Annotated in this window: 40 protein-coding genes (1 of these 40 cut by a window edge); 17 read left to right on the plus strand and 23 right to left on the minus strand. The window is 38.0% G+C overall.

The window, feature by feature from the left end:
- Positions 1–242 carry the end of an iron chelate uptake ABC transporter family permease subunit gene (locus AACV00_RS16830; RefSeq protein ID WP_004249038.1) on the plus strand. Its footprint begins 766 nt before the window's first position, so only the last 242 of its 1,008 coding nucleotides appear in the window; the start codon falls outside the window, past its left edge; its stop codon occupies positions 240–242.
- 1 nt (position 243) lies between these two features.
- Positions 244–999, plus strand: a complete 756-nt coding sequence (locus AACV00_RS16835) for an iron ABC transporter ATP-binding protein (RefSeq protein WP_004246710.1) — start codon at positions 244–246, stop codon at positions 997–999.
- Positions 1,000–1,070: 71 nt separating this feature from the next.
- On the opposite strand, the gene AACV00_RS16840 is transcribed toward AACV00_RS16835, so the two are convergent.
- The 3 genes from AACV00_RS16840 to AACV00_RS16850 form a co-directional block, all read right to left on the minus strand.
- Positions 1,071–1,397 (minus strand): cupin domain-containing protein, encoded by a 327-nt coding sequence (locus AACV00_RS16840; protein ID WP_004249037.1) that lies wholly within the window; start codon positions 1,395–1,397, stop codon positions 1,071–1,073.
- 134 nt (positions 1,398–1,531) lie between these two features.
- Entirely contained in the window at positions 1,532–2,836 is a 1,305-nt protein-coding gene (locus tag AACV00_RS16845) for an MFS transporter (RefSeq protein WP_004249036.1), read from the minus strand.
- 70 nt (positions 2,837–2,906) lie between these two features.
- Positions 2,907–4,067 carry a mandelate racemase/muconate lactonizing enzyme family protein gene (locus AACV00_RS16850; protein WP_049209945.1) on the minus strand — a complete coding sequence of 387 codons (1,161 nt, stop codon included), beginning with the start codon at positions 4,065–4,067 and terminating at the stop codon, positions 2,907–2,909.
- A gap of 297 nt (positions 4,068–4,364) precedes the next feature.
- Between AACV00_RS16850 and AACV00_RS16855 the strand changes: the two genes are divergently transcribed.
- The 4 genes from AACV00_RS16855 to eda all read left to right on the plus strand — a co-directional run bounded on the left by AACV00_RS16855 (position 4,365) and on the right by eda (position 7,775).
- Complete coding sequence (locus tag AACV00_RS16855; RefSeq protein WP_004249034.1) at positions 4,365–5,078, plus strand: GntR family transcriptional regulator; 714 nt, start codon at positions 4,365–4,367, stop codon at positions 5,076–5,078.
- Between the two features lie 258 nt (positions 5,079–5,336).
- Positions 5,337–6,125, plus strand: a complete 789-nt coding sequence (locus AACV00_RS16860) for an SDR family NAD(P)-dependent oxidoreductase (RefSeq protein ID WP_004249033.1) — start codon at positions 5,337–5,339, stop codon at positions 6,123–6,125.
- 55 nt (positions 6,126–6,180) lie between these two features.
- Positions 6,181–7,143: a sugar kinase gene (locus AACV00_RS16865; protein ID WP_064506193.1), complete on the plus strand. Its 963-nt coding sequence runs from the start codon at positions 6,181–6,183 to the stop codon at positions 7,141–7,143.
- The gene (eda, locus tag AACV00_RS16870) at positions 7,143–7,775 is read left to right on the plus strand and encodes a bifunctional 4-hydroxy-2-oxoglutarate aldolase/2-dehydro-3-deoxy-phosphogluconate aldolase (RefSeq protein WP_110706870.1); all 633 of its coding nucleotides are present in this window, start codon (positions 7,143–7,145) and stop codon (positions 7,773–7,775) included. The genes AACV00_RS16865 and eda overlap by 1 nt, the downstream gene beginning before the upstream one ends.
- Positions 7,776–7,823: 48 nt before the next feature.
- Here eda and AACV00_RS16875 read toward each other — a convergent pair whose 3' ends face one another.
- Positions 7,824–8,375, minus strand: a complete 552-nt coding sequence (locus tag AACV00_RS16875; protein ID WP_004249029.1) for a TetR/AcrR family transcriptional regulator — start codon at positions 8,373–8,375, stop codon at positions 7,824–7,826.
- A 91-nt stretch (positions 8,376–8,466) separates the two neighbouring features.
- On the opposite strand from AACV00_RS16875, the gene AACV00_RS16880 reads away from it, so the two are divergent.
- Positions 8,467–9,966: an MFS transporter gene (locus tag AACV00_RS16880; RefSeq protein ID WP_004249028.1), complete on the plus strand. Its 1,500-nt coding sequence runs from the start codon at positions 8,467–8,469 to the stop codon at positions 9,964–9,966.
- Between the two features lie 64 nt (positions 9,967–10,030).
- Here the strand turns inward: AACV00_RS16880 and AACV00_RS16885 are convergent, their stop codons facing one another.
- The 4 genes from AACV00_RS16885 to AACV00_RS16900 form a co-directional block, all read right to left on the minus strand.
- The gene (locus tag AACV00_RS16885) at positions 10,031–11,542 is read right to left on the minus strand and encodes a basic amino acid/polyamine antiporter (protein WP_080973793.1); all 1,512 of its coding nucleotides are present in this window, start codon (positions 11,540–11,542) and stop codon (positions 10,031–10,033) included.
- A gap of 82 nt (positions 11,543–11,624) precedes the next feature.
- Positions 11,625–13,997, minus strand: coding sequence for an Orn/Lys/Arg decarboxylase N-terminal domain-containing protein (locus AACV00_RS16890; protein ID WP_071233538.1), 2,373 nt, complete (start codon positions 13,995–13,997; stop codon positions 11,625–11,627).
- 93 nt (positions 13,998–14,090) lie between these two features.
- Positions 14,091–15,551, minus strand: coding sequence for a basic amino acid/polyamine antiporter (locus tag AACV00_RS16895; protein WP_046334816.1), 1,461 nt, complete (start codon positions 15,549–15,551; stop codon positions 14,091–14,093).
- A gap of 386 nt (positions 15,552–15,937) precedes the next feature.
- The gene (locus AACV00_RS16900) at positions 15,938–16,723 is read right to left on the minus strand and encodes an AraC family transcriptional regulator (RefSeq protein WP_046335167.1); all 786 of its coding nucleotides are present in this window, start codon (positions 16,721–16,723) and stop codon (positions 15,938–15,940) included.
- Positions 16,724–17,099: 376 nt separating this feature from the next.
- Between AACV00_RS16900 and AACV00_RS16905 the strand changes: the two genes are divergently transcribed.
- From AACV00_RS16905 to AACV00_RS16915, 3 genes are read left to right on the plus strand one after another with little or no spacing between them, the layout of a single operon-like run.
- Entirely contained in the window at positions 17,100–19,517 is a 2,418-nt protein-coding gene (locus AACV00_RS16905) for a DMSO/selenate family reductase complex A subunit (protein ID WP_161680221.1), read from the plus strand.
- Complete coding sequence (locus AACV00_RS16910; protein WP_004246705.1) at positions 19,514–20,155, plus strand: DMSO/selenate family reductase complex B subunit; 642 nt, start codon at positions 19,514–19,516, stop codon at positions 20,153–20,155. The genes AACV00_RS16905 and AACV00_RS16910 overlap by 4 nt, the downstream gene beginning before the upstream one ends.
- A complete protein-coding gene (locus AACV00_RS16915; protein WP_004246704.1) occupies positions 20,152–21,051 on the plus strand; it encodes a dimethyl sulfoxide reductase anchor subunit family protein in 900 nt (299 codons plus the stop codon). The genes AACV00_RS16910 and AACV00_RS16915 overlap by 4 nt, the downstream gene beginning before the upstream one ends.
- A 71-nt stretch (positions 21,052–21,122) precedes the next feature.
- Here the strand turns inward: AACV00_RS16915 and AACV00_RS16920 are convergent, their stop codons facing one another.
- A complete protein-coding gene (locus AACV00_RS16920) occupies positions 21,123–23,324 on the minus strand; it encodes an extracellular solute-binding protein (protein ID WP_004246699.1) in 2,202 nt (733 codons plus the stop codon).
- Between the two features lie 344 nt (positions 23,325–23,668).
- Here AACV00_RS16920 and AACV00_RS16925 point away from each other — a divergent pair, with 344 nt between their 5' ends.
- Genes AACV00_RS16925 through AACV00_RS16935 form a run of 3 tightly spaced genes read left to right on the plus strand, consistent with a single transcriptional unit; the run spans position 23,669 to position 26,503 of the window.
- Positions 23,669–24,490, plus strand: a complete 822-nt coding sequence (locus AACV00_RS16925) for an MBL fold metallo-hydrolase (protein WP_004249024.1) — start codon at positions 23,669–23,671, stop codon at positions 24,488–24,490.
- A gap of 13 nt (positions 24,491–24,503) precedes the next feature.
- A complete protein-coding gene (locus AACV00_RS16930) occupies positions 24,504–25,751 on the plus strand; it encodes an MFS transporter (protein WP_110706869.1) in 1,248 nt (415 codons plus the stop codon).
- 38 nt (positions 25,752–25,789) lie between these two features.
- On the plus strand, positions 25,790–26,503 hold the full coding sequence (locus AACV00_RS16935; protein ID WP_110706868.1) for an MgtC/SapB family protein: 714 nt from the start codon (positions 25,790–25,792) through the stop codon (positions 26,501–26,503).
- Between the two features lie 104 nt (positions 26,504–26,607).
- On the opposite strand, the gene AACV00_RS16940 is transcribed toward AACV00_RS16935, so the two are convergent.
- The 9 genes from AACV00_RS16940 to fdhF all read right to left on the minus strand — a co-directional run bounded on the left by AACV00_RS16940 (position 26,608) and on the right by fdhF (position 36,701).
- The gene (locus AACV00_RS16940) at positions 26,608–27,552 is read right to left on the minus strand and encodes a DUF3427 domain-containing protein (RefSeq protein WP_053088715.1); all 945 of its coding nucleotides are present in this window, start codon (positions 27,550–27,552) and stop codon (positions 26,608–26,610) included.
- 161 nt (positions 27,553–27,713) lie between these two features.
- Positions 27,714–28,409 carry a hypothetical protein gene (locus AACV00_RS16945; RefSeq protein WP_017827143.1) on the minus strand — a complete coding sequence of 232 codons (696 nt, stop codon included), beginning with the start codon at positions 28,407–28,409 and terminating at the stop codon, positions 27,714–27,716.
- Positions 28,410–28,587: 178 nt separating this feature from the next.
- Positions 28,588–29,481 carry a dihydrodipicolinate synthase family protein gene (locus AACV00_RS16950; protein WP_020946439.1) on the minus strand — a complete coding sequence of 298 codons (894 nt, stop codon included), beginning with the start codon at positions 29,479–29,481 and terminating at the stop codon, positions 28,588–28,590.
- A gap of 173 nt (positions 29,482–29,654) precedes the next feature.
- Positions 29,655–30,542 carry a MurR/RpiR family transcriptional regulator gene (locus AACV00_RS16955; RefSeq protein WP_108717211.1) on the minus strand — a complete coding sequence of 296 codons (888 nt, stop codon included), beginning with the start codon at positions 30,540–30,542 and terminating at the stop codon, positions 29,655–29,657.
- A 190-nt stretch (positions 30,543–30,732) separates the two neighbouring features.
- Positions 30,733–31,206, minus strand: coding sequence for an N-acetylneuraminate anomerase (nanQ, locus tag AACV00_RS16960; protein WP_004246687.1), 474 nt, complete (start codon positions 31,204–31,206; stop codon positions 30,733–30,735).
- Between the two features lie 13 nt (positions 31,207–31,219).
- Entirely contained in the window at positions 31,220–32,710 is a 1,491-nt protein-coding gene (locus tag AACV00_RS16965; RefSeq protein WP_004246686.1) for a sodium:solute symporter, read from the minus strand.
- A gap of 51 nt (positions 32,711–32,761) precedes the next feature.
- On the minus strand, positions 32,762–33,631 hold the full coding sequence (gene nanK / locus AACV00_RS16970; RefSeq protein WP_004246685.1) for an N-acetylmannosamine kinase: 870 nt from the start codon (positions 33,629–33,631) through the stop codon (positions 32,762–32,764).
- Positions 33,628–34,326, minus strand: coding sequence for an N-acetylmannosamine-6-phosphate 2-epimerase (locus AACV00_RS16975; protein ID WP_161680219.1), 699 nt, complete (start codon positions 34,324–34,326; stop codon positions 33,628–33,630). The genes nanK and AACV00_RS16975 overlap by 4 nt, the downstream gene beginning before the upstream one ends.
- Before the next feature lie 206 nt (positions 34,327–34,532).
- On the minus strand, positions 34,533–36,701 hold the full coding sequence (gene fdhF / locus AACV00_RS16980) for a formate dehydrogenase subunit alpha (protein WP_049208294.1): 2,169 nt from the start codon (positions 36,699–36,701) through the stop codon (positions 34,533–34,535).
- A 560-nt stretch (positions 36,702–37,261) separates the two neighbouring features.
- On the opposite strand from fdhF, the gene AACV00_RS16985 reads away from it, so the two are divergent.
- Positions 37,262–38,578 (plus strand): sodium-dependent transporter, encoded by a 1,317-nt coding sequence (locus tag AACV00_RS16985; protein WP_004246681.1) that lies wholly within the window; start codon positions 37,262–37,264, stop codon positions 38,576–38,578.
- A gap of 89 nt (positions 38,579–38,667) precedes the next feature.
- On the opposite strand, the gene AACV00_RS16990 is transcribed toward AACV00_RS16985, so the two are convergent.
- From AACV00_RS16990 to AACV00_RS17005, 4 genes are all read right to left on the minus strand, one after another.
- Entirely contained in the window at positions 38,668–40,038 is a 1,371-nt protein-coding gene (locus AACV00_RS16990; RefSeq protein ID WP_004246680.1) for a class-II fumarase/aspartase family protein, read from the minus strand.
- Positions 40,039–40,051: 13 nt separating this feature from the next.
- Positions 40,052–41,608: a PTS transporter subunit EIIC gene (locus tag AACV00_RS16995; protein WP_004246679.1), complete on the minus strand. Its 1,557-nt coding sequence runs from the start codon at positions 41,606–41,608 to the stop codon at positions 40,052–40,054.
- Positions 41,609–41,958: 350 nt separating this feature from the next.
- The gene (locus AACV00_RS17000) at positions 41,959–42,699 is read right to left on the minus strand and encodes a MurR/RpiR family transcriptional regulator (RefSeq protein WP_110706867.1); all 741 of its coding nucleotides are present in this window, start codon (positions 42,697–42,699) and stop codon (positions 41,959–41,961) included.
- Between the two features lie 131 nt (positions 42,700–42,830).
- Entirely contained in the window at positions 42,831–43,307 is a 477-nt protein-coding gene (locus tag AACV00_RS17005) for a cold-shock protein (protein WP_004249014.1), read from the minus strand.
- A 186-nt stretch (positions 43,308–43,493) separates the two neighbouring features.
- Here AACV00_RS17005 and AACV00_RS17010 point away from each other — a divergent pair, with 186 nt between their 5' ends.
- Entirely contained in the window at positions 43,494–44,192 is a 699-nt protein-coding gene (locus AACV00_RS17010) for an RluA family pseudouridine synthase (RefSeq protein ID WP_110706866.1), read from the plus strand.
- A 19-nt stretch (positions 44,193–44,211) separates the two neighbouring features.
- Here AACV00_RS17010 and AACV00_RS17015 read toward each other — a convergent pair whose 3' ends face one another.
- Complete coding sequence (locus tag AACV00_RS17015) at positions 44,212–44,751, minus strand: DUF2058 domain-containing protein (protein WP_004246675.1); 540 nt, start codon at positions 44,749–44,751, stop codon at positions 44,212–44,214.
- Between the two features lie 224 nt (positions 44,752–44,975).
- On the opposite strand from AACV00_RS17015, the gene yajD reads away from it, so the two are divergent.
- Together yajD and AACV00_RS17025 are read left to right on the plus strand one after the other, a co-directional pair.
- Entirely contained in the window at positions 44,976–45,323 is a 348-nt protein-coding gene (gene yajD, locus AACV00_RS17020) for an HNH nuclease YajD (protein ID WP_004246674.1), read from the plus strand.
- A gap of 786 nt (positions 45,324–46,109) precedes the next feature.
- Positions 46,110–46,559: Hcp family type VI secretion system effector (locus AACV00_RS17025; RefSeq protein WP_049204431.1), on the plus strand; the 450-nt coding region annotated here is incomplete at its 3' end.

Raw genomic sequence — 46,559 nt, forward strand, 5'->3', positions numbered from 1 at the left:
CAACAGCATTAGTAGGGCCGTTGACATTTTTAGGCTTAATTGTTGCTAATCTGGCTTATCATATTAGTGGTAGCAGTCAGCACCGCTTTTTAATGCCTGTGGCATTCTTATTAGGCACTATCGCACTGATTGGCGGACAATTGATTTTAGAGTATGGCTTAAAAATGACAGGTACTCTCTCTGTTGTGATTGAGTTTATTGGTGGTATGTTCTTTATTTATTTGGTATTAAGAAGACTTTAATATGATTGAAATCAGTAAGATATCAAAACGTTATCAAGACACAACGGTGCTCGATAATATTACAACAACCATTCAACGTGGCGGTATTACTTCAATCATCGGACCTAATGGTGCGGGTAAATCCACCTTACTTTCTGTAATAGGCCGTCTACTGATGCCAGAAAGCGGTATGGTCAGTGTAAATGGCATGGATGTTGCGGCCACAGAGAGTGATGTATTAGCCAAAAACCTTTCCATACTACGCCAAGAAAATCAGTTTGTGAGTCGCTTAACTGTTGAAGAGTTAGTCGGTTTTGGTCGCTACCCTTATAGTAAAGGACGCTTAACGCTAGAAGATAAGAAAGTGATTGATGAATCACTCGATTTTCTTAATTTGACTGAATTTCGTCACCGTTATCTTGATGAATTATCTGGTGGGCAACGCCAGCGTACTTATGTTGCAATGGTATTATGTCAAGATACTGAATACGTGATGCTTGATGAACCGCTTAACAATCTTGATATGAAACACGCGGTCATTATGATGAAATTACTGCGTAAAGCCGCCGATGAGCTAGGAAAAACCATTATCATCGTCATTCATGATATCAATTTCGCCTCTGTGTATTCCGACTACATTTTAGCTATGCGCAACGGGCAACTTTACTATCATGGCTCACCTAAAGAGATCATGAAATCCGATATTATCGAAGATATTTTCGATACTCCCGTCGACGTTAAAGAGTTGGATGATAAGCTTATCGCGATGTATTACTAGTTTTTGCTAATTGAAAACAAGCCTACTATTTATTAACTTTAGTAGGCTTTAAACAGTAAAAATTCAATAGATCAATAAATAAAATCTTCTCGACTCGGTGTAAAAATATCTAGTAATACACCTTCTGATAAACTCTTACAATAATGATATTTTCCCGAAGCAATATACACAGAGTCTCCTTTATTTAATATCCTACTTTCATTTTCGATATAATATTCAAAACGACCTGATAAAATATAAACCATTTGTTCATGAGGATGAGTATGTTTTTTACCTTCAATATCCTTATCAAAAAAAACTTTAACAACCATCATATTTTTACTTCTTGATAATATTTTTCTTGTTATGCCTAATTCAACTTTTTCTATTTCAATTTCTTTATCTAAAAAAAATGACATATTAATTTCTTTTTTATTTTATTATTCATAAGAGGTCTCTTAATTTAAAACCAAGAGAACCTCTCCTAAATAATCAATGGATAATATATAAATAATGGATATAACTTTGATGTATATAAAAGTATATGATGAAATTAATTTATCTGATTATTTTGTACCTCTATTTCATTTGCTGTAATAGGCTTAATATCACGCAACATCACTAAATAAATAAGTGCCCCTACCGCACATGCAATACCCGATACTATTAATGCCCACATAAAAGAGCCTGTTGCACCAATAATATAACCTGTCACTATTGGCCCCAATATACCACCGCAGTTTGAAACTGCACTTTGCATTCCACCTAATACAGACGTCATATTTCTAGGTGCAACATCACCAGGTAAAGACCATATTGCTGAAGCAGCAAAAGCTAATGCAGCATAGGATAAGCAAAGTAAGAACATCATTACTGACGTTGACTCCACCAGTCCTGAGAATGCAATACTGGTTGCCACCAACATCCCCCCAACAATCGGAACTTTTCGAGCTATATTGATATTATTGTATTTAATAAAAAGATAATCTGTTGTAAATCCACCTAGCCATTGACCCGCAATACCACATAAAGGTGGTAACATAGCAGCAAACCCCATTTCTTCTAAACTCATCCCTCTTTCCATCATTAAATAAGCAGGGAACCATGTAATAAAGAAATAGATAGCGTAATCGAGCAAGAAAAAACCCATACACATTGCTTGAACATTACGATAACGAAATAGTTCATACCATTTCATTGGTTGAATATTATCGATACCTTCTTTTTTAATTTGCCCATCACGAATATATTTTAATTCGGCTTCACTGACTTTTGGATGTTGTTCCGGATCATGATAAATTTTTAACCATGCAATGACCCATAAAAATCCTAATGCGCCACAAAAAATAAATGCAGATTCCCATCCCCATTTAGCGATGATCCAGACAACTAAAGGCATCGCAAAAGCAGTACCAAATTTCGATCCACTGTCAAATAGTGCTGTGATCCTTCCTCTTTCTCTATCAGGAAACCATTTAGCGGTTATACCACTGTTACAAGGATAAGCACCTGCTTCCCCCATTCCCATCAAAATACGAGTAGATATAAAACTGAATGGTGTTTTAGCTAACGCTGTAGCCGCCGTAGCCATAGACCACCATAGTACAGCACCTGCAAGGGTTTTTCTTTGCCCAAATCGGTCAGCGATAAAACCTGCTGGTATTTGACATAATGCATAACTAAGAAAGAATGCAGACATTATCCAGCCCATTGCTTCAGGAGAAATTTGTAGCTCTTCTGATAGCGTAGGTGCAGCTGCTGACATAACCGTTCTATCAAGATAATTAATTGCAATAGCAAGCGTCATTAATATTGCAATAGAAAACCTGACTTTTGTTCTTTTTTGATTATTTATCATGGTATTCCCTTTTTAAAAAAGGTGTAGGGCTGTTAGTAAAAAATAAAACTAACAAGAGGTTTTTAATTAATTATTTAAATAACCTTTCTGGATTGATGGTATATTTTTTTAGTTTCTCAATATCTAGTTCGATCCCTAGTCCTGGTTTTTGTGGAATATCCAAATAACCTTCAGCATCAACACTAAATGGCGTAGTCGTAATACCATCGATATATTGGCTCCCGCCAATAAACTCGACAAAATCAACATTAGGTAGTGCTGCTGCCATTTGTAGATCAGCGGCTAACCCCATGGCGGTATTCCAACCATGACCTACATATTTAACGCCAAAATCATCAGCCATCCATGCGATACGGCGTTGCTCTGAAATCCCGCCCACTTTAGTCACATCGGGTTGGACAACATCGAATGCACCTTGAGAAAGCCACGGTAAAAAAGACTGACGACGAGTGAGGACTTCACCACCCGCGATAGGAACAGGACTTTCTTTGCGTAGCACTTTAAAATCTTCAATGTCATCAGGTCGTAGTGCTTCCTCAAACCAGCCAACATCATATTCACTTAACATGTTTGCGGTATTAATTGCCCATTTAAGTCCATTCTTCCAATATGCATCGCTCGCACCAGCATCAACCAATAAATGTGCCTCTTTCCCTGCGGCATCTCGTGCTGCGGCAATAATATTTCTGTCTAGTGATTTATCATTGGTTCGTCCAAAAGGCCCCCAACCTATTTTGAAAGCTTTAAATCCTATTTTTTTATAATGGCTGATCACATCAAACATGGTATCGGGCTCTTCCATTAAAAGAGAACAATAAGGTTGGATCTTCGCGCGGTAATTACCGCCAAGCAGTGTACTTACCGGTAATCCACTGGCCTTACCTAAAATATCCCAAAGTGCAATATCAATGCCGCTAATGGTATGTGTTAACGTTCCCCCTCGTCCCATCCAGAAAGTATGTTGGCGAAGTTTTTCAGAAACACGTTCAGGCTCTAATGCGTTCTCACCAATACAAAGAGGAAGTAATACCGATAATCCCGCTTCAGCGAGGCGTCCATCAGTAAAAACACTACCATAGCCGGTTATTCCCGCATCCGTATGGACAGCAATAATGGCGTGAATAGAGTCTTCCGGCTTAATTTCATTGGACCATCCGCCTTTTGGGCTTTCACCAAATAATGGCACAGCCACAATTTCAGTAATTTTGATTGTACTCAGAGGTAAGTTCATTTCTTTTTCCCTATATTGCCTACAATTTACCCACCGAATTAAAGCACATAGTATGATTGTATACAATATTACAATATTGAGTTCTGGCAAATAAGGCCCATTTACACGCACTAAAAATAGGAGGTAGTTCACAAAATACGAAATAGATTATGAATAAAAGAACAGAAAAAATATTTTTATAACAAAGAGTTAAATCATGTTTAGAAAGATAAATAAATTCATTAAACTCTTTTTTTATTTATGTATAATGATTTTGACAACGGTATCTTCATTTCACTACAGAGCAAATAACCACAGATGAGTCATTCAACAAAAGAAAATTACTGGCAACCCGTCAAAGTAAAAACAATCGCTGACGATGTAGTGGACTCCATCGTAGAGGCAGCTACACGGGGCTTTATTCTTCCTGGTGATAGAATTGTTGAAAAAGAAATTGCTGAAAAAATGCAAGTAAGCCGTATGCCTGTCCGTGAAGCATTACGTGTTTTAGAAAGTCAGGGCATAGTCGTTAGTGAGCCTTTTAAAGGTATACGTTTAGCACCCGTTTCAGAGCAACGCCTTAATGAATTGATTGATGTCAGAGTTGTACTTGAGTTATATGCGATTAGAACTTTAATTAACCAAAAAGGACACTTAGTCGCAGAGAATATTGATTTATTTAAGCAAAAAATTGAGCAAATGAAAAAAGCGGCACTACTAAAAGACAATTACCTTTTTTCGCTTAGTGATGTCGATTTTCACCGTACTATCTGTATTCTTAGTGGTAACATTACCTTAACGTCACTTTGGGAAAATGTCGCGAAGCAGCTCACCATTGTCATTGGTATCTCAACCTTGGGCAAACCAATGGAAGAAATTATTCATGAACATGAAATATTGCTCGATAAAATTATCATCGGTGATTTACCCCAATTAGAAAAAGAATTTGAAGAACATATTTGCGCACAAACCAAACGTGTCGATTTTTCAACGATCATTGATAATAAAAGAAAAAACGATAAAACACGCTAATCTATAATCAACAAAAACACCGTCACATCATACTGATGTGATGGTGTTTTTCTATTACATTTCCTATTTTATTCGCCCTTATTCTCAACACTCTTCTGTCATTTCTATTTTAGGTATTAATAAAAATTCTATTTACAGAGTGTATTATTTGACTTCATAATATATTGTATTATTGTATACAATATGCAATCAGCTTATTTTTAATACAAAGAAATTAATCACCATGGGTTTGATATATCGTTATAGATAGGTAACCATATGATCAACAAAAAGAAAGTTATTTTTATTACTGGTGCAGGAGCAGGTATCGGAGAAGCTATTGCTTTACATCAGGCAAAACTGGGCCATGCCGTTGTTATTTCTGATGTTCATTTTGAAGCCGCTGAAAAAGTCAAACATAAAGCCATTGCACAAGGTGCCGAAGATATTATTGCACTCCATTGTGATATCTCTCAAGAGCACAGTGTTATTGATGCGTTTAATCAATGCATTAGCCATTTTAATAGCATTCCTACTGGTATCGTTGCAAACGCAGGCATTGAAATTACCAAAATGGCGCATGAAACATCGTTAGCTGAATGGGAAAAGGTAATTAAAACCAATCTAACAGGGACATTCTTAACCTGCCGAGAAGCAATAAAGCATCTAATACATAACAATACCGCGGGTTCATTAGTTTGTATTGGATCACCAAGTGCAGCTGTCGGATTTGCAGGTGGTTCTAACAGTGCCTACGGCGCAAGTAAAGGTGGTATTAATGCGCTCGTTAAAGCTTTAGCAATTGATTACGCCTCCCACCATATTCGTGTTAATGCCGTTATTCCCGGTGCGACAAATACTGAACTATTAAAAGTCACCACCAATAACACGACTCATTGCGACCTTGAACAACGTATTAAAACACAGATCCCAGTTCAGCGTTTAGCCGAGCCAGAAGAAATTGCCCAGGCGACAAGTTGGTTATTAAGTGAACATGCCAGTTATATTACAGGTTCAAATTTGTATGTGGATGGAGGACTAACGGCGAGGGGTGCGAATGATTTTTAACACAGAGAATAAATAAATTAAACTCACTTTAGCTAGTGTCCAAAAAGGAAAAAACATGAAGCGCATTGCGTTTATTGGTGAATGTATGATTGAGCTTAACGGTTCACCCTTTGGCGAAATGATACAAACATTTGGTGGAGACGTACTCAACAGCGCACTTTATTTAAGTCGCGCTCTTTCTTGTCAACAAAGCAATCAGCTAGAAGTATTCTTTATTTCTGCCATCGGACATGATCCTATTAGTAAAGGAATGCGTGAACGCTGGCAACAAGAGCAAATAAACTGCCAATGGGTATTAGAAGATAAAAAATATCATTCAGGCATTTATCTTATACAAACTGACAGCAATGGTGAGCGTACTTTCCTTTATTGGCGCAATAATTCTGCAGCTAGCCATTTATTTCAACACCCTAATTTCCCTTTACTGGCAAATGCATTAGATGAATTCGATGCTATTTATCTTAGTGGTATCACCTTAGCCATTTATAGTGATAATGATAAAACACAACTTATTAACTTAATTACTCACTTAGCCAAGCTAGGCAAAGAAATTATTTTTGATAGTAATTACCGTCCCCATCTTTGGGAGGATCATCAGACAGCAAAATATTGGTATCAACAATTACTACCTTTTATTAGCTTAGCGCTAGTTACTGATGACGATGAACAAAAGCTATGGAATGACACATCCATTAATATGACTATACAACGGCTTCACCATACAGGAATAAAACATATCGTTGTTAAATCTGGTAAAGATGGTTGTTATTGTTCAGGTTTCCAACCTGACATATTAAAAGTCGCTGCCACAAAAGTGGAGCATGTTATTGATACAACTTCTGCTGGCGACGCCTTTAACGCAGGATTTTTAGCAGGTTATTTAAATCACCTTCCCATTCAGCAAGCCGCTGAAATGGGTCATTTATTAGCAGGCAGAGTGATCCAACATAAAGGGGCAATTATTCCCAAAGAATATACTCAGCCTATTACCATGACATTTTTTAATAATGAGAAATAATGATGAAAAAAATAATTGATAGGCTACGCCAATTAAAAATTGTCCCCGTTATTTCAGTCTCCCAAGCTGAAGATATTATTCCGCTGGGTGAAGCTCTATATCAAAATGGATTATCTGTTGCTGAAATTACTTTTCGTTCTCCGGCTGCAACAGAAGCAATTTCTTTATTAAAAAAACATATTCCATCAATGTTAGTTGGTGCTGGTACAGTATTAACTAAAGATCAAGCTTACGTGGCAAAACAAGCTGGCGCTGAGTTTATTGTTGCTCCGGGACTCAACCCTACAACAGTAAACTATTGCAATGAAATTAATATTCCTATCATTCCTGGAATTAATAATCCATCTTCAATTGAGTTAGCCTTAGCGCTTGGCATCGATTTTGTTAAGTTCTTTCCCGCCGAAGCCTCTGGTAGTATTGCAATGCTAAAAGCATTGTTAGCACCTTATCATCATCTTCATATTATGCCGACAGGAGGTATTGGATTAGATAATATTCGCGATTACCTCAACATTCAACAAGTCGTCGCATGTGGTGGATCATGGATGGTAAAAGAAGAATTTATACAACAAAAAGCGTGGCATAAAATAGGCCAATTAACAGCAGAAGCCGTTAATTTTGTTAATACCTAAACAGCATTAAAAAAGCATATTGCTTACAAGAAACAATATGCTTTTTATTCATTTAGTTTCGGCATTAATGAGTTCAGAATCGATATCGCTAAAAATCTCTTCCCACTCATTATCATCAATATCCATTAAACCAAAATAACGTAGCAAGAAAGCCCCCTCGGTGGCTAAAAAAGCCAGTCTCGCCCGTTTTCCCTCTACTGTTGTGGTATCGACACCCGCTAATCTTTGCTGATACCACGCTTTAGTACTTTGCAAATATTCTGGCGTTTGCAGTAACGCAGCCATTAAGCTGGCTCCTTTGGCAAAAGAGAGCTTATCGTGATCATGAGTTGCATGAATATGTGCTCTAACGCGATTATTGGCTGAGTTATCATTGGCAACCACCTGATTAAATCGCGCTTCATATCCTCCTTCCCAATGTTCAAACATGGCATCAATCATCGCTTCTTTACTATTAAAACAATATTGGACACCACCTTTGGAAATCCCCATTTTTTTGGCCACCGTATCGATAGTCAGAGCGGCAGCCCCTTGCTCCATCACGATGTCAAAAATAGCCTCAAGTAACTTTTCTCTATCAATCGTTCTTTGGCGTCCCATTTAAAAAAACCTCTTTTCAATACGACTGTATGGATTTAAAATTATTATTCCTAGCTAAATATAACACCTAAGATAACCACTGAGATTTTATATGATAAAAGATTATAAACGTTGGATAGTCTTACTTTTAGTATCAAGTATGCTGTTTCTAATTGTTGTTGATGTTACCGTACTTTATACCGCACTACCGCGTTTAACTCATGATCTCAATGCGAGCGCCTCAGAAAAACTATGGATCATGAATGCCTATCCGCTGATTGTCGCAGGGCTGTTGCCAGCAGCAGGTATGCTTACCGATAGAATAGGCCATAAGACGTTATTTATTAGCGGATTACCCCTTTTTGCCATCGCCTCATTATGTGCAGCTTATTCCCCTAGCGCCACCAGCTTAATTATTTCTCGTGGTTTCTTGGCCGTCGGTGCTGCTATGAGCATGCCTGCAACGTTGTCTATTGTGAGACAAGTATTTACTCATCCACAAGAGCGTGCCGTCGCTATTGGTATTTGGTCTGCTGTTGCTTCTGGTGGCGCGGCATTAGGGCCTTTAATTGGTGGATTGCTATTAAACCATTTCTGGTGGGGCTCAGTCTTTTTGATCAATGTCCCTATTGTACTACTTGTGCTTCCTTTCTCGATTTGGCTAATTCCTCACTTTTCGGGACAACGGCAGCATAAAATTGATTATTTAAGCTCAATACTTATTTTGATTGGCTTAGTCAGCGCTATTTATACCTTAAAAGAGATAGGTAAGGCTTATACACAATGGAATGAAGTGATCATCGCCACCCTTATTGCCATTATTTTTCTCACACTATTTGCGCGGCGCCAACGTCGTCAAACGCATCCAATGATTGATTTTAGCCTATTTAAAAAGCGCTATTTCAGTGTCGGTGTGGCAATGTCGACTCTTTCTATGGTGATCATCGTGGGTATTGAATTTCTGCTAAGCCAACGCTTACAGTTAGTCGCCGGCTTTACACCACTGAATGCAGCTTTAGTGATTTTACCTATCCCTATCGGCTCAGTATTAGCCTCTCCTTTGGCCGGGTTTTGGCTAGCGCGTTTAGGTGCAGTGCGCTTAATTATTATCGGATTCGCCCTAACATTAATGGGTAACTTATGGTTAATTGCCATTTCAAACTCACCGATAATGCTAATGGGTAGCCTCTTTTTGATTGGCTTTGGTTTAGGCATTATTTTTACCACCGCATCGACTTCTATTATGCTAAGTGTCGACGATAAACAAGCAGGTATGGCCGCTTCTATTGAAGATATCGCCTATGAGTTGGGTAGCGTGATTGGCGTGACCTTTATGGGGAGTTTAATGAGCACCCTCTATACCTTAAAACTAACTTTACCGGATACGCTTAACGTCAATAGTGTCGTTTATGATAGTTTAGATGAAGCACTTATTGTCGCTGAAAAGCTTCCCGAAGCAGCGGCGACCCTCTTAATCGCACAGGCTAATAGTGCGTTTGAATATGCTTTTTCTATCGTTCTGATCGCCACAGCCATTGTGACTACAATAAGCTTAATTGCACTCCCTTATTGCTTGCGTAATGCGGTAAGAGAAAACAAGCCCAGCCACTAATTCAAGCTCATAGAAAACGCGCCGTTATGGCGCGTTTAGTTTAAATCATCAATAGCAAAAAAGATCAAAGCGTAATAATACCTTTCATCAATAAAGCTAATACCAACACATCAAGTAATAATAAAATCACTAAATAGAGTGTCTCTTTTTTCTGAAAGATAGGTTTATTATCGTGTTTCTCTTTACGTGACCAAATAAAAACGGGTAATCCGCATGTTAATAAAATAGGAATTAATGCAACATACTGAATTTGGCTCGCATATAAAATAAATAAGCAAAAAATAACGCCAAGTACACCACTGAACAATGCTAAACCACGACCTGTTTTGGCATATTGGTAATATTGACGATTAAGACAAATTTTTGTGATATATAAGGTTGTCGTGACGTAAGCTGGAACAACCATTAATGCACTGATGTTATACATGGTATTCCATGCATTATTAGAAAAATAGACTAATAGCATCGCGGCTTGCATGACAATACTACTGACCCAGAGTGAGGTATTGGCGGCTTGATTTTTATTAGTACGAGCAAAAGCTTTAGGAAACGCGCCTTTTTGCCCGGCAACCATCGGAATTTCTGCGCATAGCATTGTCCAAGCAAGCCATCCCGCTAATACAGAAATAATCAACCCTACATTCATTAACCAATCACCCCAATTTCCAACAACTTTAGCCAATACACCTGCCGTCGAGGGGTTACTTAATTGCGCTAATTGACTTTGTGGCATAACACCAAATGGTAGGACGGATAATAAAATATAAATAATTAATGCCAATAGAAATCCTAATAAGGTTGCCTTACCAACATCTTTTTTATTTTTTGCCCGTCCAGATAAAACAACGGCTCCTTCAACACCAATAAATGACCATAATGTTACTGTCATCGGAGCTAATATTTGTGACATTAATGATACAGGTTCCGCCTTATTATCCACCGTATTCATAATTTGAGGAGATGTCCCCCAAAAATTACTAAATAACTGATAATAATCAATAAGTACACCAAGGATAATCACAAATAAAATCAATGGTACTAATTTAGCAATAGTACCAAGTGTATTAACAAAACCTGCAACTTTCGTTCCTGACAAGACTAAAAAGTTATAACCCCAAATTAAAATAGAGCCACAGATAATTGAATTTAAATTATTGCCATCTGTAAAGACACCGGGGAAAAACTGATCAAAAGCATCCATTAGAATAACGGCAAATGCCACATTACCAAATGCAGTCATTAACCAATATCCCCAGGCCACATTAAATCCAATAAAAGATCCAAAACCTTCTTGTGCGTACATATACACACCAGCTTGAAGATCAGGTCGTAAATCAGATAATAAGCGAAACGCATTAGCAATAAAGTAAATGCCGATACCTGCAATCACCCACGCAATTAAAACCGGCCCGATGGCTGAACTTGCCGCTGTATTTTGTGGCAAGCTAAACACGCCACCACCTAACATAGAGCCAACTACAATTGCGATCAGAGCAAATAAACCCAATTTTGCACCACTATCACCGGTCGCTGATGTGGGGCTCTTTGACGATGCAGTTTCTGATTTGTTTGCCATAAAAACCTCTTACCTTAAGATAATAATATCTGGCGTCTCATCCCACGCCAGATATTTTCATATCGCTATCATTCACCAGTCATTACTGACGGCCTTTTTTAATTGCTGAAACACGGCGTTTAAATTTCACAGATGCAGGCAATTCTTTTGCGACTCGTTCGTCTTCAACAATGGCTCTTACCCAAAAATCTCCGTTTGCATCAACATTGATCCCTTGAATTTCATGCTCAAAACCGGGGAATGTATTGTCAAAATTTTGTAGGGCTTTAAGGTAACCAATAACGCCTTCATCCCCTTTAGGTAAGCGTTCACCTGGCATCAAAACTGGAATTCCCGGTGGATAAGGAACTAACATGCTGGCAGAAATACGACCTGAAAAATCATCTAAATGTACGTGTTCTGTTTTATAACGAACAACCTTTTGATAAGCATCAGCCGGTGACATCACGGGCTCAGGAACGCTATTTACGGCATCATTAATATGTTTCATTAAATCAAGCTCATCCATCTTTTCATGCATAGATTGGCAAAGCTGTTTTAAGGTTATTTTGGCATATTGAGGGGAGATTTCTTTTAGTGAAGGAATAGCTTCTACCGCTAACGCATCCGAATCATAGAGCTTTTTAAAAGTCAGTAAACTTTCTAATAACGTTCCCCATTTACCTTTAGTCACCCCAACAGAGAAGAGGATTAAAAGGGTATAGTCTCCGGTTCTGGCGATTTCAATACGACGATCATCCAAGAATTTAGTCATGATATAACCGGGAATACCCATTTTTTGATACTGCCCATCAGCGGTAATGCCAGGACAAGTTATCGTCACTTTAACGGGATCTAACATACTGTCAGTGTCGGCAATATCTTCATCTGAAAAACCATGCCATTTATCTCCGACTTTTAATGTCCAACATTCAGGCTCTTGGCTTAATAAAGATAATGGTGCTTGTTCAAAACTGTAATTTTCTTTCGTGTTAGGATCACAAACTTGAGTTGGTTGTAGTACATCAAAGAACCAATCAGGATCACCATTTTGCTCTTTTAATTGACGTTTTACTGCTACCACTGCTTTGCGAAATGCAATCGCTTCCTCTATAGACTCCTGAACTAGAGATTGGCCCGATTCCCCTTTCATCATCCCTACCGCAACATCAATAGAAGCAATAATGGGGTAATAAGGTGACGTAGTACCGTGCATCATAAAAGCGTCATTAAAGTCATCAAAATTCAAAGGGGCGCGTGCGCTTTTTTTCACGTGGATCATTGATGCCATAGAGAGTGATGGCAACATTTTATGTGTTGATTGCACAGCAAAAAGCGTAGGACGATCCGGTATATCCTCAGACACGTCCATCGCAAAACGATTTTTATAGAGGGGATGAAAGCGCGCATAAGCATACCATGCCTCATCAAAATGAATTCGAGGTACACTCTTGGCTAAATTTTTCACAACATCATTAACGTTGTAGCAGAAGCCATCATAAGTACAGTTAGTGACTACCGCATAAGTCGGTTCCGAGCTAACAGCTTCTTCTGTTAACGGACTTTCTTGGATCAGAGTGCGAATGCTTGCCTGTGTGAGTCGTCGAGTTGGAATAGGGCCAATTAAGCCGTAACCATTACGTGTCGGTTTTAAATACACAGGACGACCTTGTGAAAGAGTCAACCCATGATTCAGTGATTTATGACAATTTCTATCTACAACAACAATTTCATTAGCGGCTATGGCCCCTTGCGCCACAATACGATTAGAACCCGATGAGCCTGATACGCCATAAAATGTCCAGTCAGCACCAAATAACTCTGCGGCCATTTCTTCGGATGTTTTTGAAGGCCCTGCATGAATAAGGTAATCCCCCATTTCAGCAGTCGCGACACCGATATCAGCCCGCATCATATTTTCACCAAAAAAATTAATGAACTCGATACCGATAGGATGTTTTAAATAAGCCATACCGCCCATATGCCCAGGGCAATCCCAATAATAATCACCATCTTCAGTGAAATCTTTTAGTGTTTTAAAATAGGGGGGTAAAAGACTTTCTGCATAACGATGGATTAAGGTATAAATACGATTAGCGGTAAATGTTGCGGTTTCTGAATAAAGGTAAATATACTCACTTACCTCTTTAAGAATATCGATAGAAACATCATCGGTAATATTCTCTTCAGAAAGGAGAAGTATAGGTGTGTTAGGATTTCTTTTTCTAAATAATGAGAGAAAGGCCTCACCCTCTATATTCATTTTGGAATTATTTTTATCCCAAAAAATACCTACGGCACTATACTTAGGACTCTCTTTTATATATTTAATACCGTGTTCAATATTATCTGCAATCTGAGCAATAAAACCACGCTCTATGATTGCTTGCTTCAATGAATTTAATGCCTGTTTTGCGGGGTTATCTTCTTTTAACCCCACAGAAGAGACAAATAATACATGATGATTAAATTTCACAGACACCTCCATAGGTATCAATACTAATATTGATTAAATTGACATAATCTTATTTATTACATTGATAGAGTTAATTTAATAATTATCCAATCACTAAAATTTAATATAATCATTTAGGTATAAAAAAACTGTTAATATATCCAGCACAATAATAAAAATAAATAATATACGTTCTATAGGACTAAATAGTTCTTGTCCTTCTTGATATCTCGACCAAATAAATAGAGGAATGCCTAATGTCAGTAAAATAGGCACCATAGATAAATATTTAATTTCACAGGCATAAAACATAAATAAACAAAAAGTTAGCCCAATAAGTCCACTAATTAAAGCTGAGGTTTTTCCTTTATTAGCGTATTTAGCAAAATTATCCGATAAACAAAGTTGTAATAAATAAGCCGAGCTAGTCAAATAAGCGGGCAAAACCATTAATGCAGAAATAGCTAACATTGTTAACCAAGCATTATTGGAAAAATAAACAACAAAGACCACTAACTGCATAAAGAGGCTACTAACCCACAGAGACGTAGACGCCGCCCCATTTTTATTTTTCACTGAAAACGCTTTTGGAAATGTACCATTTTGAGCGGCCGCCATCGGTATCTCAGCACAAATCATCGTCCAAGCTAGCCAACTGGTTAATACCGAAACTAATACACCAATATTAATTAACCATTCTCCCCAATCTCCGACGACTGTTTTCAATATTCCCGCTGTTGATGGTGTAGGTATTGTACTCAATGCTTTCTGCGGTAATACGCCAAAAGGTAATACGGAGATAAAAATACAAATAATCAATGAGACAATAAATCCTATTAATGTTGCTTTACCAACATCCTTCTTATTGCGCGCTCGACCTGATAAGGCCACCGCACCTTCCACACCGATAAAACACCATAGGGCAATATCTAAAGGTGCTAATATTTGTGCAGGTATGGGACCTAGATTATCTGCTGGGATTGTGGCGGAATTTCCCCAAAAGTTATTAGTCAACTCTTCATAATTTAAAAAATAGACTAGAATAAACACAAAAATACTTAACGGTATTAACTTAGCAAAAGTACCAATAATATTAATCGCACCTGCTAATTTGGTACCTGATAAAACAAGATAATTGAATCCCCAAATAAGGATAGAAGCACCAATAATAGAAGGAATATTGTTGCCACCTTTAAAATCTCCGGGTAAGAAATAATTTAAGGTATCCATCACCATAATCGCAAACGCTACATTGCTAAAAATGGTCATTAACCAATACCCCCAAGCAACAATAAAAGCAACAAATGCGCCAAAGCCTTCACGAGCATACATATAAATACCCGATTGAAGATCGGGTCGAATATCTGACAGCACCATAAAAATTCGCGCAATAAAATACATACCAAAACCACAAATCAGCCAAGCAATAATAACCGGACCAATTTCAGATGTTGCTGCCATATTTTGTGGTAATCCATCAACACCACTACCTATCATTGAGCTAATTACAATTGCAACCAGTGCAAGCAGTCCTAATTTCTGACTTGTATTATTATTTGAACCGCCTTTTGACATATTTTTGACCCTATTGCAACCACGACTTTATTTACATAAATAGTTATGTAAATGAGTATAGTTGAATATGAAAAATACACCTCAGAAATTATTCAATTAATTGTAACCAACTATTTTTTTAATTAAAAAAAAGATCTAAGTCAAAAAATATTAATTATTTTCTTGCAAACATTTTCATCGCAACAATTAAATTTATATTCGATATATTTGTTTCAATAAAAATTTATATTTATACGGGAAAATTAAAATTAAATAGAATTTAATATAACAATCAATTAATTAAATATTAATTTGAAGTAAGAAGAACATGATGATTAATATAATTATAAATACGTAGCTCGCGTATAAAAACAATCTTAAAAAGAATAGTTATTCATTTGAAATTCTCAAAAATGATCGATGTTCAATCCATCCATACTAAAGTGAGAAGGTGATTGTCCCATCTGCTTTTTAAACATAGTAGAAAAAGAGCTAGCACTGTTATAGCCCAAATCAAAAGCCACAGCGGTAATGCTATGCCCTGATAAAATTTGCGTGAGTGAGTTTAATAGACAGACTTGCTGACGCCATTGTGAAAATGCCATTCCCGTCTGTTGACGGAAAAAACGACTAAACGAGCGTTCACTTTTATGTAATTTCTCGGCCCACTGCTGAGGTAGAGCGTCAATTTTGGGCTGACGAATAAAATCGCGACATAATTTAGCTAATTTACTGTCCTGTGGAATAGGAACAAAGAAAGGCAAAGGTTCGGCTTTCGCTAACTCATATAAGATAAGTTGCATTAAAATACCATCGCGCCCTTTTTTATCATATTGCGCAGGCACATCAACGGCTTCAAGAAGTAATTGACGTAAAAGCGGTGACACTCTTAACACTTCACACTGTTGACTCTGACGAGGAGCTGCCGCTGGCTCAATATATAAACTTCTGGTACTCACATCTAACATGCGTGTTTCATGCCCCGTTTGAGGAGGGATCCACACACCACAAGAGGGAGGGATAACCCATTCCCCATCATTTGTGCTCACTTCAATCAATCCGGTAGCGGGATATAAAAATTGCGCTCGTCGATGTCGATGCGTTTCTAATAGCGTATTAGGCAGATAATCTGTACCCAGCGCAATCACATCTCTCTCAAGGAGATCAACACTTTCTAACGGCACATTTCTCACATTAAACCTACTTTTTTATCTTTCTTGCTGATGAGCAAATCTGGTCACTATCACATTGCAAGATGGCGAATTAACCCCTTTCGCTATTTAGCCACCCTATCCCGTTAACAGCTATAAAACTTATTATTAACACTGTCAATAAATAGGCCGAAATTCTAATGTCATTGTCTGATCTTGGCATGTTGGAAAGCGATTAATCCTCTACTATCCCTCTTGCAGAGGTTGTTTCAGGCGCTCTGTAACGCGGTATGCATTCAATAATAATGCAGCGGAAACCAGATATCCCCATATCAATAGTCTAGAAAACGCATACACATCTTTATATCAAGTATCGGGTAAATTGGCTTCCGCTTATTATGTCTAAGGTAGCATTTATATGAGCAATCAGTCCGATCATCATAGTATTAAGCCAATTTCCGGTGATATAAGTCGTCGCCATTTTATTCAAGCGAGTTCGGCATTAGTCACACTGCCCTTTTTTTCCTCCAACACGATGGCGGCAACACAAGATCATGCAATAGCTGAAAAAACGATTGACGCCAAAGAGAGTGAGCGTGTTGTCTCTACCTGTAGTAGTTTTGACTGTGGCGGAAAATGTGATATTCGCGCGCACGTTAAAGATGGCAAAGTGACACGTATTAGCACTCGACCTGACGCCGATTTAGATGAAGAGATGCCTATCATGCGAGCCTGTGTACGGGGTCGTGGTTATCGTAAATTTGTCTATCATCCTGATCGATTAAAATATCCTATGAAGCGAGTAGGTAAGCGTGGTGAAGGTCGATTTGAGCGCATCACTTGGGAAGAAGCTACGACGCTTATTGCACAAAATATGCAACGCATTACCAAGCAATATGGCCCTGCCTCACGTTTTGTTAGTTTAAGCACCGGGGTGACTGGTGGCATTTTTTCTGGTGCTAATATGCTACGCCGTCTGTTTAACCTAACCGGCGGCTTTCTGGAGAATTATCACTCCGTGAGTAATGGTAACACCCTTGCCGTTACCCCTTATACTTACGGTACAGCCGCTAGCGGAAGTACATTAGATACATTAGCAAATACCCCTTTAGTTATTCTATGGGGACATAATCCTAATGAAACTATTTTTGGGCATTCCAATCATTACTTCCAAAAAATGAAAAAAAACGGCACTAAATTTATTGTCGTTGATCCACGCTATTCCGATACTGCCTCTTCTTTAGCTGACCAGTGGATCCCGCTGTTACCTACCACTGATAACGCGATGATGGATGCCATGATGTATGTCATTGTCAGTGAAAACCTGCATGATCAGGCCTTTATCGACAAATACACCCTTGGTTTCGATGAGCATCAGATGCCAGAAGGCGTTGGTGAAAATGAGTCTTTAGTTGCCTATTTAATGGGGAAAAAAGACGGGATCAAGAAAACCCCTGAATGGGCAGAGCCTATCACTAAAGTACCCGCAGATACTATTCGTCAATTAGCCCGTGAATATGCTTCTACAAAACCGGCAGCATTAATCCAAGGTTGGGGACCACAACGTCATATTTGTGGTGAACGGACGGCACGCGGTGCGACACTGTTAGCGACTATTACCGGCAACGTTGGTGTACGCGGTGGCTGGGCGGCAGGCTATGGCATGGCATTAAACTCTGAGTTACGTAAAACCATTGCCGGCCCAAGTTTATTGACCAATCCCGTTAAAGCAAAAATCAATATCACCAATTGGGTGCAAGCGTGTGAAGATAAAAATTTGGCCACACCACAAAATGGCTTACTCAATGCCGAGAAACTTGATACTGAAATCAAGATGATTTTCTCAATGGCGGGTAATTATATGGTGAATCAAAATACCGATATTCTTCATGCCGCTAAAGTGCTTGAAGATGAATCAAAAGTTGAATTTATCGTCTGTAGCGACCTCTATTTAACACCTAGCGCCAAATATGCGGATATCTTACTGCCTGAAACCAGCTTTTTAGAGCGCTGGAATATTGGAGGCACATGGAGTTATGGCGATTATATTATTCTGTCCGAAAAAGTGATAGAGCCAGAGTTTGAACGTCGTACCGACTACGATTGGTTACGTGAAGTGGCTGATAAACTGGGGGTCGGTGAACAATTTAGCGAAGGTAAAGCCACTGATCGCGACTGGATTGAATATTTAGTCAATGATGCCAGTATTAAACGTCCTGAAGATGGTATTCCTACCTTTGATGAATTATTGGTTAAACGTCGTCATCTGCTAAAACATCGCCCTCATACCCAAAATGTTGCGTTTGAGAAAAATATCCAAGATATAGAAAATAATCCATTTCCAACCCCATCAGGAAAAATTGAGATCTTCTCTAAACGCTTATATGAGATGAAGAATAGCGAGATCCCCGCACTTTCTCATTATGTGCCTGCCATTGAAGGGCCCGAAGATACGTTAACAGATAAATTTCCACTACAACTCATCACGTGGAAAGGACGTAACCGCGCAAACTCAACACAATTTGCTAATCCTTGGCTGCAAGAAGTACAACGTCAAGAATTATGGATCAACCCATTAGATGCCGAAGATAGAAATATCAAACAAGGCGATAAAGTCAAAGTCTATAACGACCGTGGGATCACCTTAGTTCCCGTCAAACTCACACAACGCATTATGCCTGGTGTCGTTGCTTTACAAGCAGGTGCTTGGTGGCAACCAGATAAACAAGGTATCGATCAAGGGGGATGTGCCAACGTCTTAACCTCATCCCGTAGCACCGCAATGGCACACGGTAATGCTCACCAAACTTTATTGGTCGAGGTAGTAAAAGCATGAGTAAATTTATCGTTTATCCCGCAGTAAGCAGTAAACAGCTAGGGTTTTATATCGACAGTGCTCGCTGTTCGGGCTGCAAGGCGTGTCAGGTTGCTTGTAAAGATAAAAATAACCTCGATGTTGGCCGCAAATTTCGCCGTGTATATGAAATCACTGGTGGTGGTTATAGCCGTAATACTAACGGTGCATTAATTAATAATGTCTTTGCTTACACTTTATCTATCTCTTGCAATCATTGCGATGATCCCATTTGTGTTAAAAACTGCCCAACTACCGCGATGCATAAACGCGAAGGTGATGGCATTGTGATGGTAGATACTGACAAATGTGTTGGTTGTGGCGCCTGTGCGTGGTCTTGTCCTTATGGCGCACCGCAAATGGATCCTGAAACCAAGCAGATGTCAAAATGCGATTTTTGTATCGACTTACAACAAAAAGGTGAACAGCCTGTCTGCGTTGCGACCTGCCCACTTGGGGCCATTCAATTTGGTCCAATTGATGAACTACGTGAACGCTATGGTGAAGTTAATTATGTCACTGGTTTGCCTTCTCCTGAAATAACTCATCCAAACCTAGTGATCAACCCTCACCAAGGGGCAAATAATGACACTATAAATAATAAAGGAGAAATAAAATGAATGAATGGTCATTATTGATTTTCACCTTTATGATGAATGCCACTATTGGCTTAACACTCATAACAGGCCTTTTTGCACGCCGTCTTGCACATTATCTCAGTGCTGAAAGCTATTATCGCTTTATGTTACTAACCTTATTGGTGATTTGTGGATTAGCCGGTTTAGGCTCTATTGCCTCCATTACTCACTTAGGCGTACCGTTAAATGCTCCGAATGCCATTAGAAATGTCTTTTCAGCTTGGTTAAGTCGCGAAGTTGCTGTCACTGCCATTTTTGTAGGATGTTTAGGGATCACCTTTTTATGGCTATGGCGTACCGGTAAATTTTCGATGCTGCTATTTAGTGCAAGCCTTCTGATTGGTCTGTTTGACATTTATTGCATGGCATCCATTTATCGCCATACTTCCATTTTAACATGGATGGATAACAACACTTATGTGATGTTTTTTGGCGCGATGCTCACATTAGGGGCAACAATATTCTTTTTGCTGCTAAAGATATTGCAGCGTATAGGTAATAAATTAGGGATAGAAATACCATCAGCCCCTTTCCCTATCCGTTGGAAATGGCAATTGTGGGGGATCATGGCATTTAGTTTAATTGGCCGATTACTCTATCAACCTTTTTATGAACACTATTTAACTCGTACGCTCTATAGCCAAACATCGGTAACCTTTCCGTTATCACCTATTGAAGTCTATTACTCCATTGGCCCATTACGTATGACCAGTTGGATCTTAGCAACTTTGGCTGTATTGGTGTGTGGCTATAGTTTAGTAAAATATTTGATGGGCCAAACTCAGCAAAAATCAACGGAGTCCATTTTTGTCTATGGCGGTATCATGGCAATTATTGCAGAATTTGCTTTGCGTTATGTGTTTTATTCAATTCACTAAATCACGATCAGCCAGTTATTGAAGATGACAATTATCAGGGGAATTATTAGCCCCTGATTTTTTATCAAAGATCATCGTTCACCCTGAGTATCAATCAACAGACGTTGATTAATATAATCAATCGTTTCTTCTATTGTCATAATATGATTAATCACATTAGTAATACCCTGACCAATAATAATCTCAGCTTGCCTTAAGTTAAATAATTTACCATTCGGCACTGATGATTCTCGTATTCCTTGATTAATTTCCTGATAAGCTAGTGTCATCCATGGATAACGGTGGCTAATTTCTTGATTATGACTAAAATTTTCATGGTTACTATTTCCACCCAATAAAATTAAGTGATCCATCACAACAGGAGAATAAAGCCAACGATAAAACAGTTCAGCGTAAGATGATTTTCTACTGTAACGCGACACCCCAAGTACCCCACCCCCTAATTGTGGTACACCACCCGGAACGGGAGCAAAACCAATTTTAGGTAAAATATCGCTATGTGCGACATCATTAAATAAATTCATATAAGAGATAAGCATTGCCAGATGACCTTGCTCAAATTGTCTGACAGAGCCACTCCACCATTTATGGTTGATATTTTCGGTGATCGACAACTGATGCAAATAATCTGCTAATACCTCAGCGGCCAAGGGCATCGCTAAGCGCGGAATATTATCACTACCGATTAAACGCCCACCTTTAGCGTAATAACGTAATAAGTATTCAGTTGCGATTAATCCCGCACTTCCTAATGTGGTTGAAGCTCCCATCGGACAATGAGCTTGCCCGGCTTGATGCAACTCAGTAAAAAACTGAGTCACATTATCGTACTCTTCAAAGGTTGTCGGCACAGTTAATTCATTACCTGTTTTTTCGTAATACATTCTTTTTAAAATAGTATCTTCAAACAGATCTTTACGATAAAACAGTAATTGAGCGCTAGCATCGAACGGCATTGCATAAGCGACATCATTAACCAAACCAAATTTTTGTTGCGTAGGTAAGGAAAAGTGACTCAATAAATCAGTTAATCCATCACCAATTTTATCTAATGGTCGCAATATTCGCTCAGCAAACCATGGAAAACACGCCATATCAATACGCAACAGATCATAATAAGGGTGTAAATGAAGTTGGCTTAAAATTTGATAGACTTCATCATAAGGATGAATAGCTAAATTCACCTTGATACCAGTTTGACGATAAAAATGAGGAAGTAGTTTTTTTAATGCCGTTGTTGAAGGGCTTGGCAACGTTAGTAAATTAAGACTAATTTGTGATTTATCATCACTCATTACTGCTGGTGTTGCCGTATACAGATATGAACTTCGATTTGCGACAGATACATTATTATTTTTGTACTCATGCGGCTCTGCGATTAATAGTGCCTCAGCGACTTCCAAACCAAGCTGAGCATAGTTCATTGGAAAACAATATAACCCTTTTATTACCGGCGGAATATTATCACTTAGAGCAAAGATAATAGGACAATCTGAAGAACTGCCAAAATAGCTTGCTTGTGTTAAATAGCGAGCTTTCTCAATATCTTGTGTGACAAAGATATCGGGGACTTGCTCCATAGAAAAGAAATCAAAAGCAATTTTATAACTCTCTTCATCAGAAGCGCTAAGTATGACACATTTTTTATCGGGTGCAGTTTGAGAAAGCCGTATTTGCAATTGATTAGCAAAAACCTGACTATTTAATTCATCTTGATTATCGCCAAAAATCCCCACCACCTTGCCAGCTGTTTGTGACACTTGCTGGCAAATTGACTCCGCCGCTTGTGCAAAATCTAACGTAAAAAAACGTTGTGCATTGAGGGGTTTGTGATAAATAAAGATAATTTGTGAAGGTGGAAGTTTTAACGTGTCAAAATAGTATTTAGCATCTTTAAGACAACTTACGGTGACTACTTGCTTATAGCCACCTGCAGCAATTTTTTGTAGCAGATCACGCTCAGTGGTCTCAAGAAGATCTGTTAAAAAAAGATCGTAGCTGATCTCTGGAAAATTAACGATCGACTGTCTAAAAGCATTAAAGAAGATCGCATATTTTTCAGAAACCAGTTGGGGTAATAAGATCGCAATTTTATGGCTTCTATTGGTTCTTAGTAGTTGGGCTTGTGTATTTAATTGATAGCCCATCTGTTTAGCAGCTTGATAGACTGCTTCAATTTTTTCAACACTTACATTTCCACGTTTATTCAATACGTTAGATACCGTACCATGCGAAACACCCGCTAGTTTTGCAATGTCCTTGATCGTCGCCATTTCTCTTCTTTCACCTCTATTTCCACCTTCACTAGCATACCTGAATTATTTATCACGACTACTGATAATTGATTTGAACGTTCCACTTACAATTAGCTGATAAATCAATCTATTAAAAATTAAAGATAATAAATAATTATCAATACCAATTAAAATAAATATATATATTAATCAACATATTAGTAAATAATATTTGAATAAGATCACTGATCTGATCTTCATTTATTGGCAAATAACACATGTCATTTTATTATTGGAACGTTCAAATTTGTTTGTAACCTACAAATAGCCAACACCAGAAAATTAATAAAATACTAATAAACAATAAGATAAGGGGATTTATTATGAAGCTTCATTTTTTAGGGACGGCTGCCTCAGAAGGCATACCGAATCCCTTCTGTCGTTGTGAACACTGTCTGAAAGCAAGAAAATTAGCCGGTAAAGATATTAGAACGCACTCTTCTGCTATTGTGGATGACATTATGTTGATCGATGTCTCCCCCACTTTTAGTTACCAACTGATGCGTGATGGTATGGACGCAACACATTTTGAAAGTTTGCTATTTACTCATACTCATCCTGATCATTTTAATGTTGGTGAACTATTTAGCAGAATGGAAGGCTATGGTTTTGAAATTAACCATCCTTTACATATTTTCGGTAACGATCGCGCTATCAATGGCTGTATTGAAGTATTACCAGGTTATACGAAAGAGCGATTTGCATTTCATTGCTTAATCCCTTTCGTTACGGTCGAAAGAAATGGTTATAAAATTACGCCACTGCTTGCTAATCATGCGAAATGGGAACTTTGTTATGTGTATCATATTGAAAAAGATGGCAAAGCTATTTTCTATGGCCATGATTCGGGTTGGTTTCCAGAGTTAACTTGGCAATGGTTAGAAAACAAACCACTTGATATTGTTGTTTTTGAGTGCACTTATGGCTTAAATGGAAAAGATCGTACAGATAATCATATGAGCTTAGAAACGGTTTTTGCCGCCAAAGAAAAACTGCAACAACAAGGCTGTTTACATCAAGCTACACAGATTGTCGTTTCGCATATCTCACACAGCGGTAAATTACTGCATCATGAATTAGAAACGGTTTGTGCTCCTCATCATATCCGTGTTGCCTACGACGGATTAACGTTAGAAACCAATTAAGAGGGGTACGACAATGGATATGAAAATAACTTCTCGCCTACTTATTATGATGTTTGTGCAATATTTCATGCAAGGAGCATGGAATATGACCATGGGACTCGTATTAAGTAGTTATGGTATGGCAAGCATTATCGGCAATGCTTATGCCTTATTAGGTGTCGCGACAATTATCTCCCCCTTATTTATTGGTATGGTCGCAGATCGTTTCTTTGCTTCACAAAAAGTCATGGGGATACTTCATTTAATTAATGCCGTCGTTATTCTCTGTGTTCCCCAATTTATTGAAGCACAAAACAGTGGCATGACATTATTTTTAATTTTTATTATTGGCTTATTGTTTTATCCAACCACTGCGCTATCTAATAGCATTAGTTTCTCCCATATTAATGGGGTTAAATATTTCCCAATTATTCGCGTATTTGGTACGTTTGGTTTTATGGCAATTGGTTTTATATTGGGTGAAATGGGCTTCTCTGGTAGCACAATGACTTGGTATATCGCTTCTGCAGTTGGTGTATTACTCGGTTTCTATTGTTTTACATTACCTAATACGCCACCTAAAGCGAAAGGCCAGCCTTTCTCACTACGCGATATTTTATGTTTAGATGCATTGTCTTTATTTAAAGATCGCTACTTTGCTATTTTGATGTTTAGCATCTTTATTTTAATGATCCCCAAAACAGCTTATTCTGCTTATATTCCTGTCTTTATTAAAGCATTAGGCTTTGATAATGCAGCTTCTATTATGCAAATAGGGATCGCTTGCGAAGTTCTGTTTATGTTTGTTTTGTCATTCTTCTTAATGAAATTTGGCTTCAAAATTACATTACTGCTAGGAGCCGTGAGCTGGATCATACGCTCTATGTTTTTCTCTTATGCGGCAGTAAATACAGAGCTTTACTTTATCGTCATCGGATTAATGCTACAGGGATTATGTTGGGATTTCTTCTTTACTGCGGGAGATATCTATGTTGATCGCAAAGCAAAACCTGAAATTCGTGCACAAGCACAAGGTCTGCGCTTTATTGTCTCTAATGGTTTCGGCTTACTATTTGCTTCCACTATTTGTGGTCAAATCTTTAACACTACCGTAACTGAAACAGGTGATGCAGCATTACCACAATGGTCAACATTCTGGGTCTATCCTGCCATTGTAGCGTCGGTGGTAACCCTATTCTTTATTTTCTTCTTTAAAGATGATGTTTCTAAAAAAAGAAATAGTGAAAATAAAGAAACATCACAAGGAATTACAGCACCTTAATTTTAAAATAAAAAATAAGCCAACGTCAGGAGCAAACCATGGATGCATTAATACAGTTTGTTGACACTATTGGCCCATTATCACTATCAAGTATTGCTAAATTACTGACCGCCTTTATCTTAGGCGGTCTTATTGGCTTAGAGCGTGAATCAAAGGGAAAACCAGTTGGTTTTAAAACTTGTGTCATTATTGCTGTTGCCAGTTGTTTATTAACCATTGTCTCTATCCAATCAGCCGAATATTACGCCAATATTTCTGACAATATTCGCAGTGATCCCATGCGGTTAGCTGCACAAATTATCAGTGGGGTCGGCTTTCTGGGCGCTGGTGTTATTTTACATCGACGAGATGACGCCATTTCAGGATTAACGACTGCGGCCATTGTTTGGGCATCTGCGGGAGTGGGTATCGCCTGTGGCTCCGGCTTTTATTGGCATGCTATCGTTGTGACTTTCCTCTTTTTTATGGCTATTAAACTGAGCCCACAAGTAGTGCTGTTTCAAATGAATAATCAACGCTTAGGTAAAATTAAAGTGCGAATGCTATTTACTCATGAAAGTGGTGTTCCTCTTTTAATTGACTATTTAAAAAGCAACAAAAACGTTATTGAAAACCTGACTATTCGTGATATTAAAAAGGAGCGCGTTGAAGTTAACTTAAAACTACTTGTGCGACAAAAAATAACCTTACCAGAGTTTTATTGCTCATTAAAACAATTACAGCATGTACATTCTGTTTCGCTAGATCACTAGTGTATTTAAAAGCAAAAATACACTTTAATTTAAATGACAACACTATTTTTATTTTACTTATCTATTTGCGTATTAATTTATGTTGTCCGTATTTTATCCATAAACTATCTTTTACTAAGGTGGTAACGATAGACTGTCGCTTCTAAACATTTTTCTTCTGGTTTCCAGTTTTTAATAATATTAACTAAACCACCATTAGCATAATAATTACCATCTTTTTGTAGAAAAATATCTATGTTATTTACAATATATAAATCAGTTTCACACTCGGCTGAATGAGCGGATAAAACCTCATTACGAGTAACATAAACCGCATCACCTTCTGTCGTCGTACCTTTAACCTCGACACGCCTAAATGTATTATTTTTATGGCATTCTAAATCATAAGGACTATTAGAAGAAGTATCAATTACTTTAAAACCTTGTTTTTTATAATCTTCTTTTGCTTTATTCATTGCATACAGCTCTATTGCCTTTCTCTTTTTAATGTCAGTAACTCGACCTTGATAACTTGTTTTTTCTTTTTTCAATATCAAAGGTAAGTTGTTATCAAGATCTAAAGTCTCTATTTTTTCCCAAGCATAAATGGCACTTAGTTCTTTATTAGGTTTATCCTGATAATCAAGCACATTATATAAAACTTGAACCGGTCTGTTACTGTTATATTCTATATAAGATAGTCGACCAACATAAATAAAGGGTTGACTTCTACTTTTAATTTTTTCATGTATTCGAACAAATAAAATAACGGTCTCACCAGTAAGTATTCTTTTTATATGAGAAGTTTCCGTTGTATTCTTATTTTGTGATTCCCAATGAAATTTCTTACCGTTATCAACAAATACATCATTGTATTTATGGCTATCTTCTTTGCTTCTTTTATCTAAAGTTACAAATAGAACAATACAATTTTTAAAACTTGTAATTCCTGTTATCTCTTTATTATTTTTTAGTGGTTCTACATTAGCTGTTACTAAAGCTTCATTTTTACTATATGAATTTCCAACAATTAGATTAGTGTAATTAAATTCTTCATCTTTCCGTTTCATCATAAGGCCTTATTCGCTAAATTACATAGCTAATTATATTAGCTAAAAACTATTATTTATCCAAATAAGACAGCAAACATTTATAGAAAATTTAGATATATTATGATTTCAACATCATCAAAGTTAAATCACACAATCTTGTATACAAGATACCAAGCTCTCTAGAAGCACTGTTGATTAAACTCTATCGTCTTATTCAACAATATTTCAGATGATAGTGAGCCTTTGCTCACCACAAATTTAGGATAGTTAATGCTGGTTTTAATATTGATTGGAAGTGATAATCGATTATGTGCTAAAAATTGAAAAAGTGGTGTTATTTTTTCTGATGACACGCTTTCCTGTAAGCGCCCAAGCGTAATGTGAATAATATTTTTATGCAGATGATGATCAATGGGGATTTGCTGGTAAACCTGTTGTCTAAACTGCGTTAATGTTTTTGATACACCTATTAATATCACGCTTCCATTAGTCGTTAAAATAATATCATTAAATAGGATCTCAATCTTTCCTATCTTATTAAAAATATTCGTTATTTTTTGACACCAAGCCAATAACATTAATTTCTGAGGCTCAAATAACGCTATAGGTTGATTAAAAATGGTCAACAAAGTGCAATGAAGTTGTAATTGTGGAGTCACCGCTATAAAAGGAAATTGCTGAGCAATTTGCTGACAATAAACATCTAATTGTTGACTAAAAGGGATAAAATTCTCATCCACCTTTGGTTTATCAATAATGAGCTGCCCCGCATTTAAACTCAAATCGATAATATCTTCATTATTAATCTGTTGTAACCACTTTTCATTGCGCGATAATTTTTTAACTGTTGCTTGGGTTAAAAATGAATAGGCCATCGATAAACCTCGGTAACGAAGATTGTTATTAGTACATTGAATTGAATGGTACTTAAAATCAAGTCATAAAGTAGATAATAAAAAAGTGGCTCTCAAGCGAAAGCCACTGTCACATCCAATGGGGGAGATGTTAAAGGATAGGTTTATCTACAATGTCATGCTCTAAGCAAAACGCAATTTATGATAAGAAATTTGCCGCCTTAAATTTCGCCAATGCATCTGCTTTTTGTTCAGCTGTCAGTGGGCGTAAAGGACGACGAGGAGCGCCAACATCAATACCATGCAATTGCATTGCTACTTTGCCTGCAGCAACGCCACCGTATTCGACTAAAACTCGAATAATAGCGATAACTTTATCCATGCAATCTGCCACACCTTGGTGATCACCCTGATTAAATTTCTCAATTAACTCAAGATATAACGGTGCAGCGTAGTTATAGGTGCTACCTACAGCGCTTAATGCACCGCAAGCTAATCCTGCCGGAATAAATTCATCAACGCCAAATGGAATATCATATTTACCTCCCTCTACCCGTAAGCAACGCTGAAATTCATACATATCAGGGGAGTTAAATTTCATGCCAGATAAATTGGGGATCACTTTACCTGCTGCTTGTAAAAACTTTTCCATATCAATGCTTAATCCTGACATGGTGGAATGATAATAGTAGAAACCTTTTGAGGGTGCACTTGCCGCTGCTAAACGACAATATTCTACTAAATCATCAACATGACTAGGTTTAAAGAAGCAAGGGCCAATCACTGATGTGGCTTTAATATCTAATGTGTCAGCATGACGAGCAAGTTCTAACGTATCAGCAATACTTAATGCACCAGTATGAATAATAAGATCAAGTTGTCCCTGACTCGCTGTAACCCAACGTTCAGCGACTTTTTTACGCTCTTCAACCGAGCAATGTATACCTTCACCAGTAGTACCTAAGACATAAGCCCCTGTTACCCCAGTCGCAATTAGGTGCTTAGCAATATCATCAATAACAGGGTAATTAACACTACCGTCCGCAGCAAAAGGAGTATGAGGCGCGGCAATCAGTCCAGAGAGTTTGTTCATGATCACTTCCTATGGAGATTAATTTCTTTATTAATTAACTTATGGAGTTTAACTCTATATTAGAGAGCGACTAGTCATAACGCAATAACGAAAATAGCTCTGAAGGAAAGAGAAAGGTAAAACTGTGATCTTTAGCTACTTTCTGCTCAAGATGCTTTAAAATAGCAATAAACTTATGCTGAATGCGTCTGTTTTAACGCATTGAGAGTACGTAATTTCTGCTCTTTTACTGTTTCAGGCTTAGCCTGAACTAACAAGGTATAAAGCAAATCTAAAACAAAAAGTTGTGCTGTTTTTGTGCCAATAGAATCGCCTTGTAATTTCCCTTGTCGATTACCATTAATTAAATGGTGATCTGCATATTCCATAATTTGTGAGCCTAAATTATGCGTCAATACAATCGTGCTTGCGCCCGCTTCTTTAGCCAATTTCAATGCATGAACCGTTTCTAATGAATTACCCGAATGACTAATACCGATAGCGACATCACCAGATTTTAATAATGAGGCTTGCATATACATAAAGTGGTTATTAGTTACGGCATCAACACGATAACCAATACGCATAAGTTTATTTTTCAGATCTTCCGCAGTGATCCCCGAAGAGCCAACGCCGCAGATAAAAACATAGTTTGCTGATAATAGTGCATTGACCGCCCCTTGCACTTGTTGCATATCGAGCAAATTTAATGTTTCTGATAACACATTATTTATTGTTGCTTGCAATTTTAGGCCAATAGTATGGATATCATCTTGGTGACTGACTTCTGCATCAAGGATTGGCGATTCATCATTATCTGATGTTGCCATTTCAATCGCCAAATCCATTTTAAAGTCTTGAAAACCTTTATAACCCAATGTCCGACAAAAGCGGACAACCGTCGCTTCACCTGCTTTGGTTGCTTGAGAGAGTTGGGCAATAGATAACTGAGTCACTTCCGTAGGATGGAACAGGATATAGTCTGCAATACGTTGCGATACGCGAGTTAAACTATTTTTCATAGCGCCTAGCGTATCAAGTATTTTACCCGGCTTTAATCGAGTTGTTGCCTGTTCTGTCATGGACATTATCCTTGCTTGCAGCAAATACACGAGAATAGAATTTTGCCCACAAGAGTACCAATTCCAACAGGTTAAAAAAAGCCTTGTTAAGACAATAATGTGATAATAACAAAACGCCTTATTCTCAGTATCACTATAACTCCAACTAACTGATACATGAGAAATAAAGCGTTTTATTAAATAATAATGATTAGTGAGTTAACGCGGCAACATCTAGTTTAATAACCACTTTCTTTAATGTACTGGCCTCATTTTTCTGCGCAATACCTGGCTTATGTGGCTCATAAGGCATAAAAATGGCGAACATATTTGGTGTAAGGGATAATGTTTGACGATGTATGATGTTATCAGTCAACTGATAATCATCCGTTTCATTATAAGGTGTCACATCTTGTGCCGAACCTTGTATTCCAAAATCAATTGTCTCTTCACCTGATAGTAAGATCTGAATATCGATATAACGCTGATGCAATTCGGCTTGTTTTTGCTCACGAGGCACGGTTTCAAAAGTCATAACATTCATAAACAACGTCTCACCATCAATTTTATAGCTGCCCGGTGCAAGTGACGCGGGATCAAGTGCTAATGCTTTTTCCATTGCATGACGTAACGCTGGATTCATTTCTGGCATAGTCGCCAAATCAGATAAATGTCCAAATAACATAGATTATTCCTTCTTAGTTCTCTGATGTTTCACTGTCATCTAAGGAAAGCTGTTTTGCTGGTGCGAAAAGTGGTGCCGTAATGGTTCCTGCAATCACCACTGACATTGAACCAATGACTCCATAGAAGAAGAAGTTAAGATCACTGCCATAACGTGCAGCCAATACTGCAATAATACTCACGATGATCCCAACAACGGCGCTACCGGCATTAGCACGTTTTACAAAAATTCCCAGCATAAATAGGCCTGTCATTGGTCCGCCCATAAGACCTATAAGGCTATTAAATGCATCCCAAATTTCAGCTTCATCGGATAAAACTAACCAAATTGCCGCTAAACTACTGAATATTCCTGCCACAATAATAACTAACTTTGCGACTTTCATTTTTTGTTCAGGACTAGGGGATGATTTACTAAGACGAGTATAAATATCAGAATTAAAGCAACTTGAAATACTATTTAAACTACTAGAAATACTTGATTGTGCAGCAGCAAAAATAGCTGCAATAATTAACCCTGCAATACCGATAGGCATTTCCGTCACGATAAATAGTGGCAAAATTCCCCCCGTATTAAATCCTGCGGGTAATAAGCTTGGGTTTTGTTGGTAGTAAACAAACAATGCAGAGCCGATGGCAAAAAAGAAAATAGGAATAATAGCCACTAATTTAGCGTTAGTTATCAATGTACGTTTAGTTTCTTTAATAGAATCGGTAACGATATAGCGTTGCACAACATCCTGACTAGCAGTAAATTGCTGAATATTGGCAAATAAAAACCCAATCATTAATACAGGAATAGTGCTATCTGTCCAACTCCAGCGCCATTGTGTGGTAGGAAAGAATTTATCTGCTTGTGCTGTAGTAGTAAAAATTTCGCTAATACCACCATCAACTTTAAAACAAATCATAATAAAGATCAGTACAGCACCACCAGAAAGTAATAAACCTTGAATAACATCCGTCCAAATAACGCCTTCAATGCCCCCCATCCAAGTATAAATAATGCATAATAAGCTTATTAATACGATTAACACGACCGGATCAATCCCCATAAAAGGACGTAAAGCTAGTACGGTTAAATAAGTAATAATAGCAACACGCCCAATATGGAATAACATAAATGAAAGGCTAGCAAATAAACGACTACGAACATCAAAACGAGCTTCTAGATATTCATAAGCGGAGGTGATTTTTAATTTTCTAAAAAAAGGAATATAGAAATAAAAAACTAAAGGTAAAATTGCAATAGCTAAATACTGTCCAATAATAAAGGTCCAATCAGAAGTATAAGCTTTAGCAGGAATGGACATAAATGTAATCGAGCTTAATGTGGTCGCAAATACAGACACTCCAGCGGCCCACCCAGGAACTCGCCCTCCACCACGGAAATAGTCATCCGCAGTTTTTTGACGTTTAGAAAAATAAACACCCACGAGTAACATAGCTGCCAAATAGCCAAACAGCACTGCATAGTTAATAAAACCAAAATCATGTAATTGCATTTTTTAGTCCTGCCATATGTAGGGTAAAAGGTAAGTTTTACGACAGTTTTTTTATTGCTCTCTAGACCATAGGGCTGCGCCCCATAATCCAGCATCATGATGATAGTGAGCTGATACAATCGGCACTTGTAATGCTAATGGTTGTTGTGCCATAGCAACTTGAACCAATTCGAGATAGCCGTTAGCAAGCCCCACACTGCCACCAAGCACAACACAATCAGCATCTGTTGTAGCTTTAATATTTGTGATCAAATTAGCTATGGTGTTGGCAGAGCGTTTAATAATGGTGGTAGCCTGTAAGTTTCCCTGATGAAAAGCACTGAAAATTGCCTTAGCATCTTTACCAGCAAGTTCCCCTTCAGCCTGTGAGGCAATCGCACGCCCCGATGCGATGGCTTCAACACAACCATAGCGGCCACATCCACAACGAGGGCCTCGAGGATCAGCTAAGGTATGACCTAAATGGCCTGCAAGACCACGTTTTCCTATTAGTAGCTGTCCTTGCTGAACAATGCCTCCGCCAACGCCGGTTGAGACCGTAATAAACGCCATATCAGATATAGTGTCACGACGATGATAATACTCAGCCCATGTGGCAGCTTGGGCATCATTAAGTAACCAACAAGGTGATCCGGTAAGGGTTGATAGTGTTTCCATTAAAGGAAAATCGTTTAATCCACCTAAATTATCGGGGTTTAATGCGGTTAAAATGCCATTACAAATGATCCCTGTTGATGCAACGGCAACACTATCGGCATGGTTTTTTAATGGTGTAATAATGCTAACTAATGCTTCATAAAGTTGTGTTGGAGATGGACTTGCTGGTGTTGCTATTTGTCGATGTTGTGTCAATTGGTTATCTCGGCTAATTAATGCTGCCGAGATTTTGGTTCCTCCAATATCAATCGCTAATGTATTCATCTATCTAACTCCTGCTGCCACTTTAATGCCTGAGTAAACCACTCACAGACATGTTCAAGACGAGTTAATGCAGAGCCAACGGTGACAGCCCAAGCTCCCGCTTGCATACCCCTTGCCGCCATCATTGGTGTGTTATAACGCCCTTCCGCAATCACTCGACATCCTTGCTCTGCTAATGCGGTCACCAGTTGAAGATCGGGTAATTTTGGTATTTCCCCACCGGTATAACCTGACATCGTTGAGCCAATAAATTCAGTACCGAGTTGATGACAATACATCCCTTCATTAAAAGTGGCACAATCTGCCATCGCTAGTTTTCCTAAACGATGAACATGCTCTAGCAATGCTTTCACGGGAACTGGGCGTAGGCGATCAGTACCATCAAAAGCGATAATATCTGCACCAGCTGCAGCCAATGCTTCAATATCATTTAACCAAGGCGTGATCCTGACAGGGCTATCAGGCAAATCACGTTTTACAATTCCAATAATTGGCACATCAATAAGAGGACGTGTTGCTTTTAAATTATCAATTCCTTCAATACGTACTGCGACGGCACCTGCATTTACTGCTGCTTGAGCCATTGCGGCTACAATGTCAGGTTTATCCATTGGACTATTATCAACAGGTTGGCAAGAAACAATTAACCCACCTTTTTGTTGAATATCTTCAGTCATCTTTTCAATTAGTGCCATGTTGAACTCACTGCTCTCTTTTTTTTGAAATGTAACTCCGAATTATATTATTTTACGGAGTTTTATTTCTCAATCAGAAAAACTACGATCTGTGAAGAAGATCAAACAATGACCAAATTGATATAACATGATGATAAATAAACAGAATAAAAATGGAGGCCAAATAGCCTCCATTGATTTTGTTATATTTCTCTTGAGTGATTAATTTAGTGTGTCGCTGTTTTTGCTTGCTCGACTAAATTAATTAAACGACTTCTCATAGCGTGATTATCTTGAGCGACTTGGCTTTCTGCCCATTTTTGATCGTCAATCTTCACCACTCGTGCAGCACAATATTTAGTTTCTGGGGTTTTTGAAACAGGATCGAGATTATCTTGTGTCAGTTCGTTACATGCACCAATCCACCATTGATAAGTCATATAAATAGCTTGTTTATTAACGGTTTCGTTTAGATTACACCGTGACAACACCTTACCTCGACGAGATGCAACCCAAACAATTTCTTGATCAGCAATACCTGCCGCTTTAGCAATATCAGGGTGAATTTGCACATACCCCGGTTCATCTGCTAATGATGCTAATGCTTTACAGTTACCCGTCATTGAGCGACAAGAGTAGTGCCCTACCTCACGTACCGTTGATAAAATCATTGGATACTCTTCATCAGGCAATTCTGCAGGAGCGCGCCATGCGGTAGCAAAAAGCTGGCCTTTACCTGATGGCGTTGTAAATCGATTATCTGAATATAAATAGGGTGTTCCCGGATGATCGAGTTCAGGACAAGGCCATTGTATATGGGCTAATCCCGCTAATTTTTCATAGGTCGCACCGAAAAATAGCGGACATAATGCTCTTACCTCATGCCAAATTTCTTCATTATCTGTATAAGACATTGGATAGCCCATAGCCGTGGCTAATAAACTAATGATTTCCCAATCACGTTTAACGTTACCACGTGCTTGTACTGCCTGTTCAAAACGTTGAAAACCTCTATCAGCACAAGTAAAAATACCACCGTGCTCACCCCAACTGGTAGAAGGTAAAATAACATCTGCTTGCTCTGCCGTTTTCGTCATAAAAATATCTTGAACCACAATAAAATCGAGCGCTTGAAAACCTTTTCTAACCAGACCTAAATCTGCCTCTGTTTGAAGTGGATCTTCTCCCATGATGTAATAAGCTTTCACTTTACCTTCAATGGCTAAATGAGGGACTTCAGTAATGCGATAACCCACTTGCGGATCGAGTTTTTCAACCGGAATATGCCAAGCTTGAGCAAATTTTTGACGAATACCTTCATCTGTCACACTTTGATAGCCGGGGAACATATTGGGTAAAACCCCCATATCACAAGCACCTTGTACATTATTTTGCCCGCGAACAGGGGCAACCCCTGCATGTGGTTTGCCTAAATTACCCGTCAATAACGCTAAACTCGCTAGCCCTTTCACAACATCTACCGCTTGACCAAATTGTGTTACCCCCATTCCCCACATAATGGTTGCTGTTTTTGCGGCTGCATAAGTGTGCATAGCTTGGCGGATCTCGCTTGCAGAAACCCCAACAATACGTTCTACTGCTTCAGGGCTATAATCCACTAGCTGTTTTTTATATTCTTCAAAACCTTCGGTGTAACGACTCACATATTCTTTGTCATAAAGATCTTCATCAATCAGCGTATAGGCAAATGCATTAACTAACGCCATATTGGTGCCATTCTTTAAGGGAAGATATTGATTAGCAATCTTCGCTGTTTCTATTTTACGGGGATCACAAACAATAATTTTGGCCCCTTTTTGTTTCGCTTTCACCACACGACGCGCCACAATAGGGTGAGAATCGGCACAGTTATAACCAAACACCAACAAACAATCTGAATCTTCAATATCAGCAATGGAATTACTCATTGCCCCATTGCCTAGTGTTTCTTGTAAACCAGCAACAGAAGGGCCATGACAAACACGGGCACAGCAATCAACATTATTATTTCCCAGTACAGCACGAGCAAATTTTTGCATCACAAAATTGGTTTCGTTACCTGTACCCCGAGAGGAGCCGGTGCACATAATAGATTTAGCACCGTATTTCTCTTTAATTGCGAGTAACTTTTTAGCCGTAAACTCAATCGCTTCATCCCAACTGACAATTTCAAAATCAGCCCCTTTTTGTCGGCGGATCATCGGTTGATGAATTCTGGCTGTCAGTAATTTATTGTCATTTAAAAAATCCCATCCATAGAGACCTTTTAAACAAAGCTCGCCTTGGTTAGTGACGCCATTGGCACCTTCAGCTTTGATTATTCGACCATTTTCGACACAGAGATTGATTTTGCAGCCAGCGCCACAATAAGGACAGACGGAGTTGATTTTGTTCATTTGATATCCTTTCCCCTAACTAGGGAGTAAAAGAGTCATAAAGAACATCCAACTAAGCACGATTTATGCCAAGTAAAAAACCATGTAAAAATAAGTAGATAGTATTTCTGTCACTGGCTACCAAGGTTATATCGACATTTTTGTCGACAAGATTTTCTGAGCAAAAGTTATCAAAACGTTATCAAGTTTTTTAAAAAAAGGGCTTTCATTAATTTGTTTTTATGATATAACAAAATAGTTATTTGTTAGCAGTGGCATTCAATAAATCAGTGCAACAAACCAAATTCATTTCAATAAAGAGCAAAAACATGAACATTAACACTAACAATCGACTTCTAGGCCTACATCTACTCCTACTTTATTAGGGTGGCCAAGCTCGTTCATTTTTTGCTAAAGCCACCAGTAAGGTGGTTTTTTTATAACCCTGCTGGTGGAACTGTTTTTAGGGGAGTTTTTATGATGTCTCGTTCCACTACAAGGATTAAGGGTTATCACACCTTTGCAATACACTATTGTTCGGCAACCGTTTCTATCATTAATATAATGAAATCGGAGGCAAAATGAGCCAACAATGGACATCTCGTGTAGGCCATATTTTAGCAGCCGCTGGCTCTGCCATTGGTATTGGTGCAATTTGGAAGTTCTCTTATGTCGCCGCCAATAATGGGGGTGGTGCATTCCTCGTCGTCTTTCTGTTATTTAGCTTTATTATCGGATTAGCTGTTTTATTAGCTGAAAATATTTTAGGTAGTAGCACCCATGCCGAAGCCGTTAATGCCTTCAAAAAGATGATGGGACGTAATTGGGTAATTATCGGTGTCATTGGTGTATTTAGTTCATGGTGTATCTATAGCTTTTATAGTGTTGTCGGGGGGTGGACCATTGGTTACACCATTATGGCAGCTACTGGTGAATTAAATATTACTGATAGTAGTGAATTAACGGGGATCTTCACCCGTTTTATCAGTGACCCTTTATGGCCTATTCTTGCTCACTTGGTGTTTGCCGGATTAACATGTTTTGTCGTATTAGCGGGTGTTCAACGCGGATTAGAAAAAGCCGTCAAGATCATGATGCCATTGCTGTTTATTATCATGATTATTTTGATTATTGTCGGTATTAGCTTACCCGGCTCTTCAGAAGGTTTAAAATTATTCTTATATCCTGATTTTAGTAAATTAACCCCACAAGGAGTGTTAGATGCGTTGGGATTAGCCTTCTTCTCGCTGTCTATCGGTTTGGGTATTCATATTACCTATAGCGCCTATTTAGCGGATAATAAGACTATTGCTAACTCTAGTATGTGGGTTGTGATCCTCTCTTGTTTAGTGTGTGTTTTAGCAGGCTTAATGATTTTCCCTGCGTTAACTGCTGCTGGATTAGAGCCAAATGCTGGCCCAGGCTTAACCTTTATGACCATGCCAGTCTATTTTGCTAACTTGCCTGGTGGCAATATCTTGGCGGTCACTTTCTTTGTTTTATTATTAATGGCAGCATTAACCTCTGCAATTTCATTACTCGAACATATCGTCGCTTATGTACAAATGCGTTTTCAGTGGACTCGCCGTAGAGCTGGCTTAGTGGTCACAGCCTCTATTATGTTAATGGGTATCCCAGTTTCATTATCATTTGGTCCTATGAGTGATGTAACTTTAGGGGGCAAAACACTCTTTGATTTATTGGATTACTTAACCTCCAATATCTTAATGCCACTGTTTGGTATTGCGATGTGTTTAATTTTTGGCTGGTCACGTAGAGCCAATGCGGTTATTCCAGATAATATTACTGGAGCAAAACGCCAATGCTTATTATTAGTTTGGCGTTATATCGGCCCTATCTGTATCGGTATAATATTGGTACATGGTTTGATTGGTTAAAAAACAAAAAGAGAGCTTCTTATTTAAGAAGCTCTCTGACTAATTATCCCCGATGTTTGGATACTTGATAACTTTATTTATTAATAGACTTATTGATAGTTTTGTTTAATTTCTTGGCTAGCCACATGCCCGCGTTTAGCTTCTTTCTCCGCAATTTCCACCGATAAACCGATATAGGCTCTTGGATCAAGCATTGCTTTAATTTCTTCTGGGCTAAATGCCGCAGAGATAACGGGATTTTTTATCAAGTTAGTATAGAAATCTTCGCCATCTGCTGCTGTTTTGATCGCCTCTTCATACAATAAAGAGTGTGCTTTATCTTTGCCTAGTTTTTCTGCCATTTTCATCATAACGTACTCTGTATTATCTAATCCTTTATTTCTCATGACGTTATGTAGCATTCTCTCTTCATGCGGTACTATTGTTCTGGAAAGCTCTTCTGTTCTTAATAGAATTTCTGTTGTCAGCTCTAATGCCTCTTCCAGTAACCCATCAAATAACATATAGGAGCTACTATCCCCTTCATAAGGTCTTACCGCAGAATACATACCCACACTGGGTAAAGAATACAGTTTTTGTGAGTTAGCGATGATCCCTTTAGCCAGTTTAGGGTTAATTTTATGCGGCATAGTGCTACTGCCAACTGTACCTTTGGTAAACCCTTCCGAAACTTCCGCAATTTCCTCAAGTGTCGTACTATAAACTTCTTCACCAATTTTATGGCAGATATTAGCCATCAATGCCAAATTAGCCATATACTCTAATTTATGTGTACTAAGGTTACGAGAAGGCACCTCCATCGCTTCCATACCAACTAATTCAGCCACACGTTTTTGCACCTTCATACCCACTTCTGGCATTGAGTTAAATGCACCCACAGCACCGCCCATCATGATAGTAAAGACGCGTTTTTCACACTCTCTCATGCGCTGATAACAGTCGATAAAATCACTGATCCAGACCGATACTTTATAGCCGTAAGTAATAGGAATAGCATGGCGGCCATGTGTTCTACCGGGCATAACCATATGTTTGGTTTTTTCTGCCAAGTTAGCTAAATTTTCGATGATCTCCCCAAGTAGCAACATAAATTTATGGTGCACTGTCTTCATCATATAAAGCTGTGAACTTTGCTGAATATTCTGCGTGGTAATGCCGTAGTGCACATATTTACCACTCTCTTGGGAACATGCCTTAACTAACACTTTTAAAAAGGGCACGAAACCATGACCGATTTTTTGGTAAATGCGGTTCATTTCTTCAAAATCGATATTCTCAATAACCGCTTTTTCTTTAATTTCATCAGCCGCTGACTGTGGAATAAAACCGTGTTCAGCTTGAGCTTGAGCGAGCATCGCCTCAAACATCAACCAAGTTGAATATTTAGCTTCATTGGATAACAGCGCTTTAATACCGCGATCATCGATTGTTTTACTTTTAGAATCGTATAACGCTCTCATTTTGTATCCTTTGTTATTTCTTCATTGCTTCATCAACAGCATTGCGAACAAACTCAACTTTTGGTCCATAAACAATATGGACATGGTTCGCTGCAGGAATAAAGAATGCTGTACAACCTGATTCCAACATTAACTCTTTATCAATTTGATTTACTTCACCGATATCGACACGGAGTCTAGTAATACAGTTATCAACGTTACGAATATTTTGTTTTCCGCCTAAAGCGCGGATTAAGATCTCCGCAATTTCGCCATAACGCTTCTCTTTAATAAGCGTATTTTTCATATTGCTTGATTCTTCACGACCCGGTGTTTTGATATCAAACTTAATAATGGCCCAGTAGAAAATGAAGTAAGTGACAACCGCCAGACCTAAACCAATAATCACTAAGTAGATCCAGTTGGTATGTTCATAGAGCAGACCAAAGATGGTGAAGTCAAATACCGTACCTCGGATATAGCCAATCGCCACGCCAGCAAAAGAGAGTAAAACCGCACCAATACCAACAATAATGGCGTAAATCAGATATAAAAGTGGCGCAATAAACACAAAGGTAAATTCGAGTGGCTCAGTGACGTTACCTAACATGGCGGTTAATACCATGGTCACCAACATAGATTTAACTTCTGCGCGATTCTCTTTTTTCGACGTTCTATAAATTGCTAAGGCAATTGCTGGGAATAAGAACAGAGTGACCAGCATTTGTTGTTGTGCCATAAAACGCGTTAAGCTTGGCATCATTGACCAATATTCACTACTTGGCCCTTGGTTAAACAACACTTCTGTCATGGCAGGAACAACACCCACATAGGTTTGTCCATCAATAACGTAAGAGCCACCTGCTTCGGTAAATCTAAACAACACGTTCCATACATGGTGTAAACCAAATGGAATAAACAGTCGCTCTCCTCCTGCTGTAAAGAATGGTCCGACAGGACTCAGGAAGACCGCGGAAAGTTTTGTTAATCCCATCACCAAGACTTCCCAGATAAAGGGTAGTAATGCCCCTACGCCAATCATTAATCCCACCATAATAATGGCAACGGATTTTTTACCGGAGAAGAAGGCAAAAGCGGTAGGAAGTTCAAGGTTATAGAATTTATCTGTCGCCCAAGCGGCAATTAATCCGGTGATAATCCCCCCTGCGGCACTGATATTCATGGTTTGAATACCTAACACCTTGATCTGCCCCACTTGAGTCATTACGGCAGGATCAGCGAGTTTCCCCGTCAAAACGAGCCAAATATTAATGGTGCTAATCAAGGTTAAATAGCCGACAACGGAGGCAAACACGGCGATCCCCTTGTCTTTATGGCTCATACCATAAGCCACACCCATAGCAAATAGCAGTGGAATATTATCAAACACGACCCCTGCAATAGAGCGGATGCTCACTAATAATGCATTGACTGTTTCATTCCCCAGGAAAGGAAAGCGTGCAATCATATAAGACTGAACTAAAGCGCCACTGATACCCAGTATCATACCGATAGGCGCTAAAACACCGATTGGCAGGAGTAGGGTCCTACCAAAGCGCTGTATGGATTCGCTGAATTTTTTCTTGGCCATATTTTTTCCTTATGACTTCTCGAATATAGAAAAATGACAAAAGTACTCTAGCATTGAGTTATCTATAAAATGAATGGCGGGCTAGTTTTAAATATTATCTTAGGTCATTTATTATGACCTAGGTCTTTTAAATTAAAAAATAATTTAATAAATAATAAATTTTTGAAGATAGAATGTTCTATTATTAATAAATAGCCCATTAAAGAGATATTGAACAAATTGAAAATGAAGGTATTTTTAAAATAAATTGTTATTTTAGCTTAAAACACATTAAATTTATTAATATAGTAAAGAATAAGGCTGTGAAAAAGTTAATCTTGAAGAGATCATTCTGAGACTAAAAATAATGTTTAAAGTAGGTTTTCTATTTCATTTATTAACAAATCAACCAAAATAAAAAAACCAATTCGTGACTTGGTATCATCTTTTTTCGTATCATGATTATCCGCGAAACAAAATAGCGTATGCGTCGCATAACTGGTTAACTCATTGGTATTAAAGGCTGTCATACTGATAATATTTGCCTCTTTTAACTGCACAATTTTTGCCGTTTCAATGATCTTTTTAGTTCCCCCTGAAAGAGAGATAAAAATAACCGTGTCATCTTCATTCACTAAACGTGTAAACGAATCTGATAAGTTATAATCATTAATAAAAAAGCAATGCAGGCCCAGTGCAAACAATAAGTGTTCAAGATAATAACCGACTGCTTTACTTGTTCCCCTTGCCACAATAAAAATATTACGAGAATGGCGCAGGGTTTTAGCACACTCTTTAATTTGATCTTCATTGATGAGGGTAAAGCTTTTATTAATATTCTTCTCTAGTTGTTTTTTATAAGATGAGTGATCACTCTTTTCTATTTTATTACGCGAAAGAATATAATTATTAATTTGAAACTTTAGCTCTTTAAAGCCACTAAAACCTAACTTCTGCGATAAATTAATAATTACCGTTTTTGATACAAAGGTTTTAGCGACTAAATCATTAATATTTAAATAGGGGATATCGGCGATATTATCGGTAAGATACTTTAATACTTTCTTTTCACTGACGGTTAAATTGTCATAATTTTTTAAAAAATCCAGCATATCTCACCTAATCAATTAATAATCATGATAAAACAATCAGTTAAGCATATTACACTCTACTGCATAATATGCTTAATCACAAAGGTGATCCATTGCACTATTGAGTTAAAAACAGATGCGCATTATCTCAATTAAGCCTTAATCACTTTGACTGTTGCATCAATATCGACTTCATCATCAGTAAAGGTTAATACTTTGCCGTGATAAGTAATGATATCAATTTTTTTCAAAGTACGCGTTTGATCTGCTGCCGACTCAGATTTAGGCTTAATACTGTTCATTAGCATACCAACTGATAATATTGTATTTTCTTTATCAATATGCGTTTTAACGGGTACTTGTTCGCTATAAACACGATAAGACTTAATTGACGTTAACTTAACGCGCTCTCCGGCAATAAAGATATATTTACTGTCTGGGATCACTTTTACTGCATAGGCTGATAACCCTTTCATATTGGTCGTGGGTTCAAACGTGACTATTGCATCTTTTTTAATAAGATCAGGGTTGGCAACCTTAATCACATGAAAATAGCGATTATCCCCATTTTCATCTTTGATAAATCCAAAACCTTTATCTTCAAACCATTTTGTGATTGTTCCATTCATTGCCATTACCGCCTACATGATCATTATTACTCAATTTTCTCTATGCAGTATAAAGCACAATCTGCATTCAGACTATGCCTTTGCCTATTAGTCTTTAAATTGAGTCACTAAGCATATTGTGGTTTAAGTCGCCAATCGGCTGAAATTTAGCTATGATCAGTGCACTTTTGTGATCAGGATAATTTGATGTCGACGATTATTGATACCTTTATTGCCCCCATTTGCCATGACAAGATTGAGTATCTTTATCAAGATGAACATCTACTGGTAATAAACAAACCATCAGGTTTACTAAGCCTTTCAGGTAAAAACCCGCAAAATATCGATTCTGTTCATTATCGCTTAGTACTATTGTTTCCCGAGTGCACATTAGTTCATCGTTTAGACTTTGGCACATCGGGGGTGATGGTTATTGCCCTGAATAAAGCGATTAACCGTGCACTTTGTCAACAATTTAGCCAGCGAACCATCACTAAAGCTTATGACGCCCTATTATGTGGCCATTTGCAACATGATAGTGGTGTTATAGAAGCGCCTATCGCGAAAGATCCACAACACTTTCCACGTATGTCGATTAGCACCACACAAGGCAAAGCTGCGCGCTCTTACTATCAAGTTATCGAACGGTTTTATCAGACTCTGGCTGATGGCACTCGATTACCTTTAACGCGCGTGCGACTCACGCCGGAAACAGGCAGAACACATCAATTGCGTATCCATTGCCAATATATAGGGCACCCTATTTTAGGGTGTGATTTGTATGGTGGCCTATTATTATCAGGAACAGAGCATACCCCACGGCTAATGTTGCATGCCTGTGAGTTACATTTTATTCACCCTGTTAGTGAGCAACCGATGGATATTTATCTACCTTCACCGTTTTAATATCAAGCCACCCTTAAAATCACCACATTAAATCGTCTGGCACTTTAAAATCAGCATAAGGATCATCTTCGTCTTGTTCTGCTTGGCTTAATGTGTTGTTTAATAAGATACAATCTGCATCTCTTTGCATGATTTTATCTGCCACACTCGCAGGAATAATGGCATATTCACTGTTTCCGGCACTATCAATCACTAAACGTGCAATAGCTAAACGACCATTAATTAATTGAGATTGTGTTACTTTATCCACCTCAAGCGTTTTAATCACATTATTATCGGTAAATTTAAAATCAATATCGCCCTTGGCAGGGGTAATTCTATTCATCTCAATAAGTTGTTTAACTTGCGCTTTATACTCTTTTAATAAGGTTGCTTGTTTTTGCTGTTCACTAAGTTGTTTATCACGCTCAAGCTGTAAACGTTTCTTTTCTTCTACAGCCTCTTTTGCTTCTCTGGCCTGAACCCGCGATTTTTTCGCCGTTCTTTGTACTTTAGCCATTTTCTTATTTGTCACTAATCCCGCTTTTAGCATCTGCTCTTGTAAGGTAAGTTTTGCCATTTTTATGCCTAATTTTGCTCAATAATGCCCGAAATTATACCTGTAATTTTTAAGACTGCATCTCGTTACAACAACGCAAATTATCATAATAACACTCATCACCATATCGATGTTATTTGCTGAGTAAGCGTTGTGTTAATCACATTGGCTCCCTTAATGCATTAGGGTATATTGAGAAGTAACCAAAAAACTTTCTCTATCATTTATAACAGGCAAAATAAACCATGGCTGTGATCCCCAAAAACTATGCAAAACTAGAAAGCGGTTACCGCGAAAAGGCGCTAAAACTCTACCCTTGGGTTTGTGGACGTTGTGCTCGTGAATTTGTCTATTCAAATCTGCGTGAATTAACCGTTCATCATATTGATCACGACCACACCAATAATCCCGAAGATGGCAGTAACTGGGAGTTACTGTGTCTGTATTGTCATGATCATGAGCACTCAAAATACACAGAAGCAGAAGAGTATGGCTCTACCGTTGTTGCAGGGGAAGATGCCCAAGATGATGTTGGGCAAGCAACCTATAATCCCTTTGCTGATTTAAAGGCGATGCTGAATAAGAAAAAGTGATCTAATCGTTATCGCGAATGAGAAATAAATCAGATACTGCAGTGTGTTAATCTATTATAGAACGTTAATACACTGCCAATAATTCATATCCCCGCCACTCAATATATTAGTAAAACTATTATTTTTATCTTATCGATAACTGACTATCGCGCTATCAGAAATGTTGAAATTGTTTAAATTTAATATAGCCAATTAAAAAAAATATTATTTTTTCAATAGTTTTTATTGTTTCTATATGGAGTTAAATGGATTTCTCTCACTATAAAAACACTTTAAATTGGTCATATCACTTACAAACACGAAATATTAAAGATATTATTTTAAACAAGGCGATTATTTTAGATTAATAATCTAGAGAAATAATAACAATAAAAAGAAAAATGGTGAAATATTTATAAGAAATAGAATTAACACCATTAAATATCAAATAGTTACAAATTTTTAATTCGTTATAAAAGCACTAGCAAAAAATTTATTTTTTATGTACATAGTGTTTACTGGGCTGCGAGCAATTTGTCTATTTCTTCATCATATTTTATGCTAATAAACACTTTTTATGATTATTTTTTCAGCATAATATAGCGATATTTCAACCAGTTTACGCTAAGTGACTTATCCTAGAGAGATACAACAGCAAGGGGCGGTTTACAGCCTATTGATAAGCTTTTATTATCCTTTAATCAAGTCTTACCGTGCGCACTGGCTAAGATGACGGACATAACTAACGGATTGTTTTTAAGACAATCATTTAATTTAATTTGTCATTTTTAATAAAAGGATCTCATTATGCCAACTCCTTGCTATATTTCCATTGAAGGAAAAACTCAGGGCAACATCACTGCAGGCGCGTTTACTGCAGATTCTGTCGGCAACATTTATGTACAAGGTCATGAAGACCAAATGTTGGTACAAGAATTTTCTCACGTGGTGACGGTTCCGACTGATCCGCAATCAGGCCAACCTTCTGGCCAACGTGCGCATAAACCGTTTCGTTTTACCGTGGCATTAAACAAAGCCGTTCCTCTGCTGTATAACGCATTGGCTTCCGGCGAAATGCTGCCAAAAGTTGAGTTAAAATGGTATCGCACGTCTGTTGAAGGTAAACAAGAGCACTTCTTTACCACCACACTGACTGACGCGACGATCGTGAACATCGATTGCCAAATGCCTCATTGCCAAGATCCGGCTAAAGCCGACTTCACGCAACTTATCGAAGTCTCCCTCTCTTACCGCAAA

Source organism: Proteus sp. G3927, from assembly GCF_963894685.1.
GTDB classification, from domain to species: Bacteria; Pseudomonadota; Gammaproteobacteria; order Enterobacterales; family Enterobacteriaceae; genus Proteus; species Proteus mirabilis.

What these genes read in the sequence shown, in the direction of transcription:
- AACV00_RS16850 (WP_049209945.1), bottom strand. Translation starts at nt 4,067, where the DNA reads ATGAACTTACCTCTGAGTACAATCAAAATTACTGAAATTGTGGCTGTG.
- AACV00_RS16845 (WP_004249036.1), bottom strand. Translation starts at nt 2,836, where the DNA reads ATGATAAATAATCAAAAAAGAACAAAAGTCAGGTTTTCTATTGCAATA.
- AACV00_RS16990 (WP_004246680.1), bottom strand. Translation starts at nt 40,038, where the DNA reads ATGAGAGCGTTATACGATTCTAAAAGTAAAACAATCGATGATCGCGGT.
- yajD (WP_004246674.1), top strand. Translation starts at nt 44,976, where the DNA reads ATGGCTGTGATCCCCAAAAACTATGCAAAACTAGAAAGCGGTTACCGC.
- AACV00_RS16885 (WP_080973793.1), bottom strand. Translation starts at nt 11,542, where the DNA reads ATGGCAAACAAATCAGAAACTGCATCGTCAAAGAGCCCCACATCAGCG.
- AACV00_RS16950 (WP_020946439.1), bottom strand. Translation starts at nt 29,481, where the DNA reads ATGAACAAACTCTCTGGACTGATTGCCGCGCCTCATACTCCTTTTGCT.
- eda (WP_110706870.1), top strand. Translation starts at nt 7,143, where the DNA reads ATGATGAAAAAAATAATTGATAGGCTACGCCAATTAAAAATTGTCCCC.
- AACV00_RS16920 (WP_004246699.1), bottom strand. Translation starts at nt 23,324, where the DNA reads ATGGCGACGATCAAGGACATTGCAAAACTAGCGGGTGTTTCGCATGGT.
- fdhF (WP_049208294.1), bottom strand. Translation starts at nt 36,701, where the DNA reads ATGAACAAAATCAACTCCGTCTGTCCTTATTGTGGCGCTGGCTGCAAA.
- AACV00_RS16955 (WP_108717211.1), bottom strand. Translation starts at nt 30,542, where the DNA reads ATGACAGAACAGGCAACAACTCGATTAAAGCCGGGTAAAATACTTGAT.
- AACV00_RS16855 (WP_004249034.1), top strand. Translation starts at nt 4,365, where the DNA reads ATGAGTCATTCAACAAAAGAAAATTACTGGCAACCCGTCAAAGTAAAA.
- AACV00_RS16925 (WP_004249024.1), top strand. Translation starts at nt 23,669, where the DNA reads ATGAAGCTTCATTTTTTAGGGACGGCTGCCTCAGAAGGCATACCGAAT.
- AACV00_RS16975 (WP_161680219.1), bottom strand. Translation starts at nt 34,326, where the DNA reads ATGGCACTAATTGAAAAGATGACTGAAGATATTCAACAAAAAGGTGGG.
- AACV00_RS17005 (WP_004249014.1), bottom strand. Translation starts at nt 43,307, where the DNA reads ATGAATGGAACAATCACAAAATGGTTTGAAGATAAAGGTTTTGGATTT.
- AACV00_RS16840 (WP_004249037.1), bottom strand. Translation starts at nt 1,397, where the DNA reads ATGTCATTTTTTTTAGATAAAGAAATTGAAATAGAAAAAGTTGAATTA.
- AACV00_RS16965 (WP_004246686.1), bottom strand. Translation starts at nt 32,710, where the DNA reads ATGCAATTACATGATTTTGGTTTTATTAACTATGCAGTGCTGTTTGGC.
- AACV00_RS16940 (WP_053088715.1), bottom strand. Translation starts at nt 27,552, where the DNA reads ATGAAACGGAAAGATGAAGAATTTAATTACACTAATCTAATTGTTGGA.
- AACV00_RS16930 (WP_110706869.1), top strand. Translation starts at nt 24,504, where the DNA reads ATGGATATGAAAATAACTTCTCGCCTACTTATTATGATGTTTGTGCAA.
- AACV00_RS16935 (WP_110706868.1), top strand. Translation starts at nt 25,790, where the DNA reads ATGGATGCATTAATACAGTTTGTTGACACTATTGGCCCATTATCACTA.
- AACV00_RS16880 (WP_004249028.1), top strand. Translation starts at nt 8,467, where the DNA reads ATGATAAAAGATTATAAACGTTGGATAGTCTTACTTTTAGTATCAAGT.
- AACV00_RS17015 (WP_004246675.1), bottom strand. Translation starts at nt 44,751, where the DNA reads ATGGCAAAACTTACCTTACAAGAGCAGATGCTAAAAGCGGGATTAGTG.
- nanQ (WP_004246687.1), bottom strand. Translation starts at nt 31,206, where the DNA reads ATGTTATTTGGACATTTATCTGATTTGGCGACTATGCCAGAAATGAAT.
- AACV00_RS16860 (WP_004249033.1), top strand. Translation starts at nt 5,337, where the DNA reads ATGATCAACAAAAAGAAAGTTATTTTTATTACTGGTGCAGGAGCAGGT.
- AACV00_RS16995 (WP_004246679.1), bottom strand. Translation starts at nt 41,608, where the DNA reads ATGGCCAAGAAAAAATTCAGCGAATCCATACAGCGCTTTGGTAGGACC.
- AACV00_RS16945 (WP_017827143.1), bottom strand. Translation starts at nt 28,409, where the DNA reads ATGGCCTATTCATTTTTAACCCAAGCAACAGTTAAAAAATTATCGCGC.
- AACV00_RS16915 (WP_004246704.1), top strand. Translation starts at nt 20,152, where the DNA reads ATGAATGAATGGTCATTATTGATTTTCACCTTTATGATGAATGCCACT.
- AACV00_RS16910 (WP_004246705.1), top strand. Translation starts at nt 19,514, where the DNA reads ATGAGTAAATTTATCGTTTATCCCGCAGTAAGCAGTAAACAGCTAGGG.
- AACV00_RS17000 (WP_110706867.1), bottom strand. Translation starts at nt 42,699, where the DNA reads ATGCTGGATTTTTTAAAAAATTATGACAATTTAACCGTCAGTGAAAAG.
- AACV00_RS16905 (WP_161680221.1), top strand. Translation starts at nt 17,100, where the DNA reads ATGAGCAATCAGTCCGATCATCATAGTATTAAGCCAATTTCCGGTGAT.
- AACV00_RS16875 (WP_004249029.1), bottom strand. Translation starts at nt 8,375, where the DNA reads ATGGGACGCCAAAGAACGATTGATAGAGAAAAGTTACTTGAGGCTATT.
- AACV00_RS16895 (WP_046334816.1), bottom strand. Translation starts at nt 15,551, where the DNA reads ATGTCAAAAGGCGGTTCAAATAATAATACAAGTCAGAAATTAGGACTG.
- AACV00_RS16835 (WP_004246710.1), top strand. Translation starts at nt 244, where the DNA reads ATGATTGAAATCAGTAAGATATCAAAACGTTATCAAGACACAACGGTG.
- AACV00_RS16985 (WP_004246681.1), top strand. Translation starts at nt 37,262, where the DNA reads ATGAGCCAACAATGGACATCTCGTGTAGGCCATATTTTAGCAGCCGCT.
- nanK (WP_004246685.1), bottom strand. Translation starts at nt 33,631, where the DNA reads ATGAATACATTAGCGATTGATATTGGAGGAACCAAAATCTCGGCAGCA.
- AACV00_RS16865 (WP_064506193.1), top strand. Translation starts at nt 6,181, where the DNA reads ATGAAGCGCATTGCGTTTATTGGTGAATGTATGATTGAGCTTAACGGT.
- AACV00_RS17010 (WP_110706866.1), top strand. Translation starts at nt 43,494, where the DNA reads ATGTCGACGATTATTGATACCTTTATTGCCCCCATTTGCCATGACAAG.